Here is a 57,671-nt window from a genome sequence, read left to right on the forward strand (position 1 = left end):
GGCACAAGCCAATGCCGCGCAACAGGCGCTGCCGGTTTCGCATTACAGCGATCCGTCGCAGTACGTGTACCGGCTTTCGCCGCAGGACATTCTCGGCATCACCGTGTGGGACCACCCTGAATTGACCACCCCGCAGGGCAGCACGCTGTCCGCGGGCGGCAACACCACGCAGTCGGTCGGCGGCGCTCTGCAGCAGCCGTATACCGCCGCGCTGCCGGGCCAGGCCGATCCGTACGGCCAGACCGTTGCCGCCGACGGCACGATCTTTTTCCCGTTCGTCGGCCGTATCAAGGCCGCGGGCAAAACCGTGGGCGAGTTGCGCGATCAGTTGAGCGCCGGGCTCGTGCGCTACATCCGCAATCCGCAGGTCGACGTGCGTGTGCTGTCGTACCGCGGCCAGAAAGTGCAGGTGACCGGCGACGTGAAAACGCCGGGCCCGCTCGCCATCAGCGACGTGCCGCTCACACTGGTCGACGCGATCACGCGTTCGGGCGGCACGAATACCGACGCCGACATCCAGCGTGTGCGCCTCACGCGCAACAACAAGCTGTACGTGCTCGACGCGAACCGCATGCTCGACCAGGGCGACACCACGCAGAACGTCATGCTGCAAAACGGCGACGTGATCAACGTGCCGGATCACAACGACAGCCGCATCTTCGTGATGGGCGAAGTGAAGACGCCGATCCAGTTGTCGATGGTGAAGGGCCGCCTGACGATCGCCGACGCGCTCACGCAGTCGGGCGGCATTCTCGACACGGACGCCAATCCGCGCCAGATCTTCGTGATGCGCGGCATGCGCGAGCATCCGACCACGCCGGACGTGTACCGCCTCGACATGACGCAGCCCGACGCGATCATGCTGTCGTCCCAGTTCCAGTTGCAGCCGATGGATGTCGTGTATGTGGGCACCGCCGCTTCGACCACGTTCAACCGTGTGTTGCAGCAGGTCCTGCCGACCATACAGACGCTGTTCTACCTGAAGCAGTTGACGAAATAACCGTCTGAGCCGCCGACAGGCCCGCGCCGCTCTCTCAGGGCGCGGGACCGAAGCAAACGCCGAGGCAAACGTGCAAGCACATGCCAAAGCACACGCCGAAGCAACCGAAACGGGATCGAATTGTGAGCAATCAAATCTCTCCACACATGGCCGGTCCGATCAAGACCGAAGAAGAGGACGTCGTCCTCGGGCAACTGGTGCAGGTGATCCTCGACGACATCTGGTGGCTGATCGCGATCGCCGCGGTGATCGTCGGGCTGGCCGCCGCGTACTGCTTCCTCGCCAAGCCGATCTATTCGGCCGATGCGCACGTGCGGGTCGAGCAGTCCGATAACACCTCGCAGGCGCTCACGCAAACGCAGACGGGTGCGGCGATCACCACTGGCTCGACTTCGCTGCCGACCGACGCCGAAATCGAAATCATCAAGAGCCGCGGCGTAGTCGGTCCGGTGGTCCAGCAACTGAAGCTGAACTTCAGCGTCGTGCCGAAGACGATTCCGCTGCTCGGCAGCATCGCCGCGCACATTGCAACGCCGGGCCAGCCGGCGCGGCCGTGGCTGGGTCTGTCTTCCTACGCCTGGGGTGGTGAAGTCGCCGAGGTCGATTCGATCGATGTGGCGCCCGCGCTCGAAGGCGAGAAGCTGACGATGAAGGTGTTCGACGACCAGCACTACGAACTGTATGCAAAGAACGGTTCACTGCTGCTGCGCGGCCAGGTCGGCCAGCAGGAGCAGGGCGGCGGCGTGACGATTCTCGTCAGCAAGCTGGTGGCACGTCCGGGTGAAGAGTTCACTGTCACGCGCTATAACGACCTCGACGCGATCTCCGCGTTCCAGTCGGCCATCACCGTGCAGGAGCAGGGCAAGCAAACCGGCGTGATCCAGATCTCGCTGGAAGACAAGAGCCCCGAGCACGCCGCGCTGGTGGCCAACGCGCTCGCGCAGTCGTATGTCCGTCAGCACGTGTCGAACAAACAGGTCGATGCGAGCAAGATGCTCGACTTCCTGAAGAGCGAAGAGCCGCGCCTGAAGTCCGATCTCGAACGCGCCGAAGCCGCCTTGACCGCGTACCAGCGTCAGTCCGGCTCGATCAATGCGAGCGATGAAGCCAAGGTCTACCTCGAAGGCAGCGTGCAGTACGAGCAGCAGATCGCCGGTTTGCGTCTGCAGATGTCGCAACTGACCCAGCGCTATGGCGACGACCACCCGATGCTCGTGGCCGCGCGCCAGCAGATGGCCGAACTGGAGGCGCAACGCGCCAAATACGCGGACCGCTTCCGCGATCTGCCGGCGACCGAAGTCAAGGCCGTGCAGCTGCAACGCGACGCGAAGGTGGCGGAAGACATCTACGTGCTGCTGCTTAACCGCGTGCAGGAGTTGTCGGTGCAGAAGGCCGGCACCGGCGGCAACGTGCATATCGTCGACCAGGCAATGCGCCCGGGTGCGCCGGTCAAGCCGAAGAAGGTCCTGATCCTGTCGGCGGCGGTGATTCTGGGCCTGATCTGCGGCACCGGTTTCGTGTTCCTGCGCCGCAATATGTTCAAGGGGATCGACGACCCCGACCATATCGAGCGCGCGTTCCATCTGCCGGTGTACGGTCTCGTGCCCTTGAGCGCCGAACAGGCTGTGCTCGAAAGCGGCTTCCAGCGCGGTGGCGAACGCCTGCGCTCGGTGCTGGCGAATGCGCGGCCGAAGGACGTCACGATCGAAAGCCTGCGCAGCCTGCGCACCTCCATGCAGTTCACGATGATGGACGCGAAGAACCGCATCGTCATGCTGACCGGTCCCTTGTCCGGCGTCGGCAAGAGCTTCCTGACGGTCAATCTGGCGGTGCTGCTCGCGAACTCGGGCAAACGCGTACTGATGATCGACGGCGATATGCGTCGCGGCGTGCTCGAACGTTACCTGGGCGGTGTGCAGGACAACGGTCTGTCGGAATTGCTGAGCGGGCAGATCTCGCTCGAGGAAGCGATTCGCGCCTCGAACGTCGAAGGTTTGAGCTTCATCTCATGCGGCCGGCGTCCGCCGAATCCGTCGGAACTGCTGATGTCGCCGCGTCTTCCGCAATACCTGGACGGCCTCGCCAAGCGCTACGACGTGATCCTGATCGACACGCCGCCGGTGCTGGCCGTGACCGATGCGTCGATCATCGGTGCGTACGCCGGGTCGACCTTCTTCGTGATGCGCTCGGGCGTGCACAACGAAGGCGAGATCGCGGAAGCGTTGAAGCGCCTGCGCGCAGCCGGCGTGCACGTGCAGGGCGGCATCTTCAACGGGATGCCGGCGCGTTCGCGCGGCGGTTACGACCGTGGTTACGCAGTGGTCCATGAATATTTGAGCACCTGAGCCACCAGACTGAGCCCATTGTTCTGATCCCAGCGCAAACACGATAAAAGGACATCACGATGAAAGTGACGGTACTGGTTCCGACTTACCGCCGCCCGGCCGACCTGGCACGCTGCCTCGCGGCGCTGCAACGGCAGTCGCGCGCACCGGACGAAGTGGTGGTGGTCGCGCGCGCCGACGACGAAGCGACCCACACCTGCCTGCGCGATCCGGCCGTACCGGGCAGCTTGCCGTTGTCCGTCGCGCTGGTGGACGTGCCCGGCCAGGTCGCGGCGCTGAATCGCGGACTGGACGCGGCCACCGGCGAGGTGATCGCGATTACCGACGACGACGCCGCGCCGCACGCGGACTGGGTCGAACGGATTGCTGCCGCGTTCGAAAGCGATGCGCGCCTGGGTGCGCTGGGCGGACGCGACTGGGTGCACGAAAAAGGCCGCGTGCTGGACGGAGAACGGCCGCTGGTCGGCAAGGTCACGGCGCACGGCAAGATCATCGGCAATCACCACCTCGGGGTCGGCGGCGCACGCGAAGTCGACATCCTGAAGGGCGCCAACATGAGCTACCGGCGCGAGGCGGTCCGCACGATCCGTTTCGACCAGCGTCTGCGCGGCGCGGGTGCCCAGGTTCACAACGATATGGCCTTCAGCCTGAGCGTAAAGAACGCCGGCTGGAAGCTGATGTACGACCCGCGCGTAGCCGTCGACCATTTTCCGGCCGAACGTTTCGACGAGGATCGGCGCGACGCGCAAACCATGGCGGCGTTGCGCAATGCCGCCTTCAATTTCCATCTGATCCTGCGCGATCAGTTGCCGCCGCTGCGACGCGAAACCGCGTGGTGGTGGTGGACGCTGGTCGGCACGCGGCTCTATCCGGGCCTCACGCATGCCGCGCTCGCGCTGGTTTCGAAACAGGCGAGTCTGAGGCTGTCGCGCTGGCGCGCGGTGCGCACTGGCGCGCATGAGGCGCGCCGCGCGCTGTCCCGCACCGCGTGAAGTCGCATGCGCCCACAAGCCCCTGCGTGACCCCACGTTGACCCGATCGTCCTGCACGTTCGTGCATCGGTACTCGCGCCTGCTGGCGCATACCGATGCTCCTTTCCACCGGCAGAGCGGAGTGTCTGCATGAGTACGAAAGTTCACGTTCATCTGTTTTACGGTGCCGACCCGCGCTTTTACCGGCCGGGCGACAACATCGGCTGTCTCTACGGCTATCACCACGCGCAATCCGATGCGTTCGCGCTGACCTATTCGCAGGACGCGCGCGAAAGCAAGCCGGTTCGTTTGCTGCGCCGCGCGCTGAAAGCGGCGCTCGGCTTCGACTTCATTCATACGTGGCGCAACCGAGCCGAGATGCTGCGCTCGGACGTGATCTGGACGCATACCGAGCAGGAATGGCTGTCCGCCGCGCTGATGCTGCTGCTGAGCGGCCGCAAGGCGGGTGCTGACTCAGGCCCCTTGCTGCTCGCGCAAAGCGTGTGGCTGCTCGATAAATGGCCTTCCTATGGAATTCTGCGCAGCTGGCTGTATCGCAAGCTGATGAAGCGAGCCGACCAGCTCACGACGCTCGCCAGCGAAAACGCCGAACTGTGCCAGCAGTATTTCGGGCGCGATGCCAAGCCGCTCTTCTACGGCCTGAACACGCAGGACTTTCCCGTGAAGGCGCCCACCGAATGGAAGCCGCATACGCCGATCCGAATCGCCGCGATTGGCAACGATCGCGACCGCGATTGGGAAACGCTCATCAAGGCCTTCGGCCACGATGCGCGCTACACGGTGAAGCTCGCGACACGCCGGCGGATTCCCGCTTCGCTTCGTGCGCCGAACGTCGAGATCGCGTTGTTCTCGGGCATCAAGAAACAGCACGAACTCTACGACTGGGCCGACGTGATCGTGGTGCCGCTGCGTCCGAATTCGCACGCCTCGGGCATTACGGTGATGCTGGAAGCAGCAGCGGTCGGTAAGCCGATGGTGGTCACCAACGTCGGCGCCCTGCAGGATTATTTTCCGGCGGACGAGGCGGCTTATATCCCGCCGTTCGACCCGCAGGCGTTGCGCGAGGCGGTGGACCAGCTCGCCGCGTCTCCCATGGACGCATTGCACCAGGCGCAGGCAGCGGCCGCCGGTTTGCTGTCGCGCGACCTGACCACGCAGAACTATGCGATGCAGCACGTGAGGCTCACGCAGGAGATGCTGCGGGCGCGCGCCGCGTCGCGGGGTCGTGCGACGGCGGGCGCGGCCGATGCCGAGCTCAAGGCAGCCGCAGCGGCTCCGCGCGCCGCGCCGGCCACGACCATGAAGCAGCCGGTGCGAATCCGCGCGGGCAGCCACGCGCAGGTGCAGGGGCAAGCTCACGGCCACGGCCAGAGCCAGGGTCCTTCGCGCCAATCACGCGGAGGCCTCTAAACGATGTCGACGATTACGCGAGCCGGCGACGACAACGCGGGGCGGGTGCTGTCCGGCACGCGCAAGGAGTGGTTGCCGGAGGCTTTACTGTGGCTGATCACGGCGATGCTGATCGTCGCGCATCAGGGCACGGTGCTCACGCTCGGATTCCCGGTGCTCGCGATCCTGACGGGCCTGTGGCTCTACTTCAAGAGCCCGGCGCGCTACATCGGCTTCATGTGGTGGTTGTGGTTCCTGAGCCCGGAAGTGCGGCGTCTCGCCGACTGGTCCAAGGGCTCGTTCACGCCGACCAGTCTGATCCAGGTCGCGCCGCTCGCCGTGACAATGATCAGTGCGTTGTCCTTGCTCCGGTACTACAAGCTGCTGTCGCAACGCCGCGGCCTGCCGGTGCTGCTGGTTCTGATGGGGCTCGCCTACGCCTTCATGATCGGCGTGATGTCGAGCGGACCGCTCGCGGCGACCTATGACCTCGCGAACTGGCTCTATCCGATCCTGATCGGCTTTCACATCATGGCGCACACGCGTCAGTACCCGAAGTATCGCGACACCATCGTCAGTACCTTCATCTGGGGCATGCTGGCGATGGGCGGCTACGGTCTGATCCAGTTCTTCATCATGCCGCCGTGGGACGCGCTGTGGATGCTCGGCTCGCAAATGAATTCGCAAGGCGATCCCGTGCCGATGGGCGTGCGCGTGTTCAGCACGATGAACTCGTCGGGACCGTTCGCGTTCGCGATGATGGGCGCGATGGTCTACGTGATGGCGGCGACGCACCGCGTGCGCTGGGTCGCAGCGGCGTTGGGGTTCTTTTCGTTCGCGCTGAGCCTCGTGCGTTCGACGTGGGGCGGCTGGGTGATCGCGCTTCTGATCCAGCTGGTCAAGGCGAACAACAAGGTGCGCGTGCGGATCGTCGCGAGTGCGGTGCTGCTTGCCGGTCTTTGCGTGCCGCTGCTCACGGTCGGCCCGGTCGCCGAGCGGATGCAGGCGCGCCTGAACACACTCGTCAACCTGAGCGACGACCAGAGCTACGCCGCGCGTAACGAGTTCTACGCGACCTTCGCGAAGACGGCGTTTACCGATGTCTCCGGTGAAGGCATGGGCGCGACAGGCACCTCGACCAAGCTCTCGAACGACGGTGGCCAACTCGGCCAGTACGGCAACTTCGACAGCGGCGTGATGAACATCCCGTTCGTGCTCGGCTGGCCCGGCACCTTGCTCTACATGTCCGGCATTGTCTGGCTGGTGATACGCGCGGCGCTCGCGTCGTTCAAGCTGCGCAACGACAAATTCGTTTCCGCCTGCCTGAGCCTCAGTCTCGCGACTTTCGCCATGCTGGTGTTTACCAATTCGCTGGTCGGCACGGGTGGCCTGCTGCTTTTCATGAGTGTTTTTTCGATTCTTTCCGCGGTGCACTACGACAAGATGAACCGCAGACGCACGCCATTTCTCCACGGAGGCACTGATTGAGAGTCGCCATTGTCACGCACGTCGTGCGCCATAACGACGGCCAGGGGCGCGTCAACCACGAGATTGCGCGCGCCGCCCTCGATGAGAACATCGCCGTCACGCTGGTGGCCTCGCACGTTGCGCCGGATTTGCTCGCGCATCCGAACGTACGCTGGGTGCCGATGAAAATCGGCCGCTGGTGGCCCACCAATCTGCTGCGTCAACAGGTGTTCGCGTTCAAGAGCGCGATGTGGCTGCGCGCGCATCGCAGCGAATACGACGTGTTGCACGTGAACGGCTTCATCACGTGGATGCCCGCCGACGTCAACACCTCGCACTTCGTGCATAGCGGCTGGTTCGGCAGCAAGTATTACCCGTTCGGACTCACGAAGGGCGTGTGGTCCGCGTATCAGTCGATCTATACGCGCTGCAACGCGGTGCTCGAACGCTGGGCTTACCGGCGCTCGAAAGTGATCACGGCGGTGTCGCAAAAGGTCGCCGATGAAATCCGCGCGATCGGTTTGACGCCGCATAACCGGGTCGACGTGATTTACAACGGCGTCGATACGCAAGGCTTCGCGGCCGCATCGGGCGACCGCGCGAAATTTGCCTTGCCCGCGAACGCATTTCTGCTGCTGTTCGTGGGCGACCTGCGTACGCCGCGCAAAAACCTCGGCACGGTGCTGGCCGCGCTCAAACATCTGCCCGAACACGTGCAGATCGCGGTGGCCGGTTTTCTGCCGGGCAGCCCGTATCCGGAACAAGCGAAAGCGCTCGGCATTGCGCATCGCGTGCATTTTCTCGGGCTGGTCAAGGAGATGCCGGTGCTGATGCATTCGGTCGACGCGTTCGTGTTTCCGTCGCGCTACGAAGCGATGAGCCTCTCGCTGCTCGAAGCAATGGCCGCAGGCCTGCCGGTGGTCACGGCGCGGACGGCGGGCGGCGCCGAAATCATCACGCCGGAATGCGGCATCGTGCTCGACGATCCGGACGATCCCAAGGCATTGGCGGGTGCCGTCGCGCGTCTCGCTGAAAACGACGACGCGCGCCGCGCGATGGGCGCCGCTGCCAACGAACTGGCGACCGGCTTCGGCTGGGCGCGGATGGCCGCGCAATACATCGCGCTGTACCGGCAATTGGAAGGACAACAGAAGGATCGCAGCAGCCGCGAAACGGAAGCCGCCGCGGTGGCGAGGAACGACGCGCTGACGTTGAACACGCTGGCCGGGCAAGCCATTCACCACCACACTCAGAACGCACAGGGGCAACAATCATGACCACGAGTTCAATCAAATCGCTGCAGATCGGGATGCACTGGTTTCCTGAGCGCGCGGGCGGCCTCGACCGCATGTACTACTCGCTGGTCGGCGCGTTGCCGGGCGCGGGCGTCGCCGTGCGCGGCGTGGTGGCCGGCTCGCCCAAAGTCGCCGCGGACACCGGTGGCGCGATCAACGGTTTCGGCTCCGCCGCGCAATCGCTGCCGCTGCGGCTGATGGCGGCACGCCGCGCGCTGCGCCAGGAGATCGGCACTTCGCGCCCCGACGTGATTTCGTCGCACTTCGCGCTGTACACGTTTCCAGGTCTCGACGTGACGCGCGGCATTCCGCAGGTGTCGCATTTTCAGGGGCCGTGGGCCGACGAGAGTCACGTCGAAGGCGCCGATTCGTTTGGTCAGCGCGCCAAGCGTTATCTGGAGCAATCGGTGTATGCCCGTTCGTCGCGGCTGATCGTGTTGTCGGAGGCGTTCGGCAAGATTCTGACTTCGCGCTATCGCATCTCACCGGAGCGCGTGCGCGTCGTGCCGGGCTGCGTGGATGTCGAGCAGTTCAATCTGCCGATCACGCCCGCCGAGGCGCGCCTGAAGCTGCAGTTGCCGCAAGACCGGCCGATCGTGCTGGCCGTGCGGCGTCTGGTGCGCCGCATGGGTCTCGAAGACCTGATCGATGCGATCAAACTGCTCAAGCGCACTGAACCTGACGTACTGCTGCTGATCGCGGGCAAGGGGCGGCTCGAAGGCGAGTTGCAGGCGCGTATCACCGAGGCGGGTCTCGAGAACAACGTCAAGCTGCTGGGCTTCGTGCCCGATCAGCATCTGGCGGCGTTGTACCGTGCGGCGAATATCAGCGTGGTGCCGACGGTGGCGTTGGAGGGTTTCGGGCTGATTACCGTTGAATCGCTGGCTTCGGGCACACCCGTGCTGGTGACGCCGGTGGGCGGTTTGCCGGAAGCGGTGGCGGGTTTGTCGCCGAATCTGGTGCTGCCGGAGACGGGCGCGAAGGCGATCGCGGCGGGTCTGGCGGGCGCGTTGAATGGCTCGCTAAAGTTGCCGGATGCCGAGGCTTGCCGCCGCTATGCACGTGAAAAGTTCGATAACTCGGTGATCGCGAAGCGCGTGGCTTCGGTGTACAGCGAGGCGATTAAGGCGGGTGGGGTGCATTGAGTGGCCGAGGCCAGGCCGTGCCGCTGTCAGGTGGCACGGCTGCCGTCGGCATTGAGAAGCCGGAACTCGGCAGGAGACTCTTCGAATGCGTGAGCGCTTCTCATGCTGGCTATGAGACTTGCAACGTCGGCGTAGTCGAATTCAGCAGACCAGGTGGCCATTCGCGACAAGGCAGTGATGAGTGGCTCCGGGCGCTCACTTTGCGTAAGGGCTCGCAAACAATCCACGAATTGCGGGTGGAAAAGCGTTGGGATGATGATGCGGCAGCGTTCCCTACGGGACAACTCCGCGTTCATGACCAGTCTGGACAGACGTCCATTGCCGTCCGCGAAGGGATGGACCTCCGCGACGAGGAAGAGGTAGTAGATCGCCCGCGCGATACCTTCAGGAATTGACAGCGCGAGGCGCGATCCTTCGGCAAGGGTTCCGCGAACGTGGGATGGCTGGACAAATTGGGTCGTGCCCGCGTAGTTTGCCTCGAGTTTGAGGTTGCCAGGGTCGACCTCCGGTCTGCGCTCGAGCATGATTCGATGGCGTTCCTGAAGCACGTCGACAAAATCTTCCCCGGCGGGTGGCACCATTGCCCGGGTATCGCTCCGATACGCGAGATTGAACACGCCGAGGATGTCATGCGAATCCTTGGGGCGTTGCGCGACAATCTGGTTACGCAGCACGATGCCTTCGGCTTCTTCCACGGAGAACCGGGTGCCCTCGACGTAGTTGGAAAAATACGATTCGAGAAAGGCGAAATGGATACGGCTGTTGCCTTGATCGGCTATGTCGGCGATATCCGGCAGTACGACCGTGCGTAGCACCGTGGCGAGCGAGTCGAAAAGACGCATACGCTCCATGTCGATGGGGGTGCCCTGGGCGATCGCCAGCCCCGCCTTCGTTTTGAGTACGCCCTTTGAATGCGTGCTCAGCAACGCACCGATCAAACCGTTGAGTACGTCGTAACTGGTTTGCGCGCCGAGCGGTTCGACGAGTTCGCGAGCACGGTCGCGAATCTGGTTGAGTCCCGCCTCCTTGCTCGCGTTAAGGCTGGTAATCAGGCGTTCTTCGATGTCATCGCGCGCTGCCCGGGTCGTGGCTGCAGCTCGACCGAGATTTTCGAGAAGCGCACGTTCTTGCGATGCCCAGTAAAGGTCGAGCGAACCAAGGCGCAGGTCGCGAGGTTGCGGACCGGGGCCTTTCAGCAGCACTAGGGTAAGGCCCGGATAACGAATGCGCCGGTTGAATCGTGTTGGATGAGACAGCACGACTTCATCGGACGGCGTGATGCCGCCCGTCAATGCGCTGCGATGGGAGACAACGGCGCCAGGCACTGCATGTGCGGCGATTTTCTGCCAGTTTCGCTTGATTCGGCCGGCGACTTCCTCGTCGGTGCCAGGCTGGACGTACACGCCAGGAGCGACGCGTTTCAGATGGCCTTCTTTCGCGCGCCGCTGAAGGCCTCGGTCAAACTTCGGATCGCCATTCGCAAACAGGATGTCGTCCGAAAGTCGTTTTTCCGCTAAAGAAAGGGGCATGTCAGCGCCTGAATGTCGCTATCGAGCTTAGATTCTACCTCTTTTGTCGTTTTTCAGCTAAGTTGGCTGTGAAGCGCTGACGAACGGATTTGTCGCTAACGCGCTAAGTTTGCGGTGGTAAATTTGAATTTTGTCGCAATTCAACTAAGTAAGCCGACCGATTGTCGTTTTTCAGCTTAGTTGTGGGCCGAGCACGCCAGGCGAGCCCGACACGAAAGAATCCCTGATTCGTCACCGGCCACGCACGCAAGGGCTTTTCCCCACGCCGGGAAAAAAGCCCGAGCGCCGGGGCCGGACACGATCGCTCAGAACGTCTCGTGATGCTCGTTCCGCCCAAGGTCCGCATGAACCATCATGTGGCATAGCTGTTCGAGCGTGGTTTCCGGCTTCCAGCCGAGTTTCTCGTGTGCCTTGTCGGCGCAACCGATCAGCAGGTCCACTTCCGCTGGGCGGTAGAACTTCGGATTCACGCGCACCAGCGTCTTGCCGGTGGCGACGTCGATGCCGGTCTCGCGCTCTTCCTTGCCCGACCATTCGATCTGATAACCCGCGGCTGCGAACGCCATGCGCACGAAGTCGCGTACCGTCTCGGTGCGGCCGGTGGCGAGCACGAAAGTGTCGGGTTCGTCGGCTTGCAGCATGCGCCACATGCCTTCCACGTATTCGAGCGCGAAGCCCCAGTCGCGTTTGGCGCTCAGGTTGCCGAGTTCGAGGGCGTCCTGTTTACCGAGCTTGATCTTGGCGACGGTGTCCGTGATCTTGCGGGTGACGAACTCGCGGCCACGCAGCGGCGATTCGTGATTGAACAGAATGCCGCTGCTGGCGAACAGGTTGTACGACTCGCGATAGTTGATGGTCGACCAGTGCGCGAACAGCTTGGCGACGCCGTACGGGCTGCGCGGATAGAAGGGCGTGTCCTCGCGTTGCGGTACGGCTTGCACGAGGCCGAACATTTCCGACGTCGACGCCTGGTAAAAGCGGGTCTTCGGATTCAGAATGCGGATGCCTTCGAGCAGATTCAGCGCGCCGATACCGGTCACTTCGGCGGTCGTCACGGGCTGGTCGAACGAGACGCCCACGAAGCTTTGCGCGGCGAGGTTGTACAACTCGTCGGCCTGCGCGCCTTCGAGCAGGCGCAACGTCGAACCGAGGTCGGTCAGATCGTGTTCGACCAGACGCAGATTCGGATGATCGAACACGCCGAGCTCACGAATGCGCCAGAAGTTGACCGAACTTGTGCGCCGGTAGGTGCCGGTCACGTGGTAGCCCTTGTCGAGCAGCAGTTTGGTCAGATAGGCGCCGTCCTGTCCGGATACGCCGGTAATGATCGCTTTGCGTGGTTGGCTCATAGCTTGCCTTCGATATTGGTAAAAGAAAAAAGAAGCGCACTTGAAAAAAGAAGCTTCAGAGCGTGCCGTCCAGCAGCCGCCGCACCAGCGGATCGACGACCTGAAAATCCTGTTCAGCCTTGAGCCGGTACAGGTCCGGCTTCGGATGCGCGCCGTCGGACATCAGCGTCTTCCAGTCAGGCAGATTGCTGATGTACGCGAACTGATCGACGAGCGGCACCTGTTGTTCGGCGGCTACGCGGCGCGTCATTGAAACCATCGCGGCGAGCCGCGCGTTGAGGCGGTTGTCGGGCATCGGGTTCGAGGTCTGCAAAACCGGCACTTTGCCGAGCGCGCGCGCGGTTTTCACGAGCGTCGTTTCGGCCGCGTAAAACTGTTCGGGCGTCTGGTTCTGCATCACTTCGTTGATGCCGTAGTTGATCAACACGATCTGCGCGGACGAAGCGGCGAGCCGTTCCTGCCACGGCAGGCCGGCAGTCGGGCCGGCGCGGCGGTTGCCAGTGCCGTCGCGCAACTGGCTGGCCATCGTGCCGCCCACGCCGTAGTTGGTGACGCGTACCCGGTCGCCGTGCCTTGCCTGCAACTCGTCCTGCAGATATGCCACGGCGTTTTGCCCCTGCGGTCCGCAGTGGCCGCCGCTGCAGGTAATGCCAAGCGTGGTCGAGTCGCCGTAGGCGTCCACCCGCACCTGCGTGGCCGGACTGCCGGCATGCGCATCCAGTGCCAGCGAAACCAGCACGGTCAGAGCGGCGGATACGCTCGCGGTGAGCCACGCGCGGCGCCTCATGCGCGGCTTTGCGGCGGTTGCGACGCGCCCCTCGACACGCTGCTAGCGGGCGCATGGGCTTGGCCAGCCGAGCCGAAGATCAAACGTTTTTCGAACGCGAACCACGTGATGCTGGCGTAGGCGAGGGTGATCACGAGCGCGAGCGCCGCAGTCAGAAAACGGTTCAGATGCAGCGGCCACAGCGTGTACAGCACGCTCAGGTGGATCAGATAGATCGTGTAGCTGATGGTGCCGATATAGACCAGCACGGGGTTGCACAGCAGCCGTTTGACGATACCCTTGCTTTGCAGGGCGATGACCACGACGGACGTGCACAGCACCAGCGAAACGCTATACAGCGCGGCGTTCGACAGCGGCGTATTCGCCGCACGGAACCGCGGGTAATGCAGATGCAGCCACGCAAGCACGGCGAGCGCGGCAAAAAATCCAAGCACGGCGAGGCCTTTGAACGGCTCGAGTGCATTGCGATCGCGTCGTACGGCGACCGCGAGCAGCGCGCCGGCCGCCAGCAGGTCCATGCGGAACGGCGTCAGGTAATAGATCGGCCAGAACGAATCGAACCAGGGCGTGGCGATCGCGCGCAGCACCGGCACCAGAACGATCAACGCGGCCGCTACGTAGCCGAGCACGCGCTCGGGCAGCAACAGAATCACGAACGGCCAGACAATATAAAACTGCTCTTCGACCGCCAGCGACCACAGCACATTCAGGCTGTCATGGCCGCTCTGATTGAGGGCGTCGCCAATGTTGGTCGCGAAGAACGCGTACCACTGCCAGTGCTGCGCCCAGCCGAAGCCAAACAGAATCGACGACACCACCATCAGCAGCAGATAAGGCGGCAGGATGCGCCGCGCCCGGCGCGCGTAGAAATAGCCGAAATACGACTGCTGACGCGCCTTGCGTTCGAGCAGGATGCCGGTAATCAGAAATCCGCTCAAAACAAAAAACAGATCGACGCCCATCCACAGCGGCGCTTTTAGCGCGTGCTGGGCGAATACGGCAAGCACGGCGATGGCGCGCAAGCCGTCGAGCTGCACGATGCGGCGTGAGTGAGAAGGCGCTAAAGGCAGTGCGCTAGCTGTCATGAACCGTCCATGGTGTGAAGCGGATTGAGCCGGGCGAAGGACCGCGCGAGCCTTCCCCGGGCAGGAACAGGGCTTAAGAAAAAAGCAGGGGCGCGCTCGCTTCGCGTCGCAACGGAAGTGCAATCGATTCTAGGGAAAATAAATTGATGAAAAAACGGGAATGAAATAGATAAATGAATCAGATTGAAACAGGGTGTTTCGTTACCCATTCTCAATAGATTTTTATGCTTGCGACTTGATGCTGTCGTAATGCGTAAGAAGTGCCGCCGGCATCAGGCTGCATCGGTAAGGATGGGTGCAGAGGCACGGCTCGGCGCAGGTCTTCACGGATATTTTCATTTAATCGATTTTTAAATCATTTTCTTTCGATTCGCTTAAAGCCTCGAATATTTTTGAATTATTTTCGATTTTCGTTGCGGCGTTTTTTCCGCGTAATGTGAGCCGTGCGGATCGGACAGCCCGGGAGGGCGCGTGCGTCACGCGCTCAGTACTCGCGTTCGACCGGGCTCGCGGTCGAACGAAGGCCTTGCAGCGAGCCGGGTCTCAAAGCCTCGTCTTTTACGTCGTGTCTTGCGTGATCTTGCGTGAATCGGTCTCACGCTCTTACGTCGCTTCTAGCGGTCTCTGCTGTCACTTCATTGGAATTTGCACCCGTGCGGGCCCTGTGCCCGATCGCGGCACGGCCCGGATTGGAGGAATTACTTTGGCCCGTTTCACGTTCAAAAGCTGGATTGCAGTACTCGCTTATGCGGCCGCGATGACGGCCGCATCGGTCAGCTTCACGGCATCCGCGGAAACCGTGTTGAACGCGAAAAATTCCTGGATCGGCAACACCTTCGGTTTTGGCGACGGCACGTGGACGCAGATCAACATCACCGCGATCGCGGTCGCGCCCGACGGCAAGGTCTATACGAACGCGCCGTGGGACGAAAGCGGCGCCGAAGCGAGCGTCTACCAGAACGGCAAGATGCTCGGCTTCGCGGGTGGCACGCACGGTTGGGGCAACGGCGGCGGCAGCGCGATCGCGGTGAATCGCAAGTACGCCTTCGTGGCGATCGCGGTCGGCAACGAAAAGGGACGTCTGGTCGAGCAGGGTGTGTGGCCGGAGAAGGGCAAGCAATGGTTCGGTATTTCGCGTCGGCAGATCGCCGATCCGAAGCTCGCCGCGCCGTTCCAGCCGGCCGCAAAAAGCGCTGACCCGCATGCGCAACTGGCAGCCGGCTTCTTGATGATGAACGAAGTGCCGACCGGCACGAGCGCAGAAATCGGCGGATTAGCAGCGAACGACACCACGCTTTACGCGGCGAACACGGCGCGCGATCGCATCGAGGTGTACGACGCGGAATCGATGCAGCAGAAAACGACGTGGACTGTGCATGAGCCGGGCCGCGTCGCGCTTGCGCCCGACGGCACGCTTTGGGTGTTGAGCGGCACGCGCAATGACAAGGCTGCGCATGTGGAGCACTACACCGCCGCGGGTAAACGCATCGACGAAACGCTCACGCTGCCGGCCGATACAGTCGCGGTCGATATCGCTATCGATGCGCAAGGCCGCGTTCTGATCGCCGACAACGGCCCGCGTCAGCAAGTGCTGTTCTTCAGCAAGAGCAACGGCCGTTACGCGGAGTCGGGCTCGCTCGGCGAACGCGGCGGCATTTTCAGCGGCGTCCCCGGCAAGCCGGGACCGCAACGCTTCAACGGTTTGACCGGCGTGGGCGTGGATGCGCGCGGCAACGTCTATGTGTCGACCAACGGTATCGGTCCGCGCTACGACCCGATCGGCGCGGGCCTCGGCGCCACGCTCGAAAGCTATGCGCCCGACGGCAAACAGAACTGGCAGGTGCAAGGCCTGTTGTTTGTCGACGGCGCATGGATCGATCCGTCACGTCCGGATAGCGTCTATACCGGCAACAAGCGCTTCGAGCTCGATCTCTCGAAACCCGCAGGCCAGGACTGGAAATATGCGGGCTTTCTGTCGAACCGCTTCAAGTATCCCGACGATCCCGTCTTTCACACCGATCAATATCCGGGCTTGCCGATCGCCCGCAAGCTCAAGGGCCACACGTTCCTGTACCTGACCGACATGTACGCGGACCACCTGAAGATCTATCGCTTCGATCCGCAGCGCGACGGCGAAGTGGCGATTCCTTCGGGCTTTATCGCCGGGCGTGAGCGCGCCGTTGCCAAGGTGCCGAATGCGCCGCCGGGTGGCGACTGGATCTGGCGCGACGTGAACGGCGACGGCAAATTCAACACGGACGAATTCACGCTCAACACGAGCGGCACGAAGCTCGCGGGCGGCTGGGGCTGGTGGGTCGATGGCGCCGGCGATATCTGGCGCACCCGCGATAACAAGGGCATTTATCGCTTCCGTTTCGGCGGCCTCGATGCGAAGGGCAACCCCATCTATTCGTATTCGAATCTCACGCAATACCCGGTGCCGCAACCGTTCACCGAACTGCATCGCGCGATTTACGACCCCGACACCGACACGATGTACGTGACCGGCTATACGCCCGATACACCGGTGGATCGCGGTTTCTGGAAAGAGGTGGGCCGCGTGCTGGTGCGCTACGACAAATGGTCGAGCGGCAATCCGGTGCAGCGCTATTCGATCACGCTGCCGTGGACCACGCAGACCAAACCCATCGCCACGATCATCGGCCTCACGGTCGAAGGGCAATACCTCTTCGGCGTCGAGCCGGTCGGCGCGGTGCACGTGTGGGACAAGGACAGCGGCCGCGAGGTCGGCGTGATCCGCCCGGGCCCGGAAGTGGGCCGCGCATCGGGCTGGGTCGACGTGCCTAACGGCATCAGCGCCGCGAAACGCAGCAACGGCGAGTACCTCGTGTTCGTCGAAGAAGACGCGCGCGGGAAAGTGATGATGTATCGCTGGAAGCCGTGACGTGACGTGACGTGGCGTGACGAACGTGACGCGCGCGGTACGACGGCTTCCAAATGAATCGTCAGGCAACTGATTTAACCCAAGGCATCCGATGGACAAAGGCATTCTCAAGAACGTAGCGATCAACTTCTTCGGGCTGGTGCTGCCGACTTTCGTCTCGCTCGTGACCGTGCCGTCGTATATCAGGCTGCTCGGTGTCGAGCGCTACGGCGTGATCAGTCTCGTGTGGACCTTGATCGGCTACTTCGGGATTCTCGATCTCGGCATGAGCATGGCCGCGCAGAACCACATCTCGAAGGCGCGCGCCTCGGGTGACAAGGGCGAAAGCGCACGCGTGTTCTGGAGCGCAACGTGGCTCAATCTCGCGACCGGCATCGTCGGCGGTTTGATCATCTATTTCGGCGCGTTTCTGTACACCGCGTACTTCACCAAGGTGTCGCCGGAGTTGCAGCATGAGGTCTATATGGCGCTGCCGTGGCTTGCGGTGGCGATTCCGATTGCCAACGTCTCATGGGTGTTCGCCGGGGCCATCAACGGCGCGGAACGCTTTGGCGTCTACAACACCAATCAGACCATCGGCACCTTCCTGTTCCAGTTGCTGCCGCTCGGCGCTGCGCTGTGGCTGGGAGCGACCTTGCAGAACGTCCTCGCCGCCGCGGTGTTCGCACGGATTCTGGCCGCGATTCTGCTGGGCCGTTCTGCGCTGAAGGTGCTGGAAATCCGAAGCATTCTTCCACCGCAACTTGGCGTTGCGAAGGGGCTTTTCAACTTCGGCGGCTGGATGCTGATTGCTAGCGTGACCAACATGATCGCGGAATCGCTCGACCGCGTGATGCTCGGCACGAGTCTCGGCGCGCGCTTTGTCACGTACTACACGGTGCCGCAAAACCTTGTGACGCGTTTGAACATCGTGCCGACCGCGCTGGTGCGCACGCTGTTTCCGCGCCTGTCCGCGGTAGGTCGCGCGGATGCGGACACCATCACGCAGCAGTCGCTCGAATTCCTCAATGGTGTGTTCACTCCGGTCGCGCTGGTCGCGATGCTCGTGCTCGAACCGTTTCTGCATCTTTGGGTCGGCAATGAGATTGCGACGGTAGCCGCGCCGGTGGGCCGGATCATGATCGTCGCCGTGTGGCTCGTCGGCCAGGCGAACGTCACGCGGATTCTCATCCAGTCGCAGGTCAACCCGGCCACCGCCGCGCGAGTCGGTTTGTTCGAATTGCCCTTGTTTGCAGGGGCATTGTGGTTCGGCATCACCCATTTCGGTTTGACCGGCGCGGCCGTCGCCGTGGCCGGCCGGGCACTGTTCGATTACGCCGTGCTGCTGCGTCTGTCGGCGATTCGCGCGCGCCAGATTGCGCTCGACATGCTCGCCCACCTCGCTTTTCTGTTGGCCAGCCTCTGGCTTGCCAGCTTCCTGCCGAGTCTCGCATTGGCGATTGTCGCCGGCGTATTGATGGTCGGCGCGAACGTCGCCTGGTCAATCACGATGACACCCGCCTTGCGCGATCTTGCGCGTTCACTGCTGTTGCGACTGAATCCGAGGAAAAGCGCATGAACCACGAAGTCCTTGAAGAAGCCGTGCTGCAATCCACGACGCGCAGCGCACTGGCTGAGCCCACCACCGTTCCCGGCGTTCAGGCGCCGCCGCGCCACACGGCGTGGCGCACTGACAAGTCCGTGCGTGTCGCGATCGTGCACGACTGGCTCGTGACCTACGCGGGCGCCGAGAAGGTGCTTGAGCAGATCGTCGCGTGCTTTCCGGACGCGGACCTGTTCAGCCTCGTCGATTTTCTCGACGACCGCAGCTTCCTGCGCGGCAAGCCGGTCACGACCTCGTTCATCCAGAAACTGCCGCTTGCGCGAACCAAATACCGCACGTATCTGCCGTTGATGCCGCTCGCGATCGAGCAGCTCGACGTCTCGGCCTACGATGTGGTGATCTCGAGCAGCCACGCCGTGGCAAAAGGAATTCTCACCGGCCCCGATCAGGTGCATATCAGCTACGTGCATTCGCCGATCCGCTATGCGTGGGATCTGCAGCACCAGTATCTGCAGCAGTCGAAACTGACCGCCGGTCCGAAGTCCGCGATGGCGCGGCTGATTCTGCACTACATCCGCAACTGGGATATCCGCACGTCGAATTCGGTGGACTGCTTCGTCGCGAACTCCGATTTCATCGCGCGGCGCATCAAGAAGGTTTATCAGCGCGAAGCGCAAGTGATCTTTCCGCCCGTGGACGTCGAAGCGTTTTCGCTCTGCACCGACAAGGAAGATTTCTATCTGACCGCCTCGCGGATGGTCCCGTACAAGAAGATCGATCTGATCGTCGAAGCATTCGCGCGGATGCCGGAGCGCAAGCTGGTGGTGATCGGCGACGGCCCCGACATGCAGAAGATCCGTGCGAAGGCGGGGCCCAATGTCGAAATCATGGGTTACCAGCCGTTCAAGATGCTCAAGGAAAAAATGAGTCGCGCGAAGGCCTTCGTGTTCGCCGCCGAAGAAGACTTTGGGATCTCGGTGGTCGAAGCGCAGGCGTGCGGCACACCGGTGATCGCGTACGGCAAGGGCGGGGCGCTCGAAACGGTGCGCGATCTGTCAGAGCCGCGGCCCACCGGTATGTTCTTCGACGAGCAGAACGCCGAGGCGATCATTGCGGCGGTGGAGCGTTTCGACCATCACGCGAAGCGTTTTTCGCCGGTGGATTGCCGCGCGAACGCCGAGCAATTCTCCGCCGCCCATTTCCGCGAACGTTTCTTCGCCCGCGTGCGGGCTTCGGTGCCGGCATTGCGCTCGGCGACGCTGCCGCCGTATGTCCCTTATGTCGCAGACCCGGGTGCCAACGCGCCTCGCATTCTTGCGGTGGACCAGAGCGGCGTGCTCGGCGGCGCTGAGTTGTCGCTGCTGGAGATCGTCAAAGCCTTGCGCTCGCGAATTGAAGTTGTGCTGTTCGACGACGGCCCGTTCCGTACCGCGCTGGCCAAGGCCGGCGTGAGCGTCAACGTGCTGGACGCCGGCGCCTTGCGTAATGTCCGCAAGCAGGGCGGTTCCCTGCCAAAGGGCCAGGCGCTCAAGGGCCTGATATCGCTCGTGCGGGCCACCGCGAAACGTGCGCGCAATGCGGAGGTGATCTACGCCAACACGCAGCGTGCGATGGTGATCGGCGCGATTGCCGGCAAGCTCGCGAGGCGGCCAGTGGTCTGGCATCTGCGCGACATCGTGAGTCCCGAGCATTTCGGCGGCAAGCAACTGGCGATTATCAAGTGGTGCGCGCGTCTGGGCCTCACTCACGTGATCGCCAATTCGGCGGCATCCGCCCGCGCCTTCACTGAGCTCACGCGTTTCGACGAAAAGCGTATCGACGTGGTGTTCAACGGTATTTCCGCCGCACCGTTCGCCGCGTTGCGCACGGTCTCGCAAGCGACGCTGCGCCGGCGCCTGAACCTGCCGCAAGACGTGTTTCTGGCCGGCTCGTTCAGCCGCCTCGCGCGCTGGAAGGGGCAGCACGTGCTGCTCGAGGCAATGGTGCTCAATCCGCAAATGCATGCGGTGCTGGTGGGAGCGCCGCTGTTCGGCGAGGAAGCGTACGAGATCGAACTGCATGCCTTCGTCCACGCGCACGACCTCGGCGACCGGGTGCATTTTCTCGGTTTCCAGCACGATATTCCGGCCTGCATGTGCGCGGTCGACGCGGTGGTTCATACGTCGATCACGCCGGAGCCGTTCGGTCGCGTGATCGTCGAGGGGATGCTGGCGCAGCGGCCGGTGGTGGCGGCACGTGCGGGCGGCGTGCTGGAGATCATCGACGACTACGAGAACGGCGTGCTGTGCACCCCCGGGGACGCACATGGTCTTGCCGATACGCTCGCTGAATTGCGCTCGAACGACGAACTGCGCAACAGGCTGGTCAGGAACGGGTATCAGACGGCGCTGAGCCGGTTTGGTACTGCAACCTATGTGGAAGGTGTCGAGCGGATTCTGAAGCGCGTGGCGGGGCGTTGAGGGGCTTGCGCGGAGGAGATGAGGTTATTTAACGGGGGGGCAGGCAGGGACTCGGCCGGTCCCTGTTGTTAGCGCGGCGGAGCGAATGTCCTGAGGGACTTCGCTCCGTTTTTTTTGCGTCACGGGCCGCGTGCGCAACGGGGTTGTACAACGCGGCCCCGGCGGCATGTTGCGGTCAAGCGTATTTCAACGCGGCTTTGGGATTCTAGTGCGGGTTGATGAAGGGTGTTTCCGACTCGGGTGCAGGGTCGTCCTACGCAACAAACTGAACCGACTGATTCTTCAATTGTGGTCAGTGCCGTATTGTTCGCAACCAGTTTGTAAAACGTAACTATTGCGAGGAGATACGGTGAGAATTCCTGTTGAGGGTAGCGTGGGAGTGTCGTCGTTAGCCGTCCGGAACGCAGCCGCCAAAGCGCTGGTCGTCGGCGCAGCACTGTTGTGCTCCTTCTGCTATGCCGACGACGTTACCTACGGATACGACGCATTGGGGCGTTTGACTTCGGTAACCGTCGCAGGTGCGACAGCCTATTACGACTACGACGCAGCCGGCAACATCACGGCAATCCGGCGGCAGGGGGTGTTGTCTGCGGCAGTGCCGGCGAACGGCGCGGATTCTTCGCCCGCATCGGATGCCGGCAAACCGGCATTTTCGCCAGACCTGACTCAGGTCAGCGCGCGGTAGGCTCGCCGCGCCCGATCCCTTCCCCCGTCTTTTTCAGACCTCTATGCACTCCATCGATGCCCTCGCGGCGCGTCGGGTCGTTTTGCGCCCGTTCGTGCTGTTCTTCTTCGTGCTGTTGTCGTGGTTCGTGGCGCCGAACGCGCTCGCCGACTGTTCCGAGGACTACGCCTCGAACGGCGCTTACCCGACCAATCCGACCTGCGGTCTGCTGGCGGCAAGCGCCACTTTTAAAACCGGTGGTTATGCGTGCGGCGAACCGGATACGATCGCCGCCTACTGTGGCGGTTCTTCCGGCGGCACCACGGTTGAACCCTTCTCTCCAGACGAGACAGTCACCCTCGATGGCGACAGACCGGACGGCAACCCCGGCAGCGCGGGCGGCTGTGCGGCTGAGGCGACGGCCGGCTGCGGCAGCAGCACCTCGGGAGGCGACCCGGTCAAGCTGTACACGGGCCAGTTCCATCTGGTCGCTCACGACCTGCATGTCGCCGACACGATCGCTCTGGATCTGGCGCGGGTGTACCGCAGCAGCGCCTACGACACCTCGGGCAGGCCGATGGCCGGCGCCTTTGGCATCGGCGCGACGTTTAACTACGACAGCTACCTCACGATCAGTGCGGCGGACAGTAATGGCTTGAGGCAACGGGTCGAGTTGTATCTGCCGAGCGGCATCCGTATTCCGTTCACCCTGCGTGCCGGTACCAGTACGATCTGGGACGACCTGGCCAGCCCCGGAGACTACTACCGCGCCACCATCAGCAATGCTGACCGCAATGGTACGACGAGGATTCTCACCCTGCGCGACGGCCGGGTGCAGCGCTTCACGATGGTTGCCGGGATCTACCGGCTCAGCAGCGTGCAGGACCGAAACGGCAGTACGGTAACGATTTCCCGCAACAGCACGACGGGCGCGGTCACCAGCATCACCGGCCCGAACGGCCGGGCGCTGACATTCGCGTCGATTGTGGGCGCGCGCGGCACGCCGCTCGTCTCGCGCGTGACCGATCCGTTGAACCGGCAGGTCAGCTATACGTACGACAGCCGGGACCACCTCATCCAGGTGACGGACGCGGGCGGCGGTGTCTGGAAATACGGCTGGGACAGCAAGTCACGGCTGGTGAGCGTCACTGACCCCGAAGGCAACCTCCAGGTCACCAATACCTACGACGACAACGACCGCATCACTTTCCAGAAGCTCGCTGACGGCAGCACCTTCGGCTTCGCGTACACGGTCGCCGACGGCAAGGTCATGCAGACCGAAGTAACGGACCGCCGCGGCAGCATCCGGCGTCTTGAGTTCGATGCGAACGGACGCGTGGTGCGCAACACCTATCCGGCTGGCCAGTCGATCCAGCAGGTGCAGACCTTTTCCTACGACGCCAACGGCCGCGTGACGAATCTTGCCGCAGGCGATCGCCAGTACACCTACGCCTACGACACGAACGGCAACCGCACGAGCGAGGCCGACCAGTCCGGCACGCTGGTCACGCGGACGTTCGACAGCTACAGCCAGGTGCTGACCGAAGCGCAGGCGGGCGACTGGCAGCGGGGCGTGGCGACCGTCTACACGTACGACCCGAAGGGCAACCTCCTGAGCGTGACCGACCGGCTGGGCAATCGCACGACGTTCTCGAATGACGGCCAGGGCCGTCCGCTCACGGTGACAGATGCGCTCAAGGGCGTGACGACGTTCACCTGGACCGGTGCCGACTTGAGCGGTGTTGCCGATCCGCTGAGCCGCACCACGCAGTACACCACGGACGCAGCCGGCCGCGTGACGGCGGTGCAGGACCCGCTGGGCAATAAAACAAAGCGCACGCTTGACGCGCTGGACCGTACGACTGACGTCACCGACGCGCTGAACGGGGTGACCCGCTTCACGTGGGACCGCAATGGGCGCCTGCTCAGTCAGGCCGATCCGAAGGGCGTGACGACGCGCTACGCCTACAACGCGATTGGGCGGCCGGTGAGCAGAACCGATCCGCTGGGCCATAGCGAAACGTACACGTGGAACAGTGCGGGGCAGCTGGCGACATTGACCGATCGTATGAACCAGACGAGGACATATGACTATGACGCCGCCGGTAACCTGGAGACGGTCTACTTCACGCCGCGGGGCAATCCGCGCGGCAAGCCCGTACGCAACTGGAGCTACGGCAGGGATGCGTACGGCAGGCTTCAGATGACGTTGGACACGGGCGTAAGCCGGCCCCCGGCGTCGACCTATCGTTACTACGACAGTGTGACCGGTTACTTCAATGGGTGGTTTGAACAGGCCAGCCAGCAGGGGCGCTGGTGGTTGCGCTACGCGGCTGACAGCCGGGATCTGGCGCGCATCGAGATGAACGATGCGACGGTGGACTACAGCCGCGACGCCGAACACCGCGTCACGCAAATCCAGTACCAGGTGAACGGGGAGACGCCGCGCGCGTTCGGGTACAGCTATGACGCGCTGGGCCGTCGCAGCCAGGCGACGCTTGCCAACGGCATCACGGCGGCCTACACATGGGACGCAGCCAGCCAGCTGACCGGCATCACGTACAAACGCGCCGACGGCAGCGTGCTGGGCGAGCTGACGTACGGCTACGACCTGGGCGGGCGTCGCACGAAGGTGGGCGGGAGTCTCGCGAAAGTGGACCTGCCCCTGGCGGTGAACGACGCACAGTACAACGCGGCGAACCAGCTCACGCGCTGGTCGGGCAGGACATTGGGCTATGACCTGAACGGCAACCTGAGCAGTGACGGCACGAACCTGTACAACTGGAACGAGCAGAATCTGCTGGGACAGATCAGCGGTGGGGTGACGGCGAGCTTCAGCTACGACATCTACGGTCATCGCCGGGACCAGACGGTCAATGGTCACCGGACGCAGTCGTTCTGGATCGGTGACGAACTGAACTTCACGATTGTCGATAACGACTACGCGCACCGTATCCGCCAGTTTTCGGCGTATCCGGAGAGTGGGCTGGACGAACTGACGTACCGGCGTATCGGCGATGACGCGAGCCAGGACCGGTATGTTCTGCGCGACGCGAACAACAATGTGATTGCGCTGACGGATGCGAATCAGCAGAGTCAGACACAGTACCGGTTTGAGCCGTATGGTGCGACGACGCAAACGGGAGTGGCAGACCCGAACCCGCAGCAGTTCACAGGGCGGGAGAATGATGGGACGGGGCTGTATTACTACCGGAACCGGTATTACAACCCAAGCATCGGCAGGTTCATCAGTGAGGATCCGATCGGCTACGCGAGTGGACAGACGAATGCGTATGCTTACGTCAACGGCAATCCTGTTCAGTTCAATGATCCGTTTGGGCTTGGACCATGGGACCAGAAGTATGGCTTGTCGAATACTTATTGGAATTGGCTCCACCGGCAAGATGGCGGTTCGTTGATCAAAGAGCTTAAAGACCCACGGACCGGGCAGGTCCCGAAAGACACTGCGTTGGAGTACTACAAGATATATCTTTTAGAGACCGGGCAATGCGGGTGAAGGCTCAATATTTGTGAGGTGATGAACTTTATGCCTGGTTGCATTTTTTGTGGATCTGGTGCGGACTTCGACGTAGACGGATTCTTGGCGTCCTCTCCGTGGTCCGGTATAGCAGACATATTTCGACGCGGGCCGACTGGGAATGCATACCGCCCCATCAGAGAGTCCTCGTCCCTACAAATCGCGGTGTCGCCAATTGACGAGCATCTCCTTGAACCGCAGATTGATGCGACGCTCAGTTTCTTGCGAAGCTACGAGGCTGAAGTGAGGCGGCTGGTCAGGTTTCCCGGGGTGGACGCGGTCGAGTTCCGCATGGGCCTCTTCTGGTTGCCCGACACAGCTATTTACCCCATTTCGCTCACGCCATCGTTTCTCAAGGCAGTTGGCGACGTCGGTGCGACCGTTGACATATATGTTTATGCAAGTGACGGCGTAAATTAGGTTGAGCGTTGCCAGTGCAATCTGAAGTTGCAGCGACAGAAGGGGCCGCATTCGCGGCCCCTTCTGTATTTAAAGCGGCGTAATGATGAGCTTCTGGTGTTCGACGGTGATACGCACGCGCTGTCCGGGTTCAAAGCCGGCGGTCTCGATCCACCGTCCGGAGAGTTTCATCCACGGAAAGGTGGGCGGCTCCTTGCGCATATGGAAGGGCAGGCGTGCCGGTTTCTGATAGCGCCAGGATTCCTGGATGGTGACAGACCGTTCGGTGACGGGTGGCGGTGGTGCTTTATGATTGGCGTCAGCCATGATCGACTCTCCTGATAAGAGTGGGTGGTGGTCAGCGGGCGGTGAGTGTTGGTAGCACTCATCGCCCGCGCTTCGTTTACGGCGTTACATCGCCTTCCTTACTGCTGCTGCGCCTGCGCGAGCAGGGCTTCGAGCATCTGCGCGACGAACTGCTGCTTCGCTTTAGGCAACTGCGCAATGGCTTCGATGTGCTTCTGCCATCTGGGCATGGGGCCGCGTTTGCGCGGTGAGCTATCGGGCTCGCCGAACAACTCCTCCAGCGAAACCGACAAGGTTCGCGCCACGACCGGCAGCGCCGAGACAGGAATGCGCCTGCGCCCTACCTCATACGATTGATAGGTCTGCTGGGACACGCCAAGTGTTTCGGCAAGCTTGACCTGCGTGATGTTGCGCGTCTTGCGGAACTGGGTGATGCGTTCGCCCAGGGCGACAAAAAAAGCACGCTCGTCGTCGGAGATAGACATGGCTGATGTCGGAACTTCATGTATGAGGACAGCCACAAGATACCCCGGGTTCTACAAAACAATGTCCAGTATACTTCAAAACGAAGTATACTGGGTTGTAAGTTATTTTTATGAAAACCCCCTTGACAGGGTTTTAGCCAAAGGACGGTTTTATGGCCCGCATCCCCGAATCCGAGCTTGAGCGCATGAAGGCCGAGGTGTCGGTGGAGCAGCTCGTGCGCGCGCACGGCATCGGGCTTGTGAAGTCGGGCCGCGACTGGCGGGGGCGCTGTCCGTTCCATGAGGACGGCACGCCGTCGCTGGTGGTGACGCCTTCGAAGAACCTGTGGCACTGCTTCGGCTGCGGGCTCGGTGGTGGTCCGGTGGACTGGGCGATGAAAGCGAACGGGATCTCGTTCCGGCACGCGGTGGAACTGCTGCGCGAGGGGATTCCTGCTTTAGCGGCTAAAGCGGGTGAGCGCACGACGGTGCGCGCGCTGGAGTCGCCGGTGTCGGTGGAGGTGGATGATGCGGCGCTGCTCGATCAGGTGGTGGACTATTACCACCAGACCCTGAAGAGCTCGCCCGAGGCGCTGGCGTACCTGGAGAAGCGCGGCATTGCGGCGGCGGTGGAGCCGTTCCGGCTGGGGTTTGCGAACCGGACGCTGGGGCTGCGGTTGCCGGAAAAGAACCGGGTGGCGGGCGAGGCGATCCGCACGCGGTTGCAGCGAATCGGGGTGATCCGCGAGAGCGGCCACGAGCACCTGAACGGGTGCATCGTGTTCGGCTGGCGTGACGAAGCGGGGCATGTTGCAGGCCTGTACGGGCGCAAGATCGTGGAGAACCAGGCGCGCAACCTGCCGAAGCATCTATACCTGCCGGGGCCGCATCGCGGGGTGTTCAACGCGGACGGTGTGCGTGGGCAGCGGGAAGTGATCGTGTGCGAATCGGTCATTGATGCGCTGACGTTCTGGTGTGCGGGGTATCAGAACGTGACGGCGTCGTTCGGTGCGGACGGGTTCACGGAGGATCACCTGGCGCTGTTCAGGGCGCAGGGCGTCGAGCGGGTCATCATCGCGTACGACCGGGATGCGGCGGGCGATGCGGGCGCGCAGAAGCTGGCCCGGCGGCTCACGGTCGAGGGGATCGGATGCTACCGGGTGCAGTTCCCGCACGGACTGGACGCGAATGAATATGCGCTGAAGGTGACGCCTGCGGCGAAGAGCCTGGGTGTGCTGATGCGGCGCGCGCAGTGGCTCGGCAATGGGGCGGCGCCTGTGCGTGAGGTGGTGGTGCCCGCATCCTCTTCCCTTGCTGCCAAGGGGACGGTTGCGTTACGCGGTAACGCTGGATCGCCAGCCGTCATGGCTGAACCGGCCCTCCCTTTAGCCGCTAAAGAGGAGGCGGAACCCGAGCTGGTGCCGTTGCGGGAAGCGGCGGTCGTGCTGCCGGCGAGCGTTGAGCCCGCGGCGCCGGCATTCGATATCCCGTGCGAGGTGAGTGGGTCGGAGATCGTGTTCGCGCTGGATCCGGTGCGCTACCGTGTGCGCGGGTTCGATGCCAGGGCGAAGGCGACGGCGGGCGTGCTGAAGGTGAATGTTCTGGCGAGCGTGGGCGAACGGTTCCACGTTGACACGTTCGACCTGTACCACGCGAAGGCGCGGGCGAACTACATTGCGCGGGCGGCGGCGGAGTTGCGGCTGACCGATGATGTGGTGAAGGCGGACCTCGGGCGGGTATTACTGAAGCTGGAGATGTTGCAGGCGGCGGCCGATGCGCTGGCGGCCGGCGCGCAGATGACGGCCGATGAGGAGCGCGAGGCGCTCGAACTGCTACGCACGCCGGCGCTGCTGGAGCGGATCGTGTCGGACTTCGCGGCGTGTGGCGTGGTGGGCGAGGAGACGAACAAGCTCGTCGGGTATCTCGCGGCGGTGTCACGCAAACTCGATACGCCGCTGGCGGTGGTGATCCAGAGTTCGAGCGCGGCGGGCAAGAGCTCACTCATGGATGCGGTGCTGGCGTTCGTGCCGGAAGAGGAGCGGATCAAGTACTCGGCGATGACCGGGCAGAGTCTGTTCTACATGGGCGAGACGAACCTGAAGCACAAGGTGCTGGCGATCTGCGAGGAGGAAGGGGCGAGCCGTGCGGCGTATGCACTGAAGCTGCTGCAAAGCGATGGTGAACTGACGATTGCGAGCACGGGCAAGGATGCGCAGACGGGCAACCTGGTGACGCAGGAATACCGGGTTGAAGGTCCGGTGTCGATCATGCTGACGACGACGGCGATCGAGATCGACGAGGAACTGCTGAACCGCTGCCTGATCCTGACGGTCGACGAGGGACGTGAGCAGACCGAGGCGATCCACCGTTTGCAGCGTCACAAGCGGACCCTCGACGGGCTGAAGCTGAAGGCACAGAAGGAGCGCGTGCTGTCGTTACACCGTAACGCGCAGCGGTTGCTGAAACCGCTGGCCGTGGTGAACCCGTACGCCGACCAGCTGACGTTCCAGTCGGAGCGCACGCGCATGCGCCGCGACCACGAGAAATACCTGACGCTGATCGACACGATAGCCTTGCTGCACCAGTACCAGCGGGAAGTGAAAACGGTGCGGCATGCTGGGGCCGAGCTGGCCTATATCGAGGTCACGCTGGCCGACATTGAGCAGGCGAATGCACTGGTGCATGAGGTACTGGGCCGGAGTCTCGACGAGTTGCCGCCGGTGACGCGGCGGGTGCTGGAAGAGATTACGCAGGCGGTGAAGGGCAAGCCGTTGCCGCGTGCGTCGGTGCGCTTCAGCCGGCGCGAAGTGCGGGAGTGGACGGGGCTCGGTGACACGCCGCTGCGCAAGCACCTTGAACGGCTGGTCGAACTGGAATATCTGCTGACACACCGCGGGCAGCGTGGTCAGAGCTTCGAATACGAACTGATGTATGACGGCGACGGCAGCGACGCGACGCACCTGGCGGGTTTGCTGGATGTGACTACGATTGGCAGTTCGCCCCCCGGTGAAGGTGAGTTCGCTCCCGGTTCGCTCCGCCAGAACTCCCCTTCTGCTCCCCCATCGCTCCCTGTGCAAAACCGCGCAGATTCAGGCGGTGAAAGGCCGTGCGGCGATGAGTCGGGAAACGAAGCAGAACTGCACATCTACGGGAATAAAAAACCGGATGTGGCAGTGCGTACGTCGTACCAGCGGGAGCCGATGTGATGGAGAGCGGCGCGGTGGTTCGGCGCAGGAAGCGCAAGCTGCGGGCCAGACGCAGCGTGACGGCGTACACGCCTGAGCACGTGGAGAGCGCGCTGATGGTGTTTGTTAAAGGGTATCTGGACTGGCTGGCGGTGACGGGTCGCACGGAGCAGACGGTGCGCAGCCGGTTGGTGGCGCTGGAGCGGTTCGTGCGATGGTGCGCAGAGCGTAGCCTGAGCCGTCCGCAGGAGCTCACACGTTCGGTGCTGGAAGCCTATCAACGACACCTTTACCTGTACCGCAAGCAGGACGGCAAGCCGCTGACGATCCGCACGCAGCAGACGATGCTCACGCCGCTGCGCGGGTGGTGCCGGTGGCTCTCGCGCGAGCGGCACGTGCAATACAACGCGGCGGCGGAGCTGGTGCTGCCGCGCGCGCCGAAACTGCTGCCGAAGGTGGTGCTGTCGGTGGTGCAGGTCGAGCGGCTGATGGACCAGCCGGACGTGGGCGGACTGACGGGTGCGCGTGATCGCGCGATTCTCGAGGTGCTGTACAGCACGGGCATGCGGCGCATGGAGCTGATCGGGCTGACGATCTCGGACATCGATCTGTCTGGCGGCACAGTGATGATCCGGCAGGGCAAGGGCCGGCGCGACCGGTATATCCCGCTGGGCGAGCGGGCGTGCTACTGGGTGGAGTGGTACTGCGACCGGATACGGCCGTCGCTCGCGGTGAGGACCGACGAGTGGACGCTGTTCCTGACGGACTACGGCGAGCCGTTCGGCAAGGGGCGGCTGTCTGACCTGGTGAAGCGGTACATGGAGAGGGCGGGCATCCGCGAGGGGGCGTGTCATGTGTTGCGGCACGCGTGCGCGACGCACATGCTGGAGAACGGTGCGGATATCCGGTTCATCCAGGCGCTGCTGGGCCATGCGGACCTGTCGAGCACGCAGATCTACACGCAGGTGGCGATCGGGAAACTGAAGGAGATCCACGCGGCGACGCATCCGGCGAAGCTGGAGCGTGATGCGCTCTCCCTGCTAGCTGCTATCGGGGCCGAAGCGGACGGGGACGCCGAATAAGGGAGTGCGGGCCTGGCGGCCCGATGGTGAAGAAGGTCCAGCGGCCTGCGGCCGGAGGCAACGAGGGCCGGGGGTAAATGTTGGGCCGGCTGTGCCGTCCCAACATTAAACATAACGCCCGGAAATTAGCACCGGTTAGCGGGCCGGCCTCGCTCCACCTGTCCCGTTGGCCGGCCCGCTAACCGGTGCTAATTTGCGTTATGTCTGGCGCCCCCGGCCCGGCCGGGTGCGCGAGGCGCACAGCAATACATCAGGGCCGCTGTGCGGCCAGTCACCTGGTACACGCAACAGCCAGGCATGGCGCTACGCGCAAGACAAAGTCAGGGGCCGCGAGGCGGCCAGTGAATGGAGTGAGCCCCGCCCACCCGTCAGTCTGCTGCGCGCGGGCTGCGGCCGCAGGCGGCCTTCGCGCCGTGCTCGCAGCCTGCCTCCCGTCCGCCCCCATGGGGCTCCCCAAAGTGAAGAACGAAAAAGCGCAAAGCGTGCTTCGCATGCGGTGCAAGCCGCCATGTCGTCTTGCACCGCATTGCTGAGCGTAGAACCCTGGTGGCCGTCAAGGCCAGGCCCTGCGGGCGCGCGCTGCGCGACCTTGACGGGGTTGGCGTCAGGATGGTTCACGAAGGTTTGAGCCGTTCTGGAGCAGTGGGGCACGACGGCCCTGTTCCGCCGGGTTTGCCGTCGCGCTGCGCGCGCCGTCAAACCCGGCGGGACGATATCTGCACGTAATACGTGATGGCACCACGCGCCTATCCTGCGGCGGCGGCCGTTGCTGCATAACAGCGATCCTGCTACTTGTTTCGAGATGCGAATCAATCGAGAATCGCGTCTGGAAAAAATTCTCTGAACGGCGAAGTCGACATGCTGGAAAGCCTTGCCTGATAAGGGAAAGCGGCCGGTATAAGGGCGGATTCGTGTCGGGGCGTTTGTTTACTACCGGAACCGGTATTACAACCCAAGCATCGGCAGGTTCATCAGTGAGGATCCGATCGGCTACGCGAGTGGACAGACGAATGCGTATGCTTACGTCAACGGCAATCCTGTTCAGTTCAATGATCCGTTTGGGCTTGGACCATGGGACCAGAAGTATGGCTTGTCGAATACTTATTGGAATTGGCTCCACCGGCAAGATGGCGGTTCGTTGATCAAAGAGCTTAAAGACCCACGGACCGGGCAGGTCCCGAAAGACACTGCGTTGGAGTACTACAAGATATATCTTTTAGAGACCGGGCAATGCGGGTGAAGGCTCAATATTTGTGAGGTGATGAACTTTATGCCTGGTTGCATTTTTTGTGGATCTGGTGCGGACTTCGACGTAGACGGATTCTTGGCGTCCTCTCCGTGGTCCGGTATAGCAGACATATTTCGACGCGGGCCGACTGGGAATGCATACCGCCCCATCAGAGAGTCCTCGTCCCTACAAATCGCGGTGTCGCCAATTGACGAGCATCTCCTTGAACCGCAGATTGATGCGACGCTCAGTTTCTTGCGAAGCTACGAGGCTGAAGTGAGGCGGCTGGTCAGGTTTCCCGGGGTGGACGCGGTCGAGTTCCGCATGGGCCTCTTCTGGTTGCCCGACACAGCTATTTACCCCATTTCGCTCACGCCATCGTTTCTCAAGGCAGTTGGCGACGTCGGTGCGACCGTTGACATATATGTTTATGCAAGTGACGGCGTAAATTAGGTTGAGCGTTGCCAGTGCAATCTGAAGTTGCAGCGACAGAAGGGGCCGCATTCGCGGCCCCTTCTGTATTTAAAGCGGCGTAATGATGAGCTTCTGGTGTTCGACGGTGATACGCACGCGCTGTCCGGGTTCAAAGCCGGCGGTCTCGATCCACCGTCCGGAGAGTTTCATCCACGGAAAGGTGGGCGGCTCCTTGCGCATATGGAAGGGCAGGCGTGCCGGTTTCTGATAGCGCCAGGATTCCTGGATGGTGACAGACCGTTCGGTGACGGGTGGCGGTGGTGCTTTATGATTGGCGTCAGCCATGATCGACTCTCCTGATAAGAGTGGGTGGTGGTCAGCGGGCGGTGAGTGTTGGTAGCACTCATCGCCCGCGCTTCGTTTACGGCGTTACATCGCCTTCCTTACTGCTGCTGCGCCTGCGCGAGCAGGGCTTCGAGCATCTGCGCGACGAACTGCTGCTTCGCTTTAGGCAACTGCGCAATGGCTTCGATGTGCTTCTGCCATCTGGGCATGGGGCCGCGTTTGCGCGGTGAGCTATCGGGCTCGCCGAACAACTCCTCCAGCGAAACCGACAAGGTTCGCGCCACGACCGGCAGCGCCGAGACAGGAATGCGCCTGCGCCCTACCTCATACGATTGATAGGTCTGCTGGGACACGCCAAGTGTTTCGGCAAGCTTGACCTGCGTGATGTTGCGCGTCTTGCGGAACTGGGTGATGCGTTCGCCCAGGGCGACAAAAAAAGCACGCTCGTCGTCGGAGATAGACATGGCTGATGTCGGAACTTCATGTATGAGGACAGCCACAAGATACCCCGGGTTCTACAAAACAATGTCCAGTATACTTCAAAACGAAGTATACTGGGTTGTAAGTTATTTTTATGAAAACCCCCTTGACAGGGTTTTAGCCAAAGGACGGTTTTATGGCCCGCATCCCCGAATCCGAGCTTGAGCGCATGAAGGCCGAGGTGTCGGTGGAGCAGCTCGTGCGCGCGCACGGCATCGGGCTTGTGAAGTCGGGCCGCGACTGGCGGGGGCGCTGTCCGTTCCATGAGGACGGCACGCCGTCGCTGGTGGTGACGCCTTCGAAGAACCTGTGGCACTGCTTCGGCTGCGGGCTCGGTGGTGGTCCGGTGGACTGGGCGATGAAAGCGAACGGGATCTCGTTCCGGCACGCGGTGGAACTGCTGCGCGAGGGGATTCCTGCTTTAGCGGCTAAAGCGGGTGAGCGCACGACGGTGCGCGCGCTGGAGTCGCCGGTGTCGGTGGAGGTGGATGATGCGGCGCTGCTCGATCAGGTGGTGGACTATTACCACCAGACCCTGAAGAGCTCGCCCGAGGCGCTGGCGTACCTGGAGAAGCGCGGCATTGCGGCGGCGGTGGAGCCGTTCCGGCTGGGGTTTGCGAACCGGACGCTGGGGCTGCGGTTGCCGGAAAAGAACCGGGTGGCGGGCGAGGCGATCCGCACGCGGTTGCAGCGAATCGGGGTGATCCGCGAGAGCGGCCACGAGCACCTGAACGGGTGCATCGTGTTCGGCTGGCGTGACGAAGCGGGGCATGTTGCAGGCCTGTACGGGCGCAAGATCGTGGAGAACCAGGCGCGCAACCTGCCGAAGCATCTATACCTGCCGGGGCCGCATCGCGGGGTGTTCAACGCGGACGGTGTGCGTGGGCAGCGGGAAGTGATCGTGTGCGAATCGGTCATTGATGCGCTGACGTTCTGGTGTGCGGGGTATCAGAACGTGACGGCGTCGTTCGGTGCGGACGGGTTCACGGAGGATCACCTGGCGCTGTTCAGGGCGCAGGGCGTCGAGCGGGTCATCATCGCGTACGACCGGGATGCGGCGGGCGATGCGGGCGCGCAGAAGCTGGCCCGGCGGCTCACGGTCGAGGGGATCGGATGCTACCGGGTGCAGTTCCCGCACGGACTGGACGCGAATGAATATGCGCTGAAGGTGACGCCTGCGGCGAAGAGCCTGGGTGTGCTGATGCGGCGCGCGCAGTGGCTCGGCAATGGGGCGGCGCCTGTGCGTGAGGTGGTGGTGCCCGCATCCTCTTCCCTTGCTGCCAAGGGGACGGTTGCGTTACGCGGTAACGCTGGATCGCCAGCCGTCATGGCTGAACCGGCCCTCCCTTTAGCCGCTAAAGAGGAGGCGGAACCCGAGCTGGTGCCGTTGCGGGAAGCGGCGGTCGTGCTGCCGGCGAGCGTTGAGCCCGCGGCGCCGGCATTCGATATCCCGTGCGAGGTGAGTGGGTCGGAGATCGTGTTCGCGCTGGATCCGGTGCGCTACCGTGTGCGCGGGTTCGATGCCAGGGCGAAGGCGACGGCGGGCGTGCTGAAGGTGAATGTTCTGGCGAGCGTGGGCGAACGGTTCCACGTTGACACGTTCGACCTGTACCACGCGAAGGCGCGGGCGAACTACATTGCGCGGGCGGCGGCGGAGTTGCGGCTGACCGATGATGTGGTGAAGGCGGACCTCGGGCGGGTATTACTGAAGCTGGAGATGTTGCAGGCGGCGGCCGATGCGCTGGCGGCCGGCGCGCAGATGACGGCCGATGAGGAGCGCGAGGCGCTCGAACTGCTACGCACGCCGGCGCTGCTGGAGCGGATCGTGTCGGACTTCGCGGCGTGTGGCGTGGTGGGCGAGGAGACGAACAAGCTCGTCGGGTATCTCGCGGCGGTGTCACGCAAACTCGATACGCCGCTGGCGGTGGTGATCCAGAGTTCGAGCGCGGCGGGCAAGAGCTCACTCATGGATGCGGTGCTGGCGTTCGTGCCGGAAGAGGAGCGGATCAAGTACTCGGCGATGACCGGGCAGAGTCTGTTCTACATGGGCGAGACGAACCTGAAGCACAAGGTGCTGGCGATCTGCGAGGAGGAAGGGGCGAGCCGTGCGGCGTATGCACTGAAGCTGCTGCAAAGCGATGGTGAACTGACGATTGCGAGCACGGGCAAGGATGCGCAGACGGGCAACCTGGTGACGCAGGAATACCGGGTTGAAGGTCCGGTGTCGATCATGCTGACGACGACGGCGATCGAGATCGACGAGGAACTGCTGAACCGCTGCCTGATCCTGACGGTCGACGAGGGACGTGAGCAGACCGAGGCGATCCACCGTTTGCAGCGTCACAAGCGGACCCTCGACGGGCTGAAGCTGAAGGCACAGAAGGAGCGCGTGCTGTCGTTACACCGTAACGCGCAGCGGTTGCTGAAACCGCTGGCCGTGGTGAACCCGTACGCCGACCAGCTGACGTTCCAGTCGGAGCGCACGCGCATGCGCCGCGACCACGAGAAATACCTGACGCTGATCGACACGATAGCCTTGCTGCACCAGTACCAGCGGGAAGTGAAAACGGTGCGGCATGCTGGGGCCGAGCTGGCCTATATCGAGGTCACGCTGGCCGACATTGAGCAGGCGAATGCACTGGTGCATGAGGTACTGGGCCGGAGTCTCGACGAGTTGCCGCCGGTGACGCGGCGGGTGCTGGAAGAGATTACGCAGGCGGTGAAGGGCAAGCCGTTGCCGCGTGCGTCGGTGCGCTTCAGCCGGCGCGAAGTGCGGGAGTGGACGGGGCTCGGTGACACGCCGCTGCGCAAGCACCTTGAACGGCTGGTCGAACTGGAATATCTGCTGACACACCGCGGGCAGCGTGGTCAGAGCTTCGAATACGAACTGATGTATGACGGCGACGGCAGCGACGCGACGCACCTGGCGGGTTTGCTGGATGTGACTACGATTGGCAGTTCGCCCCCCGGTGAAGGTGAGTTCGCTCCCGGTTCGCTCCGCCAGAACTCCCCTTCTGCTCCCCCATCGCTCCCTGTGCAAAACCGCGCAGATTCAGGCGGTGAAAGGCCGTGCGGCGATGAGTCGGGAAACGAAGCAGAACTGCACATCTACGGGAATAAAAAACCGGATGTGGCAGTGCGTACGTCGTACCAGCGGGAGCCGATGTGATGGAGAGCGGCGCGGTGGTTCGGCGCAGGAAGCGCAAGCTGCGGGCCAGACGCAGCGTGACGGCGTACACGCCTGAGCACGTGGAGAGCGCGCTGATGGTGTTTGTTAAAGGGTATCTGGACTGGCTGGCGGTGACGGGTCGCACGGAGCAGACGGTGCGCAGCCGGTTGGTGGCGCTGGAGCGGTTCGTGCGATGGTGCGCAGAGCGTAGCCTGAGCCGTCCGCAGGAGCTCACACGTTCGGTGCTGGAAGCCTATCAACGACACCTTTACCTGTACCGCAAGCAGGACGGCAAGCCGCTGACGATCCGCACGCAGCAGACGATGCTCACGCCGCTGCGCGGGTGGTGCCGGTGGCTCTCGCGCGAGCGGCACGTGCAATACAACGCGGCGGCGGAGCTGGTGCTGCCGCGCGCGCCGAAACTGCTGCCGAAGGTGGTGCTGTCGGTGGTGCAGGTCGAGCGGCTGATGGACCAGCCGGACGTGGGCGGACTGACGGGTGCGCGTGATCGCGCGATTCTCGAGGTGCTGTACAGCACGGGCATGCGGCGCATGGAGCTGATCGGGCTGACGATCTCGGACATCGATCTGTCTGGCGGCACAGTGATGATCCGGCAGGGCAAGGGCCGGCGCGACCGGTATATCCCGCTGGGCGAGCGGGCGTGCTACTGGGTGGAGTGGTACTGCGACCGGATACGGCCGTCGCTCGCGGTGAGGACCGACGAGTGGACGCTGTTCCTGACGGACTACGGCGAGCCGTTCGGCAAGGGGCGGCTGTCTGACCTGGTGAAGCGGTACATGGAGAGGGCGGGCATCCGCGAGGGGGCGTGTCATGTGTTGCGGCACGCGTGCGCGACGCACATGCTGGAGAACGGTGCGGATATCCGGTTCATCCAGGCGCTGCTGGGCCATGCGGACCTGTCGAGCACGCAGATCTACACGCAGGTGGCGATCGGGAAACTGAAGGAGATCCACGCGGCGACGCATCCGGCGAAGCTGGAGCGTGATGCGCTCTCCCTGCTAGCTGCTATCGGGGCCGAAGCGGACGGGGACGCCGAATAAGGGAGTGCGGGCCTGGCGGCCCGATGGTGAAGAAGGTCCAGCGGCCTGCGGCCGGAGGCAACGAGGGCCGGGGGTAAATGTTGGGCCGGCTGTGCCGTCCCAACATTAAACATAACGCCCGGAAATTAGCACCGGTTAGCGGGCCGGCCTCGCTCCACCTGTCCCGTTGGCCGGCCCGCTAACCGGTGCTAATTTGCGTTATGTCTGGCGCCCCCGGCCCGGCCGGGTGCGCGAGGCGCACAGCAATACATCAGGGCCGCTGTGCGGCCAGTCACCTGGTACACGCAACAGCCAGGCATGGCGCTACGCGCAAGACAAAGTCAGGGGCCGCGAGGCGGCCAGTGAATGGAGTGAGCCCCGCCCACCCGTCAGTCTGCTGCGCGCGGGCTGCGGCCGCAGGCGGCCTTCGCGCCGTGCTCGCAGCCTGCCTCCCGTCCGCCCCCATGGGGCTCCCCAAAGTGAAGAACGAAAAAGCGCAAAGCGTGCTTCGCATGCGGTGCAAGCCGCCATGTCGTCTTGCACCGCATTGCTGAGCGTAGAACCCTGGTGGCCGTCAAGGCCAGGCCCTGCGGGCGCGCGCTGCGCGACCTTGACGGGGTTGGCGTCAGGATGGTTCACGAAGGTTTGAGCCGTTCTGGAGCAGTGGGGCACGACGGCCCTGTTCCGCCGGGTTTGCCGTCGCGCTGCGCGCGCCGTCAAACCCGGCGGGACGATATCTGCACGTAATACGTGATGGCACCACGCGCCTATCCTGCGGCGGCGGCCGTTGCTGCATAACAGCGATCCTGCTACTTGTTTCGAGATGCGAATCAATCGAGAATCGCGTCTGGAAAAAATTCTCTGAACGGCGAAGTCGACATGCTGGAAAGCCTTGCCTGATAAGGGAAAGCGGCCGGTATAAGGGCGGATTCGTGTCGGGGCGTTTGTTTACTATCGGAACCGCTATTACAGTCCGCAGACGGGCCGGTTCATTAGTGAGGATCCGATCGGGTGGGCCAGTGGGCAGACGAATGCGTATGCTTATGTCAACGGGAATCCCGTGTCGCTGTACGACCCTTTCGGTTTCTGGAGCGTCAGCGGGAGTGTGTATGGAGGTTTCGGCGTACAGGTCACCGTCTACGGCGACGGCTCTGCCCCAACGGCTTCGAGCATTACTGGGGTGGGGATACGCGGCGGGCGCGGCGCAGGTATAGGGCTTAGTTTCGATCCAAACGGCGCAGTACCAAGTAGAAGTAGCGATGGTTCGTCGGTAACTATCGGTGGTTTTGCGGAGGCGGGCACTAGCTTAGGTCCTTTTAATGCAAGCGTCGGTGCCTCCAGCGGCGTGGAATTCAACCAGTCTGGTTCGTCCGGCCTTCCGGGATTCGGGGGGCGGCCTTATCGAGGGGCGGGCGGCGGTATCGCGATCGGCTTTCCAAGTGCAGGTTTTGGGGGCGCTGCTTGTGCTGCAGTTGGCATTGAGGTGACCTATAGTCGTGGCAAATAAACTCATGTTCTGGCCTGCGATCAAGGTGGTGGTGCTAACAGTAGTGTTTGTGGCAGGATTGTCCGTGCAACCTGTTGCCAATATGCCGTTTGAGAGTTGGGTATTCCTTGGCGGGCTAGCAGGTGCGATGGGCTTTTTCCTGGCTTTGTGTGCTCTCCTTTTAAACCATCTTTTCTGGCCAAAAGCTAAGAAATGGAGGCTACCAGGATGGTCGAACGGTTTGTTATCACCGTGGCAACTGATTGATTTCTACTCGACGGTTTTGCTGGTAGTGGTTGCCAGTAGTGGACTTTCTCTGTGGGCGAAGCACGGGTGGCGTGAGGCTACGTTGGCGTTGTTCCCATTCGGAATGGCGTGCGGGATATGGATTGGCGTTCGACTCGGGATTGTGATTTTTAAGTCCAGAATGCCTGCACCTTCCTGATGGAAATATCCGCATAGAGTTCATACCGCTGACGCCCGCGTAACCGGAGATGCGATGTCTGCGGACAGGCCCTACTCGGTACGTAAGTACCTTCAATCAATGCGACTACGACGTGACCACGCAACTGCAAACTGGTTTGGTCTGTCGCAGTACCGTTTGTCTACTATCGCAATCGGTATTACAGTCCGGCGACCGGAAGGTTCATCAGTGAAGACCCCATAGGCTACGCGAGTGGGCAGACGAATGCGTATGCTTATGTGGCTGGGAACCCGGTTCAAAACGTCGATCCGTTTGGTCTGGCTACGACACCGACTGCTGATGAGATTATTTCTAGTCAATGCCAGGCGAGTGTGCGGCGCGTTTTCCCAGGGCAATATCTGGGCATGACCTTGGACGAGATAAAAGCGTTGTCGCGCAGCGGAGATCGTGATGCCAAGACGGCTTGGAAGCTCTTGAACGATAGCCGGTTCAGAAAGTGAACTTGATGGAGGCGCTATGACCCACGCGCTGTACGACTTGTTGGAAGAGCTCGATAGTCGGCGGCTGTACTACAGCTTAAGTAGGCACCGTATAGACTCGGTGTTGGTTTCTTTGACGTTGCCCGGCAAGCGGATAGAGATTGATGTATTTAACGACGGAAGACTGGAGATGTCTCAGTTCGTGGGTGATGAAAGCGTCATAGACGACACGGATGAGATATTCCGGATCGTCAACGATGCGTCGAGCAGCTAAGGTTCTGACCATTGCCAAGCATCCGTGACGTGACAGAAGGGCCGCTTGCGGCCCTTCTGCATTTAAAGCGGCGTAATGATGAGTTTCTGGTGTTCGACGGTGATACGCACGCGTGATCCGGGTTCAAAGCCGGCGGTCTCGATCCACCGTCCGGAGAGCTTCATCCACGGAAAGGTGGCCGGCTCCTTGCGCATATGGAAGGGCAGGCGTGCCGGTTTCTGGTAGCGCCAGGATTCCTGGATGGTGACGGACCGTTCGGTGACGGGTGGACGTGCTTTATGATTGGCATCAGCCATGATCAACTCCTGGTGTGAGCTGGTGGTGGTCAGCGGGTCGTATGGGTTGCCGCCCTCTGGTATTAAAGCGGCGTAATGATGAGCCGCTGGTGCTCAACGGTGATACGCACGCGCTGTCCAGGTTCAAAGCCGGCGGTCTCGATCCATCGCCCTGAGAGCTTCATCCACCCACGGAAAGAGGTGGACACCGGACCTGCTCTCTATCGCGATTTAAAACTCGCCGACCACTTCATCGCCGGCAATTCAACCAACCGATAGAACACGTACGCAACCGGCACGGCCACCAGCATGTAGCCGAACGACGGCCAGATCGACATTTGCAGCGAAGAGCGGAACAGAATCGACGAGAGCAGCACGAAGATCGGCAGATGAATCAGGTACAGCGAGAAGCTGAAGTCGCCGAAGCGCGACAAAAGACGCATGCCCAAGCCATCGGCCTGATGGGCCTTATCGCCAGCAGGCCGTTCCAGCGCCTTGTACAGATAGAACGCGAAACCGACCGCCCACAACTGGAATGCACCGTACTGCCCGAAATGGAACGCCGCGCAGCCGAGCGCGACGAACGCCGCGGCCAGCACATAGAGCCACGTCGACGAGCGCACATCCGGTGTGGCACGGGCACGGGCGTCGGCGATCCACGCGCCGAGCGTCCACGAAAACCAGTAAGACGTAAAAAACTGGATATCGTGGCGCTCCAGCACATAGGCGGACACCACATTGATCACAGCGACGATCGCCAGCACGGAGGTCATCCCCAGACGCCGGCGCAGCGCGAATAGCAGCGGGTAGATCGCATAGAACTGCACTTCGAGCGATAGCGTCCAGAGCGCGCCGTTCGATCCAAACGTCTTGCCGGCCACGCCTTGCAGCGAAAACAGGTTGACGAGGAACGCCTGCAGGCCGATCTCACGGATTTTGTGATTGACGGGCGGCAACTGCAAGCTGGCCCAGTCGAGTGCAAACGTCAGCACGAGTGCCGCCAGCAGCACCGGATAAATACGTGCGAAGCGGCGCACCCAGAAATTGCCGGTATCGAGCCGGTAGTCGGGATTTTTTGCGAGGCGCAGCGCGCCGCCGCGATGAATACAGTAACCGCTGATCACAAAGAAAATCGGCACGCCGGCCGAACCCCACGCAATCGGAAACGTCAGATAGGCAGCAATCGTACTCAAACTGAAAGAATGGCCGACACTTTGGTGAAAGGCCTGCATGCCGACCCATTCGACCTGGCGGCAATGAAAATACGCGACCAGAAGCGCGGCGAAACCTCGCATCGCGTCGATCACGTGTTCCTTGCCTGCGCTGTCGGCGCGCGCTTCGCTCTGGGCGCGCGGCGCGGCGGCCCGCCGCGACGGGGGGAGGGGCAGGGATGAGCCGGCGGCATCCAGTGCTGAGTCGCTCATACGCGGTCCTTATTCTGAAGGAAGAAAAAGCATATTCCCGGGCACGTCGTGCGCGCCCGCGGTGCATCACATCCTAGTGCACCGCGGCAGCAAAAAAATCGCTAAAAAATTGCATATCGAATCGCATTAGATGGCGGTTTTGTGACGAATTGTAATTACGTATAAGCACTTGCTACATCGAATTATTTGCCGGTTTTGTTGTGCTAATTTAAGGCACGGATTCTCTTGACCCGAGGTGAAGTCATGAACCTGCATTTACTTGCCGGCATTGCCGTGCTGCTGATCCTTGTTGCTGCCTCCGCCTACCGGGAGGCGCTGCGCAACGAGCCGATCCGCCGTTTCCGCATCAACCCGGGCAAGCTGCCCCAGCTCGACGAGAACGAATGAGAGGTGCTCTGGAGCGTTTGAACGCGTTCGCGATGCACGCTACCCGTTTCGCCGGGCAAGTAAAATTTTCGGAATTCCCGAAAATAATTCGATCTGAATGCGTAATTGTTTCCTGATGCAGCTCCCTGATGCGCCACTATCTGGAATATCGAAATTTATCGATTTATTTATTCGAATCGAAAAAATTCACGCATGAAATGAATTAATTTTTTGTTAGCCTTTTCGGCGACGTTGAGTGGCCGCGAGGCCCGCGAACACACTAATCTCTAACCGATGTGGGAATGCCTACCATGCTGAAAGTCACCAAAGCCGTGTTTCCCGTAGCGGGCCTCGGGACACGATTCCTGCCGGCTACCAAAGCAAGCCCCAAGGAAATGCTGCCGGTCGTCGACAAGCCGCTGATTCAATACGCGGTCGAAGAGGCGATTGCCGCCGGCATCACTGAAATGATCTTCGTGACGGGCCGCAGCAAGCGCGCTATCGAAGATCATTTCGATAAGTCGTACGAAATCGAAGCGGAACTCGAAGCGCGCAACAAGCAGAAGCTGCTCGACCTCGTGCGCAGCATCAAGCCGGCCAACGTCGATTGCTTCTACGTGCGTCAGGCCGAAGCACTCGGTCTGGGTCACGCGGTGCTGTGCGCCGAGAAACTGGTGGGCGAGAGCCCGTTCGCCGTGATTCTGGCCGACGATTTGCTGCACAGCTCGAAGCCGGTGATGAGCCAACTCGTCGACACGTTCAACCACTATCACAGCTCGGTGATCGGCGTCGAGACCATCGCGCGCGAAGACAGCCGCTCGTACGGCGTCGTGGACGGCCGGGAGTGGGAAGACAATGTGATCAAGATGTCGGGCATCGTCGAAAAGCCGGCGCCGGACAAGGCGCCGTCGAATCTAGGCGTGGTGGGCCGCTATGTGCTGATGCCGACCATCTTCAAGCATATCCGTGCGCTCAAGCCGGGTGCGGGCGGTGAGCTGCAATTGACCGACGCGGTGCAATCGCTGCTGACTGAAGAGCAGGTTCTCGCGTACCGCTACTTCGGCACGCGCTTCGATTGCGGCAGCAAGCTTGGCTATCTGAAGGCGACGGTGGAATTCGCGCTGCGTCATCCGGAAGTGAAGGCGGAATTCGAAGCGTATCTGCAAACGTATATGCAGGCGAATATGCAGGCCAGCGTGCCGGCGCAGTACACGGCGGAAGCGGCCTGAAGGTAAGCGGGCGCCGCAACGGTTTCACGCAGAAGCAACGCGCAGCACGACCGCGCAAATTTAAACGGGCGCCGCATGATGCGGCGCCCGTCTTTCTATCTGGCCTCGATTGCGGCTGAGTCCCGGGCCCAAAACTTTAGCCCCAAACCACGCCGCAAAAGGCCTTTACTGTGCCTTCTTCACTTCCAGCCGGAACTTGTGCAGCAATGGTTCCGTATAGCCGCTCGGCTGCTGGCGTCCTTCGAACACCAGCGCCTGCGCGGCCTTGAACGCCAGCGTGTCGAAGCCCGGCGCCATCGGCTTGTAGTGCGGATCGCCCGCGTTCTGCTCGTCGACCACCTTCGCCATTCGCTTGAAGGTTTCTTCGACCAGCTCGCGCGTGACCACACCGTGATGCAGCCAGTTGGCAATGTGCTGGCTGGAGATACGCAGCGTGGCACGGTCTTCCATCAGACCGACGTTGTGAATGTCCGGCACCTTCGAGCAACCCACGCCCTGATCGATCCAGCGCACCACGTAACCGAGAATGCCTTGCGCGTTGTTCTCGACTTCGCTGCGGATCTCATCCGCGTTCCACTTCGCTTCGGCGACGACCGGAATCGTCAGCAGGCCGTCGAGCAGCTCGTCGCGCACCTTCGCGTAGTCCGTGCGTTCGAGCTCCTGCTGAACCGCCTGCACGTCGACCTGGTGATAGTGCATCGCGTGCAGCGTTGCGGCGGTCGGCGAGGGCACCCATGCGGTGTTCGCGCCGGACTTCGGATGCACGATCTTCTGTTCGAGCATGGCGTGCATCAGGTCGGGCATGGCCCACATGCCCTTGCCGATCTGCGAGCGGCCACGCAGGCCCGCGCTCAACCCGGCCAGCACGTTGCTGCGCTCGTAGGATGTGATCCATGCGCTCGACTTCATGTCGCCCTTGCGCATCATCGGGCCGGCTTCCATGGCCGTGTGCATTTCGTCGCCGGTGCGGTCGAGGAAACCCGTGTTGATGAACGCGACACGCTCGGACGCTTCGCCGATACAGGCGAGCAGGTTGACGCTGGTGCGCCGCTCCTCGTCCATGATGCCCATCTTGATCGTATTGCGCGGCAGCTTCAGCAGATCTTCAATGCGCGCGAACAGTTCGCTCGCGAACGCGACTTCCGCCGGGCCGTGCATTTTCGGCTTCACGATATAGATCGAGCCGGTGCGCGAATTCAGCTTGTGCTGGCGGTCGTGCAGCGCGCACAGCGTGGTGATGACGCCGTCGAGAATGCCTTCCGGAATCTCCTGACCGTCTTTCGTCAGCACGGCCGGATTCGTCATCAAATGACCGACGTTGCGGATGAACAGCAGCGAGCGGCCATGCAGCTTGACTTGCGACTTGCCGTCCGCGCCCGTGTACTCGCGATCGGCATTCAGACGGCGCGTGAAGGTCTTGCCGCCCTTCGTGACTTCTTCCGCCAGGTCGCCGTTCATCAGGCCGAGCCAGTTGCGATAGAGCTGGACCTTGTCGTCGGCATCGACAGCGGCAACGGAGTCTTCGCAGTCGATGATCGTGCTCACCGCGGCTTCGACCAGCACGTCTTTCACGTGTGCCGAATCGGTCTTGCCGATCGAATCGTTCGCGTCGATCTGGATTTCGAAGTGCAGGCCGTTGTGCTTCAACAGCACGGCGGACGGTGCGCTCGGGTCGCCCTGATAACCGATGAATTGCGCCGGCGTTTTCAGTTCGGTCTTGCCGCTCTTCAGCGTGACGACGAGCTTGCTGCCTTCGACGCTATACAACGTGGCGTCGACGTGCGAGCCGCTTGCTAGCGGCGCGGCCTGATCGAGAAACTTGCGTGCATAAGCGATCACCGCGGCGCCGCGCACCGGGTTGAAGGCCTTCTGCTTTTCGGCGCCGTTGGTCTCGGGGATCGCATCGGTGCCGTACAGGGCGTCGTACAGGCTGCCCCAGCGTGCGTTGGCTGCATTCAACGCATAGCGCTGATTCGACAGCGGCACGACGAGTTGCGGGCCGGCCTGTTCGGCGATTTCAGTGTCCACGTGGTCGGTCGTGGCTTTGACGCTCGCGGGCGTTGGCACGATGTAGCCGATGCCTTCGAGAAAGGCGCGGTACGCGCGCAGATCGCGTACCGGGCCCGGATTGGCGCGATGCCAGGTGTCGAGTTCGGTTTGCAGGCGGTCGCGCTCGGCCAGCAGCGCACGGTTTTTCGGCGCCAGCTCGTGCACGAGGGCGTCGAAACCTGACCAGAAAGCGGCGCTGTCGAGTCCGGTGCCGGGCAGGGCTTCGGTTTCGACGAACTGGTCGAGGTTGGCGGCGACTTGCAGTCCACCGCGCGGGTTCATCTGAGTCATCGACTGCTCCATCTATGTGAATAGGGCCGATGTGGGGGCATCGGCCCGTGTTGTGCTTCGTTCTTCTATTGCCGCCGCTTTGAACGGACTTCGAACCGAATCCGAACTTAAGCGGCGATTGCCTGAATACCCGCGCGGGCGATCTGTGCGTCCTGATCCGACTTGACGCCCGATACGCCGACCGCGCCGACCACCTGGCCGTCGACGATCACCGGCACGCCGCCTTCCAGCGTGCCCTGCAACGGCGCACTCAGGAATGCCGTGCGGCCGTTGTTGATCATGTCTTCGTATACCTTGGTTTCACGGCGGCCGATCGCCGAAGTGCGGGCTTTTTCGGTCGCGATGTACGAACTGGCGGGCGCGCTGCCGTCCAGACGCAGCATTCCGAGCGGGTGGCCGCCGTCGTCGACCACCACGATAGCGACGGCCCACTGGTTCTTCTCGGCTTCCGCGCGGGCGGCTTCGAGGATTCGGGTCGTTTCGGCAACGGTCAACACGGGTTTGCTCAGCATAATGATTTTCCTGTTTCGTTGATGGTAGGGATGCTTCTACAAATTTTGTCCAGTGGCGCACCCGGGTGCGCGGATGCCGCGACGCAGGCCTCGGTATTGTCCCAGCGTTTGTCCGAGTGCTTAACTTTGGGATTTTACGTCCAAGCGGGGCCGCGAGGAACGGCGGCATGCCCCGGCCAGTTTTAAGCGGTGCGTCGTTGCGCCTTACAATCGAGTATCGACACAACAAAAACGCGTGTGCCCCACGCTCCACACCATGCCTACCATCAGCGAGCTTTTCGTCTATCCAATCAAATCCTGTGCCGGCATTGCGCTCAATCAGGCGCGCCTGCTCGCCACCGGTCTCGAATACGATCGGTGCTGGATGGTCACCGACCCGAGCGGGGCGATGCTCACGCAGCGCGCGTATCCCCGCATGGCGCTGATCAAGGTCGAGATCGGCGAACATGACCTCGTGATCCGTGCGCCTGGCATGAGCGAGTTGCGCACGCCGCTCGACGCCGCCGGACTCAACGCACCGCAAAAGGTGCAAACCGTGGTCTGGGGCGACGCGGCCTACGGGCTCGACACCGGCGAAGAAAGCGCCGCATGGTTTTCAGGGGTGCTCGGCGTGCCGGCGCGGCTTTTGCGCTTCAATCCCGAGCGCGAGCGGATTGTCGATCCGGAGTACACAGGTAGCGTCGGCGGCGCCACCACGCATTTCGCCGACGGCTTTCCGCTGCTGGTGATCGGCCAGGCGTCGCTCGACGATCTGAACGGTCGCCTGAACAGCAAGGGCGCGCCGTCGATTCCGATCGACCGGTTTCGCCCCAACGTCGTGCTGACGGGGCTCGATGCGTATGAGGAGGATTATGTCGAGCGCCTGAATGTCGACGGGGCAGAGGATCAGGCCGTGCAACTGCAACTGGTCAAGCTATGCTCGCGCTGCCCAATGCCGAACATCGATCAGGCGAAGGGCACGCCCGATCCCGATTGGCCGAACGAACCCACCGACACCATGAGCGTCTACCGGGCGAATCCGCAGCGAAATGGCGCGCTAACGTTCGGCAACAATGCAGTCGTCGCGAGCGGAGCCGGAACATGGCTGCGCGTCGGGCAAGCGGTCGAAGCCGAGTTGGGCTTTGGCGACTAGGTTGGGTTCAACGCGGCACGAAGTCCGCTGCGAGATGACCGGGCACGGCGTGATTTCATGCGGCTTGGGCGAGGGCCTCTGCCGCGCTCGCTCGCACGGGCGCAGTGCTGCGTCGCACCATCCCTGTGCTTCGCTGCATCAAATCGTGACGCACGCGGCGTTCGCCGCACACATGCTTGAATCACCGCAAAGGCCCGCGCCACGGCGCTGCGGCCCAAATTCTTCACACCTGGCACAGCCTTTGCGTTAAGCGATGCCATCGGATCAACGTGGATCCGGCGCGAGCGCAACAACAAGGCACTCGCTGCGGCACAGGTCAGGACAACGGCGTCCCCCGAATTCAGTCATCGACTGGGTTCGCGGGACGCCGTTTTTATTTCCGGAATCGCTTTCGCCCGATGCCACGCGTCAGCAACCGAAGCACAGCACACTCAGGAACCGCGCTCATGAAAATCATCGTTATCGGTCACGGGATGGTCGGCCACAAACTGGTCGAATGCCTGGCACAAGACGCGGCGCACGGCCTCGATATCACTGTGCTGTGTGAAGAATCCCGGCCGGCGTACGACCGCGTGCATCTGTCCGAATTCTTCGCGGGCAAGACAGCAGACGACCTGTCGCTCGTCGAGCCGGGTTTCTTCGAACGCCAGAACGTCTTGCTGAAACTGAATGCGAAGGCCGTGGCGATCGACCGCGACGCGCGCACCGTGACGGTATCGACTGGCGAGACCTTGCCGTACGACAAATTGGTGTTCGCCACAGGTTCCTATCCGTTTGTGCCGCCGGTGCAAGGCCGCGAGCGGGCCGACTGCTTCGTCTACCGCACCATCGACGATCTCGAAGCCATGCAGGAATGCGGCGCCCGCTCGAAGACCGGCACGGTGGTCGGCGGCGGTTTGCTCGGTCTCGAATGCGCGAAGGCGCTGCGCGACATGGGCCTGCAAACGCATGTGGTCGAATTCGCGCCGCGCCTGATGGCGGTTCAGGTCGACGAAGGCGGCGGCCGCGTGCTGCGCACCAAGATCGAAGAGCTCGGCGTGACGGTGCACACGCAGAAGAACACCTCGGCGATTGTCGACGGCGAGAACGGTACGCATCGCATGCAATTCGCCGATGGCAGCTTCCTCGACACCGACATGATCGTGTTCTCCGCGGGCATTCGTCCGCGTGACGATCTCGCCCGTGCGAGCGGCCTCGCGCTCGGTCAACGCGGCGGCATCGTGATCGACAACGCGTGCCGCACCAGCGACCCGCACATCTATGCGATCGGCGAGTGCGCGCTGTGGAACGGTCAATTGTTCGGCCTCGTTGCGCCCGGCTATGACATGGCGCGCACCGTGGCGAAGCAACTGCTCGGCGACCCGGCGGAATTCGCCGGCGCGGATATGAGCACCAAGTTGAAGCTGATGGGCGTGGACGTTGCCAGCATCGGCGACGCACACGGCAACACGCCGGGCAGCCGCGCGTATCAGTTCAGCGACGAACGCAAGCAGGTCTACAAGAAGCTGGTGGTGTCCGAGTGCGGCAAGTATCTGCTCGGCGGGGTCATGGTCGGCGACGCGAGCGAATACGGCACGTTGCTGCAGATGATGCTGAACCGCATCGAGTTGCCGGAATCGCCTGAATTCCTGATTCTGCCGTCGTCCGACGGTCAGGCGAAACCGGCGCTCGGCGTCGAGGCCTTGCCCGCCGGCGCGCAGATCTGCTCGTGCAACAACGTCTCGAAGGGCGATCTGTGCGCCGCTGTGTGCGCGGGCGCGACTGATATCGGCGCTTTGAAATGCGCGACTAGTGCAGGCACTTCGTGCGGCGGCTGCGTGCCGCTCGTCACGCAAGTGATGAAAGCCGAAATGAAGAAGCAGGGCCTCGCGGTCAACAACCACCTGTGCGAACACTTTCCGTATTCGCGCCAGGAATTGTTCCACCTCGTGCGCGTAGAGGGCGTGCGCAGCTTCGGCGAATTGCTGGCGAAGCACGGACACGGTCTCGGCTGCGATATCTGCAAGCCGGCCGTGGCGAGCATCCTCGCTTCGTGCTGGAACGAATTCGTGCTGAAGAAAGAACTCGCCTCGCTGCAGGACACCAACGATTACTACCTCGCGAACATCCAGCGCGATGGCACCTATTCGATCGTGCCGCGCATGGCGGGCGGCGAGGTGACGCCTGACGGTTTGATCGCAGTCGGCCAGGTGGCGAAGAAATATGGCCTGTACACGAAGATCACCGGCGGCCAGCGGGTCGACCTGTTCGGCGCGCGGGTCGAGCAACTGCCGTTCATCTGGGAAGAACTGATCGCGGCCGGTTTCGAATCGGGCCATGCGTACGGCAAATCGCTGCGCACGGTGAAGTCGTGCGTCGGTTCGACGTGGTGCCGCTACGGCGTCGGCGATTCGGTGGGTCTCGCAGTCGAACTCGAGAACCGCTACAAGGGCCTGCGTACGCCGCACAAGATCAAATTCGGCGTGTCCGGTTGCACGCGCGAATGCGCGGAGGCGCAGGGCAAGGACGTCGGCATCATCGCCACCGAGAAGGGCTGGAATCTCTACGTTTGCGGCAACGGCGGCATGAAACCGCGTCATGCCGAATTGCTCGCCTCGGACCTCGATCAGGAAACGCTGGTGCGATACATCGACCGCTTCCTGATGTTCTACGTGCGCACGGCCGACCGTCTGCAACGCACCAGCGTGTGGCGCGACAACCTCGAAGGCGGCCTGGAATACCTGATCGACGTGGTCGTCAACGATCGCCTGGGCGTGGCCGCGGAGCTTGAAGTGGACATGCGGCACGTGGTCGAAACCTACGAATGCGAATGGAAGAAGGCCGTCACCGATCCTGAAACGCGTAAGCGTTTCCGTCATTTCGTCAACAGCGGCGAGCCGGACAGCAATGTCGCGTTCGTCGAGGAACGCGGCCAGATTCGCCCTGCGACGAGCGACGAGCGGCGCTCGAAACTCGCTTCGATTCCTGTCGTTGTCGAAACCGTTTGATTCTTCCTTGCGTCATTCACTGAGGACTTCTGCCATGAACCTTGACCGCCTTCCGCTTGCCTGGACGCCGATTTGCCCACTCGACGAGATCGTCCCGAACACGGGCGTGTGCGCGCTCGTCAACGGCGAACAAGTGGCGGTATTTCATGTGGACAATGGCGACCAAGACACCGTCGTGTATGCGATCGAAAACTTCGATCCGGGCTCGCAAGCGGCGGTACTCTCGCGCGGCTTGATCGGCAGCCTCGGCGAGCGTCTCGTGGTCGCTTCGCCGATCTACAAGCATCACTTCGATCTGCGCACCGGCGAGTGCCTGGAAACACCGGCGTATTCCGTCAACGCGTTCGCCGCGCGGGTGGAAAGCGGGCAGGTGTGGGTCGCGATGTGAGCCACTGATTCTTTGTCAACATCTTCGAACGAAGTCGCCTGCCATGTCCTCGAATAGCGTAAAAACGGTGTGCCCCTACTGCGGCGTCGGCTGCGGAATGGTGCTGCACGTCGAGGACGGGCAGGTCGTGAAAATCTCAGGCGACAAGGAGCATCCGGCCAACTTCGGACGACTCTGCACGAAGGGCCAATCGGCGCATGTCGCGTTGCGCAAATCAGGCCGTCTCGAAAGCGCGTTCGTGCGTCATGCGCGCGACCAGGATCCGGTGCCGCTGCCAATGGCGCAGGCGATCAGCGACACGGCCGCGCGTTTGCGCGGCCTGCTCGACGCACATGGACCGGACGCGCTGTCGTTCTACGTGTCCGGGCAGATGTCGATCGAGGCGCAGTACCTCGTCAACAAGCTCGCCAAGGGTTTTGTCGGCACCAACAATATCGAATCGAATTCGCGTCTTTGCATGGCGAGCGCGGGCAGCGGCTACAAGCTCTCGCTCGGCGCGGACGGCCCGCCGGGATCGTACGACGACATCGATCATGCCGATCTGTTCTTCGTGATCGGCGCGAATATGGCCGACTGTCACCCGATTCTGTTCCTGCGGATGATGGACCGCGTGAAGGCCGGCGCGAAACTGATCGTGGTCGATCCGCGCCGCAATACGACCGCCGATAAGGCCGATCTCTTTCTGCAGATCAAGCCCGGCACCGATCTCGCATTGCTCAACGGCCTGCTGCATCTTCTGCACCAGAACGGCCATACGGATGCGTCTTTTATCGCGGACTTCACGGAGGGCTGGGACGCGATGCCCGCTTTCCTCGCGGACTATACGCCGGAGAAAGTGTCGGCGATTACGGGTCTTTCTGTAGAAGACATCCGCCGTGCCGCGCACATGATCGGCGCCGCGCCGGAGTGGATCAGCTGCTGGACCATGGGCCTGAATCAGAGCACGCATGGCACGTGGCACACGAACGCGATCTGTAATCTGCATCTGGCGACGGGCAAGATCTGCCGACGCGGCAGCGGACCGTTCTCGCTGACCGGCCAACCCAATGCAATGGGTGGCCGTGAAATGGGCTACATGGGGCCGGGTTTGCCGGGCCAGCGTTCGGTGCTGGTCGAAGACGACCGCGTGTTTATCGAAGACCTGTGGGGCATTCCGCAGGGCGCGCTGAAAACAGCCGTCGGCAACGGCACGATCGATATGTTCAACCGCATGGCCGCGGGCGAGATCAAGGCGTGCTGGATCATCTGCACGAATCCGGTGGCGAGCGTCGCGAACCGACAGAACGCGATCGCCGGATTGCGCGCGGCTGAGCTCGTGATTTCACAGGATGCGTTCCTCGATACCGAGACCAACCGTTACGCCGACGTGCTGTTGCCCGGGGCGCTGTGGGCCGAGGCCGAAGGCGTGATGATCAACTCCGAGCGCAATCTGACGCTGATGCAAAAGGGCATCGAGCCGCCAGGCGCTGCGCTGCCGGACTGGCAGATTATCGCGCGAGTCGCGTGTGAAATGGGTTTCGCCGATGCCTTCACCTACGCGAGCGCCGAAGAAGTTTTCGCGGAAATCACCCGCGTGTCGAATCCTAAAACCGGCTACGACCTGCGCGGTGCGAGCCATCGCCGGCTGAAGGAAACGCCGTTGCAATGGCCGCTTGCTTCTAACGACGCTGCCGACCGCAATCCAATTCGCTACGTCAACGACGGCGTCAGCCAGACGCTGAAGGAACGGCCCGACGGCAGCCGTCCGCGGTTCGTGTTTCCGACTGCAAGCGGAAAAGCCGTGTTCTTCGCGCGTGCTTTTTCAGCGCCGGCCGAATTGCCCGATCGGGAGTTTCCGATCGTCCTGAATACGGGACGATTGCAGCATCAATGGCACACCATGACCAAAACCGGCAAGGTCGCGATGCTCAACAAGCTGAACCCGGGCCCGTTCGTCGAGATTCATCCCGAAGACGCGGCCACGCTCGGCATCAAGGCCCGCGATCCGGTCGAGATCCGCTCGCGGCGCGGACGTGCCGTGCTGCCGGCGGTCGTGACTGAACGCGTGCAAGCAGGGAACTGCTTCGCGCCGATGCACTGGAACGACGTCTTCGGCGATGACTTGTGTATCAACGCAGTCACCAGCGATTCAATCGATCCGGTCTCGCAGCAACCCGAACTCAAGTTCTGTGCGGTCGCGCTGAGCCCGGTTGCGCTCGACGCCATCGCGCCGGCTTCGAATGCGGACGACGGGACGCGTATCGAAGCGCCTGCCGTTGGAGCCGACGCGGCGACAACAGCAAGCGCTATATCGACGAACACCAAGGATCTGGACATGCCCCGCATCAATGCACTGACTAGCCTGTTGCAGCTTCCACAGGCACCCGCGCCTTCGTTCACGGAAACCGAGCGGGCCTATCTGGGTGGTTTCGTCAGCGGCCTGCGTTCGGCAGAAGGACAGGGTATCGATAGCGTGCCGGTGCTCCCGGCCGGCGCGCCGTTCGATCCGGCGAACCGCCTGTACGTGGACGGTTTGCTGGCCGGACTCTATAGCCGCAGCGCAACCCTGGCGGCCGTGCCGGCAGGTGCGCTTGTCACACCGCATTCCGACGCGGCACATGCATCCGGTGTGCGCATCTTGCGCGTGCGCCCCAAAGTAACCTTGCTGTGGGCCTCGCAAACCGGCAACACCGAATCGCTGACCGAACGTTATGCCACGCGTTTGATGGAGTCGGGCTTCGAAATCCGCACATCGTGCATGGCGGACTATCAGGCTTCGGCACTCGCGAAAGCGCAATACGTGCTGCTGATGTCGAGCACTTTCGGCGACGGCGATCCGCCCGATAACGCGCAAAGTTTCTGGTCGCAACTGAGCAGCGACGCAGCGCCTCGTGTCGACAGCCTGCGCTACGCGGTGCTCGCGCTGGGCGATCGCAACTACGATCAATTTTGCGGCCACGGCCGCCGCCTCGATGAACGTCTCGCAGCACTTGGCGCGATGCGTTTGATGGATCGCGTCGACTGTGACAGCGAGTATCAGGAGGATGCCGACGCGTGGCTCGAAAGCATCATCGTGCGCATCAAGGAAGAAGATGCGGCGCTGCATGCGGTGCCGCCGGGCGGCATGATCAACGCCGTGGTGCCTGGCGCCGTGCCGACCAAGACGCGTCCGGCCGCATCGCGGCTCGTGAGAAACCTGCAGTTGAACAAGCAGGGCACTGCAAAGGACACGCGCTACTTTTCCTTGAGTACTGGCGACTCGGGCCTCGAATACGAAGCCGGCGATGCGCTCGGCGTATGGCCAAGCAATTGTCCGGAACTGGTCGACGAACTGATCAGCCTGAGCGGCTTGGGCGCCGACGCCTCGGTTAGCGTGTCCGGTGCGGGCGAAATGCCCCTCGCCGACGCGCTCACCAGGCACTACGAGATCGCTCGCCCGAGTCCCGACGCGCTCGCGTTCATTGCCGCACGCAGCAGCAACGGCGCACTGCGCGATCTGCTTGGCGCAGAACGCAAGGCCGATCTCAAACAATGGTTGTGGGGCCAACAACTCGCCGACGTGCTCCACGAATTTCCCGTCAACCTGACGGCAGCGGAATTGACCGGCATGCTCAAGCGCCTGCAACCGCGTTTGTACTCGATTGCATCGAGCCCGAAAGCGCATCCCGGCGAAGTTCATCTGACGGTTTCCGCGGTTCGCTACAGCAATGGCCGCCGCAATCGCAAGGGTGTTTCGTCGACGTTCCTCGCCGACCGCGCCGGCGACGTCAACGTGCCGGTATTCGTGCAGAAGTCCGCACACTTTCGTCCTCCTCACGTTTCGGATACGCCGATCATCATGGTCGGTCCGGGCACCGGCGTTGCACCGTTTCGCGGCTTTCTGCACGAGCGCCGTGCACGCGGTGACAAGGGGCGCAATTGGCTGTTCTTCGGCGAACAACACGCGGCCACGGATTTCTACTACCGCGACGAACTTGAGGCGATGCGGGACAGCGGTGTGCTGACCCGGCTCGATGTCGCTTTCTCGCGCGATCAAAAGGAAAAGATCTATGTGCAGGACCGCATGCGCGAGCAGGGTGCACAACTGTGGGCGTGGCTCGAAGAAGGTGCGCATTTCTACGTCTGTGGCGACGCAAACCGGATGGCAAAAGACGTCGACGCGACACTCAGGCACGTGGTTGCCCGGCACGGTGGCATGAACGAAGAAAAGGCTACCGAGTATGTGAACCGTTTAGCGCAGGAAAAGCGCTATGCACGCGACGTTTATTGATTTTTAGAGCGGCCGCTATCGTCGCGACAACACGCTTTCAGAGAGTACGCAGTCAAGCTTGAAAAGAAGAGACCGGATGGCATGAAGGTTGCATGTTATTTCCGGTATTCAACATCATGACCATTCCGGTTCGCAGTGTTCCGGCGCAAGGTGTCAGCGCCGCGCACCAGGTTAGCAAACAATCAGCATATTTGAGGATGCCTAATGAAAAACGTGATGAGCTCACTAAAGAGTGGAGACTGGCGCGCGCTGGTGGCGTGTTTTCTCTATTTCGACACCGGCTTCACTGTCTGGGTGTTGTACGGGCCGCTCGCGCCGTTCATCAGCAAGACCATCGCAATGACACCTGCGCAGCAAGGTTTGCTGGTCGCCGTGCCGGTGCTGTCGGCGGCGATCCTGCGTGTCACGCTCGGCAACCTCTATCAATCGGCGCATGGCAAGCGCATCGCGCTGATGGGCGTGTTGCTCTCGGCGGTGCCGACGATCGTGCTGCCGCTGTTGCCGTTCGTGCCGTCGTACACCTTGCTGCTGGTGCTCGGCGTGTTCCTCGGCGTGGGCGGTGCGAGTTTCGCGGTGGCGCTGCCGATGGCCGGCAGCAATTACCCGCCGAAAGTGCAAGGCCTGGTGCTGGGTCTTGCCGCGGCTGGCAACATCGGCGCGGTGCTCGACGGTTTCCTGTTCCCGCAACTGGCGACCCACTACGGGTGGCAAATGGCGACCGCCGGCGCGCTGCCGTTGCTCGCCATCGCTGCGATCACGCTGTACTTCTGGGCCAACGATTCCGGTATCAAATCGGGCAGCGTGCTGCGCGCGTTCGGTAGCTTTGCGGTCACGCTCGTCGGTTTGATCGTGCTCGTGCTGCTGGTTGAAGCGGGTCTGTTCGGTTCGGGCAAGACTGGTGTGCTGCTGCTGCCGGTGATCGGTGCGCTGCTGGCGATCGCGGTGCTGCCCAAGCGCTATCGCTCGGTGCTGGCCGAGCGCGACACGTGGGTGATCATGCTCGTATACAGCATCACCTTCGGTGGCTTTGTCGGCATGTCGTCGTATGTTTCGCTGCTACTGACCAACCTCTATCAGCTGTCGAAGATCGACGCGGGTCTGTTCATGGCGCTGCTTGCCGCGACCGGCGCGATGGTGCGGCCGCTCGGTGGCCTGATTGCCGACAAGGTGTCCGGCGTGCGCGCGCTGACCTTCCTGCTCGCGATTATCTCGGTGTGTGACCTCGTTTTCGCCGCCGCAATGCCGTCATTGGCGGGCGGGATTGCGCTGCTGGTGTGCCTGTACGTGGCCTTCGGCCTGGGTAATGGCGCGACTTTCCAGTTGGTGCCGCATCGTTGGGCCGGCCGCACCGGGCTGATGTCGGGCATTGTCGGCGCCGCGGGCGGCGTCGGCGGCTTTTATCTGCCGGTGGTGATGGGCATGGCGAGGGAAAGCACGGGCAGCTATCAGATGGGTTTTGCGACGTTCGGCGCACTGGCGGCTTGCGCGTTTGTCGCGATCGTTGCGCTGCGTCGTCCGTGGATGGCGTGGTCGATGCACACCGGCGCGATGCACGCGCACGCAACGGAGTAGTGCAATGCCGGCATCCGTGCCGCTGTTCTTCAGTGGGAGAAGAAGGAATCTGCCAAAAAACACCCACGCAAACACCCAGGCAAACAGTTCGTGGCCGGTCAGCCCTTGCAAGGCAACATCACGTATCCGGGCTACGAATATCTCAAGATGGACGTGCTGGTCGAGCGCATCGAGCCGGAACATCTTCTGTCGTTTCGCTGGCATCCGGCCGCGGTGGATGCGTCGGTCGATTACTCGTCCGAGCCGACTACGCTCGTCGTATTCGAATTGACCGAGGTCGGCACGGGCACCTTGCTGCGCGTGGTCGAATCGGGCTTCGATCAGATTCCTGCCGCGCGCCGCGACGAGGCGTTCCGCATGAATAGCGGCGGCTGGGCAGAGCAGATGGTCAACATTGAAAAGCATGTCGCCAAGGGATAGACCGGCTGCCGGTCATGCGCGCGTGAAGGCCGCTGTACTGCAAAGCTCCGCACAGATTTTTGCCGCGCTCGGCGACGAAACGCGCCTGCGTCTGATCGCCCTGTTGTGTGCGGGGAGTGCGTTGTCGATCGCGCAACTCACTGCCGGCACGGAGATGACGCGGCAGTCCGTTACGCAACATTTGCAGGTGCTTGCCAATGTGGGCCTTGTACGCGACGTCAAGGTGGGCCGCGAACGCTTATGGGCGTTCGAGCCGGCGCACCTGGACGAAGCGCGGCGCGCGCTCGAAACGATCTCGCGGCAGTGGGATCAGACGTTGCTGAGGTTGAAGGCGGCGGTGGAGGAGGATTGACGCCGACGGCGCGGCTCCAATCCTCCCGCCCCCCGCCGCTTAGAACTTGTGGCGCAGCGCGACCCGCGCGACAACCTGATTCCCCGTCGACGACGGCGCCTGCACACCCGGAATGAACGCGTTGTCGAGAATCGAGTTGGTTTTGTCGCCCGCGACCT

At 62.4% G+C, this 57,671-nt stretch carries 43 protein-coding genes and 1 pseudogene (2 of these 44 cut by a window edge); 30 read left to right on the forward strand and 14 right to left on the reverse strand.

Going from position 1 to position 57,671, the window contains the following annotated elements; genetic code table 11:
• From KHO23_RS15045 to KHO23_RS15075, 7 genes are all read left to right on the forward strand, one after another.
• Nucleotides 1-1,000 carry the 3' portion of a polysaccharide biosynthesis/export family protein gene (locus KHO23_RS15045; RefSeq protein ID WP_211612200.1) on the forward strand. The gene continues 221 nt to the left of window position 1, outside the view, so the window shows 1,000 of its 1,221 coding nt (coding positions 222-1,221); the start codon falls outside the window, past its left edge; its stop codon occupies nucleotides 998-1,000.
• Nucleotides 1,001-1,146: 146 nt separating this feature from the next.
• Complete coding sequence (locus KHO23_RS15050) at nucleotides 1,147-3,345, forward strand: polysaccharide biosynthesis tyrosine autokinase (protein ID WP_211612201.1); 2,199 nt, start codon at nucleotides 1,147-1,149, stop codon at nucleotides 3,343-3,345.
• Between the two features lie 59 nt (nucleotides 3,346-3,404).
• Nucleotides 3,405-4,337: a glycosyltransferase family 2 protein gene (locus KHO23_RS15055; protein WP_211612025.1), complete on the forward strand. Its 933-nt coding sequence runs from the start codon at nucleotides 3,405-3,407 to the stop codon at nucleotides 4,335-4,337.
• A gap of 129 nt (nucleotides 4,338-4,466) precedes the next feature.
• A complete protein-coding gene (locus KHO23_RS15060; protein ID WP_236066857.1) occupies nucleotides 4,467-5,747 on the forward strand; it encodes a glycosyltransferase family 4 protein in 1,281 nt (426 codons plus the stop codon).
• Nucleotides 5,748-5,750: 3 nt separating this feature from the next.
• Nucleotides 5,751-7,214, forward strand: coding sequence for a glucose-6-phosphate isomerase (locus KHO23_RS15065; protein WP_211612026.1), 1,464 nt, complete (start codon nucleotides 5,751-5,753; stop codon nucleotides 7,212-7,214).
• Complete coding sequence (locus KHO23_RS15070) at nucleotides 7,211-8,470, forward strand: glycosyltransferase family 4 protein (protein ID WP_211612027.1); 1,260 nt, start codon at nucleotides 7,211-7,213, stop codon at nucleotides 8,468-8,470. Before KHO23_RS15065 ends, KHO23_RS15070 begins: the two co-directional genes overlap by 4 nt.
• Nucleotides 8,467-9,633 (forward strand): glycosyltransferase family 4 protein, encoded by a 1,167-nt coding sequence (locus tag KHO23_RS15075; RefSeq protein WP_211612028.1) that lies wholly within the window; start codon nucleotides 8,467-8,469, stop codon nucleotides 9,631-9,633. The genes KHO23_RS15070 and KHO23_RS15075 overlap by 4 nt, the downstream gene beginning before the upstream one ends.
• Nucleotides 9,634-9,659: 26 nt before the next feature.
• On the opposite strand, the gene KHO23_RS15080 is transcribed toward KHO23_RS15075, so the two are convergent.
• From KHO23_RS15080 to KHO23_RS15095, 4 genes are all read right to left on the reverse strand, one after another.
• Nucleotides 9,660-11,162: a Fic family protein gene (locus tag KHO23_RS15080; protein WP_211612029.1), complete on the reverse strand. Its 1,503-nt coding sequence runs from the start codon at nucleotides 11,160-11,162 to the stop codon at nucleotides 9,660-9,662.
• Between the two features lie 305 nt (nucleotides 11,163-11,467).
• Nucleotides 11,468-12,511 (reverse strand): GDP-mannose 4,6-dehydratase, encoded by a 1,044-nt coding sequence (gmd, locus tag KHO23_RS15085; RefSeq protein WP_211612030.1) that lies wholly within the window; start codon nucleotides 12,509-12,511, stop codon nucleotides 11,468-11,470.
• A gap of 55 nt (nucleotides 12,512-12,566) precedes the next feature.
• Complete coding sequence (locus KHO23_RS15090) at nucleotides 12,567-13,298, reverse strand: SGNH/GDSL hydrolase family protein (protein ID WP_211612031.1); 732 nt, start codon at nucleotides 13,296-13,298, stop codon at nucleotides 12,567-12,569.
• Nucleotides 13,295-14,383 (reverse strand): acyltransferase family protein, encoded by a 1,089-nt coding sequence (locus KHO23_RS15095; protein ID WP_211612032.1) that lies wholly within the window; start codon nucleotides 14,381-14,383, stop codon nucleotides 13,295-13,297. Before KHO23_RS15095 ends, KHO23_RS15090 begins: the two co-directional genes overlap by 4 nt.
• Before the next feature lie 703 nt (nucleotides 14,384-15,086).
• Between KHO23_RS15095 and KHO23_RS15100 the strand changes: the two genes are divergently transcribed.
• The 5 genes from KHO23_RS15100 (at nucleotide 15,087) to KHO23_RS15120 (ending at nucleotide 25,471) form a co-directional block, all read left to right on the forward strand.
• Nucleotides 15,087-17,288 carry an NHL repeat-containing protein gene (locus KHO23_RS15100; protein WP_211612033.1) on the forward strand — a complete coding sequence of 734 codons (2,202 nt, stop codon included), beginning with the start codon at nucleotides 15,087-15,089 and terminating at the stop codon, nucleotides 17,286-17,288.
• Between the two features lie 91 nt (nucleotides 17,289-17,379).
• A complete protein-coding gene (locus KHO23_RS15105) occupies nucleotides 17,380-18,846 on the forward strand; it encodes a flippase (protein ID WP_211612034.1) in 1,467 nt (488 codons plus the stop codon).
• A complete protein-coding gene (locus KHO23_RS15110; RefSeq protein ID WP_211612035.1) occupies nucleotides 18,843-21,290 on the forward strand; it encodes a glycosyltransferase family 4 protein in 2,448 nt (815 codons plus the stop codon). Before KHO23_RS15105 ends, KHO23_RS15110 begins: the two co-directional genes overlap by 4 nt.
• A 349-nt stretch (nucleotides 21,291-21,639) precedes the next feature.
• Nucleotides 21,640-21,975 (forward strand): RHS repeat domain-containing protein, encoded by a 336-nt coding sequence (locus KHO23_RS15115; protein ID WP_236066858.1) that lies wholly within the window; start codon nucleotides 21,640-21,642, stop codon nucleotides 21,973-21,975.
• 43 nt (nucleotides 21,976-22,018) lie between these two features.
• Nucleotides 22,019-25,471 (forward strand): RHS repeat-associated core domain-containing protein, encoded by a 3,453-nt coding sequence (locus KHO23_RS15120; protein ID WP_211612036.1) that lies wholly within the window; start codon nucleotides 22,019-22,021, stop codon nucleotides 25,469-25,471.
• A gap of 510 nt (nucleotides 25,472-25,981) precedes the next feature.
• Here the strand turns inward: KHO23_RS15120 and KHO23_RS15125 are convergent.
• Both KHO23_RS15125 and KHO23_RS15130 read right to left on the reverse strand, forming a co-directional pair.
• A complete protein-coding gene (locus KHO23_RS15125) occupies nucleotides 25,982-26,218 on the reverse strand; it encodes a SymE family type I addiction module toxin (RefSeq protein ID WP_211612037.1) in 237 nt (78 codons plus the stop codon).
• 98 nt (nucleotides 26,219-26,316) lie between these two features.
• The gene (locus KHO23_RS15130) at nucleotides 26,317-26,682 is read right to left on the reverse strand and encodes a helix-turn-helix domain-containing protein (protein WP_211612038.1); all 366 of its coding nucleotides are present in this window, start codon (nucleotides 26,680-26,682) and stop codon (nucleotides 26,317-26,319) included.
• 152 nt (nucleotides 26,683-26,834) lie between these two features.
• Here KHO23_RS15130 and KHO23_RS15135 point away from each other — a divergent pair, with 152 nt between their 5' ends.
• The 3 genes from KHO23_RS15135 (at nucleotide 26,835) to KHO23_RS35665 (ending at nucleotide 32,168) form a co-directional block, all read left to right on the forward strand.
• Complete coding sequence (locus KHO23_RS15135) at nucleotides 26,835-29,867, forward strand: CHC2 zinc finger domain-containing protein (protein WP_211612039.1); 3,033 nt, start codon at nucleotides 26,835-26,837, stop codon at nucleotides 29,865-29,867.
• Nucleotides 29,867-30,928 (forward strand): site-specific tyrosine recombinase XerC, encoded by a 1,062-nt coding sequence (gene xerC / locus KHO23_RS15140; RefSeq protein ID WP_211612040.1) that lies wholly within the window; start codon nucleotides 29,867-29,869, stop codon nucleotides 30,926-30,928. The genes KHO23_RS15135 and xerC (KHO23_RS15140) overlap by 1 nt, the downstream gene beginning before the upstream one ends.
• 907 nt (nucleotides 30,929-31,835) lie before the next feature.
• On the forward strand, nucleotides 31,836-32,168 hold the full coding sequence (locus KHO23_RS35665) for an RHS repeat-associated core domain-containing protein (RefSeq protein ID WP_211612203.1): 333 nt from the start codon (nucleotides 31,836-31,838) through the stop codon (nucleotides 32,166-32,168).
• Nucleotides 32,169-32,678: 510 nt separating this feature from the next.
• On the opposite strand, the gene KHO23_RS15150 is transcribed toward KHO23_RS35665, so the two are convergent.
• Together KHO23_RS15150 and KHO23_RS15155 are read right to left on the reverse strand one after the other, a co-directional pair.
• Nucleotides 32,679-32,915 carry a SymE family type I addiction module toxin gene (locus tag KHO23_RS15150; protein ID WP_211612037.1) on the reverse strand — a complete coding sequence of 79 codons (237 nt, stop codon included), beginning with the start codon at nucleotides 32,913-32,915 and terminating at the stop codon, nucleotides 32,679-32,681.
• 98 nt (nucleotides 32,916-33,013) lie between these two features.
• Nucleotides 33,014-33,379, reverse strand: coding sequence for a helix-turn-helix domain-containing protein (locus KHO23_RS15155; protein WP_211612038.1), 366 nt, complete (start codon nucleotides 33,377-33,379; stop codon nucleotides 33,014-33,016).
• A 152-nt stretch (nucleotides 33,380-33,531) separates the two neighbouring features.
• Between KHO23_RS15155 and KHO23_RS15160 the strand changes: the two genes are divergently transcribed.
• The 6 genes from KHO23_RS15160 (at nucleotide 33,532) to KHO23_RS15185 (ending at nucleotide 40,267) form a co-directional block, all read left to right on the forward strand.
• Nucleotides 33,532-36,564, forward strand: a complete 3,033-nt coding sequence (locus KHO23_RS15160; RefSeq protein WP_211612039.1) for a CHC2 zinc finger domain-containing protein — start codon at nucleotides 33,532-33,534, stop codon at nucleotides 36,562-36,564.
• The gene (gene xerC / locus KHO23_RS15165; RefSeq protein ID WP_211612040.1) at nucleotides 36,564-37,625 is read left to right on the forward strand and encodes a site-specific tyrosine recombinase XerC; all 1,062 of its coding nucleotides are present in this window, start codon (nucleotides 36,564-36,566) and stop codon (nucleotides 37,623-37,625) included. Before KHO23_RS15160 ends, xerC (KHO23_RS15165) begins: the two co-directional genes overlap by 1 nt.
• Before the next feature lie 907 nt (nucleotides 37,626-38,532).
• Nucleotides 38,533-39,111, forward strand: coding sequence for an RHS repeat-associated core domain-containing protein (locus KHO23_RS15170; RefSeq protein WP_211612204.1), 579 nt, complete (start codon nucleotides 38,533-38,535; stop codon nucleotides 39,109-39,111).
• Entirely contained in the window at nucleotides 39,101-39,535 is a 435-nt protein-coding gene (locus KHO23_RS15175) for a hypothetical protein (protein ID WP_128576023.1), read from the forward strand. Before KHO23_RS15170 ends, KHO23_RS15175 begins: the two co-directional genes overlap by 11 nt.
• Before the next feature lie 131 nt (nucleotides 39,536-39,666).
• The gene (locus KHO23_RS15180) at nucleotides 39,667-40,014 is read left to right on the forward strand and encodes an RHS repeat-associated core domain-containing protein (protein ID WP_211612205.1); all 348 of its coding nucleotides are present in this window, start codon (nucleotides 39,667-39,669) and stop codon (nucleotides 40,012-40,014) included.
• Nucleotides 40,015-40,030: 16 nt separating this feature from the next.
• Nucleotides 40,031-40,267: a hypothetical protein gene (locus tag KHO23_RS15185; protein ID WP_211612041.1), complete on the forward strand. Its 237-nt coding sequence runs from the start codon at nucleotides 40,031-40,033 to the stop codon at nucleotides 40,265-40,267.
• Nucleotides 40,268-40,329: 62 nt separating this feature from the next.
• On the opposite strand, the gene KHO23_RS15190 is transcribed toward KHO23_RS15185, so the two are convergent.
• The 3 genes from KHO23_RS15190 to KHO23_RS15200 form a co-directional block, all read right to left on the reverse strand.
• Entirely contained in the window at nucleotides 40,330-40,563 is a 234-nt protein-coding gene (locus KHO23_RS15190; RefSeq protein WP_211612042.1) for a SymE family type I addiction module toxin, read from the reverse strand.
• Nucleotides 40,564-40,625: 62 nt separating this feature from the next.
• A complete protein-coding gene (locus tag KHO23_RS35415; RefSeq protein WP_268963893.1) occupies nucleotides 40,626-40,727 on the reverse strand; it encodes a SymE family type I addiction module toxin in 102 nt (33 codons plus the stop codon).
• Between the two features lie 36 nt (nucleotides 40,728-40,763).
• Nucleotides 40,764-41,966, reverse strand: a complete 1,203-nt coding sequence (locus tag KHO23_RS15200; protein ID WP_211612043.1) for an acyltransferase family protein — start codon at nucleotides 41,964-41,966, stop codon at nucleotides 40,764-40,766.
• A 243-nt stretch (nucleotides 41,967-42,209) separates the two neighbouring features.
• Here KHO23_RS15200 and KHO23_RS15205 point away from each other — a divergent pair, with 243 nt between their 5' ends.
• Together KHO23_RS15205 and galU are read left to right on the forward strand one after the other, a co-directional pair.
• Nucleotides 42,210-42,353 carry a hypothetical protein gene (locus tag KHO23_RS15205; RefSeq protein WP_167346791.1) on the forward strand — a complete coding sequence of 48 codons (144 nt, stop codon included), beginning with the start codon at nucleotides 42,210-42,212 and terminating at the stop codon, nucleotides 42,351-42,353.
• 290 nt (nucleotides 42,354-42,643) lie between these two features.
• The gene (gene galU, locus KHO23_RS15210) at nucleotides 42,644-43,561 is read left to right on the forward strand and encodes a UTP--glucose-1-phosphate uridylyltransferase GalU (protein ID WP_120291846.1); all 918 of its coding nucleotides are present in this window, start codon (nucleotides 42,644-42,646) and stop codon (nucleotides 43,559-43,561) included.
• Between the two features lie 165 nt (nucleotides 43,562-43,726).
• Here the strand turns inward: galU and KHO23_RS15215 are convergent, their stop codons facing one another.
• Nucleotides 43,727-45,901, reverse strand: a complete 2,175-nt coding sequence (locus tag KHO23_RS15215) for a malate synthase G (protein ID WP_211612044.1) — start codon at nucleotides 45,899-45,901, stop codon at nucleotides 43,727-43,729.
• A 107-nt stretch (nucleotides 45,902-46,008) separates the two neighbouring features.
• Nucleotides 46,009-46,413: a heme-binding protein gene (locus tag KHO23_RS15220; RefSeq protein ID WP_211612045.1), complete on the reverse strand. Its 405-nt coding sequence runs from the start codon at nucleotides 46,411-46,413 to the stop codon at nucleotides 46,009-46,011.
• 256 nt (nucleotides 46,414-46,669) lie between these two features.
• On the opposite strand from KHO23_RS15220, the gene KHO23_RS15225 reads away from it, so the two are divergent.
• The 7 genes and pseudogenes from KHO23_RS15225 (at nucleotide 46,670) to KHO23_RS15255 (ending at nucleotide 57,513) form a co-directional block, all read left to right on the forward strand.
• A complete protein-coding gene (locus KHO23_RS15225; protein WP_211612046.1) occupies nucleotides 46,670-47,545 on the forward strand; it encodes an MOSC domain-containing protein in 876 nt (291 codons plus the stop codon).
• 446 nt (nucleotides 47,546-47,991) lie between these two features.
• A complete protein-coding gene (gene nirB, locus KHO23_RS15230; protein ID WP_211612047.1) occupies nucleotides 47,992-50,532 on the forward strand; it encodes a nitrite reductase large subunit NirB in 2,541 nt (846 codons plus the stop codon).
• A 34-nt stretch (nucleotides 50,533-50,566) separates the two neighbouring features.
• Nucleotides 50,567-50,920 (forward strand): nitrite reductase small subunit NirD, encoded by a 354-nt coding sequence (gene nirD / locus KHO23_RS15235; RefSeq protein WP_211612048.1) that lies wholly within the window; start codon nucleotides 50,567-50,569, stop codon nucleotides 50,918-50,920.
• 43 nt (nucleotides 50,921-50,963) lie between these two features.
• Nucleotides 50,964-55,169, forward strand: a complete 4,206-nt coding sequence (locus tag KHO23_RS15240) for a bifunctional nitrate reductase/sulfite reductase flavoprotein subunit alpha (RefSeq protein WP_211612049.1) — start codon at nucleotides 50,964-50,966, stop codon at nucleotides 55,167-55,169.
• A gap of 204 nt (nucleotides 55,170-55,373) precedes the next feature.
• Complete coding sequence (locus KHO23_RS15245) at nucleotides 55,374-56,741, forward strand: MFS transporter (RefSeq protein WP_211612050.1); 1,368 nt, start codon at nucleotides 55,374-55,376, stop codon at nucleotides 56,739-56,741.
• Nucleotides 56,742-56,819: 78 nt separating this feature from the next.
• Nucleotides 56,820-57,161, forward strand: a pseudogene (locus tag KHO23_RS15250) (SRPBCC family protein); the annotation flags it as partial.
• Complete coding sequence (locus KHO23_RS15255) at nucleotides 57,145-57,513, forward strand: ArsR/SmtB family transcription factor (RefSeq protein WP_211612051.1); 369 nt, start codon at nucleotides 57,145-57,147, stop codon at nucleotides 57,511-57,513. The pseudogene KHO23_RS15250 and the gene KHO23_RS15255, both read left to right, overlap by 17 nt.
• A gap of 39 nt (nucleotides 57,514-57,552) precedes the next feature.
• Here KHO23_RS15255 and KHO23_RS15260 read toward each other — a convergent pair whose 3' ends face one another.
• Nucleotides 57,553-57,671: the final stretch of a porin gene (locus KHO23_RS15260; protein WP_211612052.1), read on the reverse strand. The gene runs 1,039 nt beyond the window's last position; 119 of the gene's 1,158 nt are visible here — the last part of the coding sequence; the start codon falls outside the window, past its right edge; its stop codon occupies nucleotides 57,553-57,555.

The organism is Paraburkholderia haematera, from assembly GCF_905220975.1.
In the GTDB taxonomy this organism is placed as follows: domain Bacteria; phylum Pseudomonadota; class Gammaproteobacteria; order Burkholderiales; family Burkholderiaceae; genus Paraburkholderia; species Paraburkholderia haematera.

Coding starts and splice junctions, on each gene's coding strand:
- KHO23_RS15050 (WP_211612201.1), top strand. CDS start 1,147: ATGGCCGGTCCGATCAAGACCGAAGAAGAGGACGTCGTCCTCGGGCAA.
- KHO23_RS15055 (WP_211612025.1), top strand. CDS start 3,405: ATGAAAGTGACGGTACTGGTTCCGACTTACCGCCGCCCGGCCGACCTG.
- KHO23_RS15060 (WP_236066857.1), top strand. CDS start 4,467: ATGAGTACGAAAGTTCACGTTCATCTGTTTTACGGTGCCGACCCGCGC.
- KHO23_RS15065 (WP_211612026.1), top strand. CDS start 5,751: ATGTCGACGATTACGCGAGCCGGCGACGACAACGCGGGGCGGGTGCTG.
- KHO23_RS15075 (WP_211612028.1), top strand. CDS start 8,467: ATGACCACGAGTTCAATCAAATCGCTGCAGATCGGGATGCACTGGTTT.
- KHO23_RS15080 (WP_211612029.1), bottom strand. CDS start 11,162: ATGCCCCTTTCTTTAGCGGAAAAACGACTTTCGGACGACATCCTGTTT.
- gmd (WP_211612030.1), bottom strand. CDS start 12,511: ATGAGCCAACCACGCAAAGCGATCATTACCGGCGTATCCGGACAGGAC.
- KHO23_RS15090 (WP_211612031.1), bottom strand. CDS start 13,298: ATGAGGCGCCGCGCGTGGCTCACCGCGAGCGTATCCGCCGCTCTGACC.
- KHO23_RS15095 (WP_211612032.1), bottom strand. CDS start 14,383: ATGACAGCTAGCGCACTGCCTTTAGCGCCTTCTCACTCACGCCGCATC.
- KHO23_RS15105 (WP_211612034.1), top strand. CDS start 17,380: ATGGACAAAGGCATTCTCAAGAACGTAGCGATCAACTTCTTCGGGCTG.
- KHO23_RS15110 (WP_211612035.1), top strand. CDS start 18,843: ATGAACCACGAAGTCCTTGAAGAAGCCGTGCTGCAATCCACGACGCGC.
- KHO23_RS15120 (WP_211612036.1), top strand. CDS start 22,019: ATGCACTCCATCGATGCCCTCGCGGCGCGTCGGGTCGTTTTGCGCCCG.
- KHO23_RS15125 (WP_211612037.1), bottom strand. CDS start 26,218: ATGGCTGACGCCAATCATAAAGCACCACCGCCACCCGTCACCGAACGG.
- KHO23_RS15130 (WP_211612038.1), bottom strand. CDS start 26,682: ATGTCTATCTCCGACGACGAGCGTGCTTTTTTTGTCGCCCTGGGCGAA.
- KHO23_RS15135 (WP_211612039.1), top strand. CDS start 26,835: ATGGCCCGCATCCCCGAATCCGAGCTTGAGCGCATGAAGGCCGAGGTG.
- xerC (WP_211612040.1), top strand. CDS start 29,867: ATGGAGAGCGGCGCGGTGGTTCGGCGCAGGAAGCGCAAGCTGCGGGCC.
- KHO23_RS15150 (WP_211612037.1), bottom strand. CDS start 32,915: ATGGCTGACGCCAATCATAAAGCACCACCGCCACCCGTCACCGAACGG.
- KHO23_RS15155 (WP_211612038.1), bottom strand. CDS start 33,379: ATGTCTATCTCCGACGACGAGCGTGCTTTTTTTGTCGCCCTGGGCGAA.
- KHO23_RS15160 (WP_211612039.1), top strand. CDS start 33,532: ATGGCCCGCATCCCCGAATCCGAGCTTGAGCGCATGAAGGCCGAGGTG.
- xerC (WP_211612040.1), top strand. CDS start 36,564: ATGGAGAGCGGCGCGGTGGTTCGGCGCAGGAAGCGCAAGCTGCGGGCC.
- KHO23_RS15185 (WP_211612041.1), top strand. CDS start 40,031: ATGACCCACGCGCTGTACGACTTGTTGGAAGAGCTCGATAGTCGGCGG.
- KHO23_RS15190 (WP_211612042.1), bottom strand. CDS start 40,563: ATGGCTGATGCCAATCATAAAGCACGTCCACCCGTCACCGAACGGTCC.
- KHO23_RS35415 (WP_268963893.1), bottom strand. CDS start 40,727: ATGAAGCTCTCAGGGCGATGGATCGAGACCGCCGGCTTTGAACCTGGA.
- KHO23_RS15200 (WP_211612043.1), bottom strand. CDS start 41,966: ATGAGCGACTCAGCACTGGATGCCGCCGGCTCATCCCTGCCCCTCCCC.
- KHO23_RS15205 (WP_167346791.1), top strand. CDS start 42,210: ATGAACCTGCATTTACTTGCCGGCATTGCCGTGCTGCTGATCCTTGTT.
- galU (WP_120291846.1), top strand. CDS start 42,644: ATGCTGAAAGTCACCAAAGCCGTGTTTCCCGTAGCGGGCCTCGGGACA.
- KHO23_RS15215 (WP_211612044.1), bottom strand. CDS start 45,901: ATGACTCAGATGAACCCGCGCGGTGGACTGCAAGTCGCCGCCAACCTC.
- KHO23_RS15220 (WP_211612045.1), bottom strand. CDS start 46,413: ATGCTGAGCAAACCCGTGTTGACCGTTGCCGAAACGACCCGAATCCTC.
- KHO23_RS15225 (WP_211612046.1), top strand. CDS start 46,670: ATGCCTACCATCAGCGAGCTTTTCGTCTATCCAATCAAATCCTGTGCC.
- nirB (WP_211612047.1), top strand. CDS start 47,992: ATGAAAATCATCGTTATCGGTCACGGGATGGTCGGCCACAAACTGGTC.
- nirD (WP_211612048.1), top strand. CDS start 50,567: ATGAACCTTGACCGCCTTCCGCTTGCCTGGACGCCGATTTGCCCACTC.
- KHO23_RS15240 (WP_211612049.1), top strand. CDS start 50,964: ATGTCCTCGAATAGCGTAAAAACGGTGTGCCCCTACTGCGGCGTCGGC.
- KHO23_RS15245 (WP_211612050.1), top strand. CDS start 55,374: ATGAAAAACGTGATGAGCTCACTAAAGAGTGGAGACTGGCGCGCGCTG.
- KHO23_RS15255 (WP_211612051.1), top strand. CDS start 57,145: ATGTCGCCAAGGGATAGACCGGCTGCCGGTCATGCGCGCGTGAAGGCC.